The following is a 56,617-nucleotide window of genomic DNA, read 5'->3' as shown; positions in this document are numbered from 1 at the left end:
ACCTTCCCCCAGGTCCCGGTTCTCCGGTGACCGACCGTGTGGTGAACGGGCCGGTACGTGCCGATCACGCTACGTATCGAACAGGCTCGGTGCAAGGTGCGAGCTGTCGGTTCGGAGTGTCGAATAGCGGACTTGACCTGGATCGGAGCCCATTGGGTGATCGGCGAGGGGTGGTGACACAGAGTGCGGATGGGTCGGCTCAGCCCGCCAGGCCCAGCGCCTCCGCCGCCGCCCGGCCGTTGGCGTGGCTCGCGCCGTACGTGGTGACGAAGGCGCGTACGCCGGCCGGGCGCCACTGCGCGGGCCAGCCCATCTCCACCACGGTCACCGGGTGCTGCGCGGCCAGGCCGGCGATCAGCTCCGGGCCGCCGGGCAGCCGATGCAGGTGCCGCCCGACCAGCACGATCGGCCGGTCACCGGCCAGCCCGCGCAGCGTCGCCTGGTCGGTTTCGGCGGCGATCACCCGGATCTCCTGCACGCCGTCCAGGTGCGGGCCGAGGCCCCAGGGCACCCGCCCCTCGGCGATGGTGGACTCGGTGTGCAGCTGCACCACCAGGGGCCGGTCCAGGCCGGTGAGCACGCCGTCCACCCGGATCGCCCGGCGCGCCGCCGCGTACCCCAGCTCGGTGTCGGCGGTGGCCGGCGACTCGACGGCGCTCCGGGTCCAGGCCGCGAGCGCGGCGGCGCGACCGGCCGCCTCCTCGACCCGGGCGGTCGCCAGCCGGCCGTCGGTGAGCGCGTCGACGATCTCGGCGGCCACGTGCTCGACCAGCTCGGCGTCGACCTTCGCGCCGATGCACAGCAGGTCCGCGCCGGCGGCCAGGGCACGGACCGCGGCCGGCCCGACACCGCCGGCGGCCACCGCCGCGCCCTTCATCTCCAACGCGTCGGTGATGACGGCGCCGGTGAAGCCGTACTCGGTGCGCAGCAGGTCGACCAGGACGGCCCGGCTGAAGGTGGCCGGGCCGGTGCCGGTCAGCGCGGGCACCCGGATGTGCGCGGTCATCACCGCGCGCCCCCCGGCGGCTACGACCGCGGCGAACGGCGGCAGGTCCCGCTGGCGCAGCAGGCTCAGCGGAACGTCCACGGTGGGCAGCTCGTGGTGGGAGTCGGTGACGGTGGCGCCGTGGCCGGGGAAGTGCTTGGCGCAGGCGGCGACGCCGGCGGCCTGCAGGCCGGCCACGGCGGCGGCCGAGTGGGCGGCCACCCGCACCGGGTCCGCGCCGAACGAGCGGGTGCCGATCACCGGGTTGTCGTCGGCGGAGTTCACGTCCACCGTCGGGGCGAGGTTGACGGTGATGCCGAGGGCCGCCAGTTCGGCGCCGATCGCCTGGTAGACCCGCCGGGTGAGCGCCACGTCGCCGATCGCGCCGAGGGCGGCGTTGCCGGGGTACGGGCTGCCGGTGGCGTGGGCCAGCCGGGTCACGTCGCCGCCCTCCTCGTCGATGGCGATCAGCACGTCCGCCCGGCCGGCGCGCAGCGCGGCGGTGCTCGCCGCCACCTGGGACGGGTGGTGCACGTTGGTGCCGAACAGGGTGTGCCCGGCCAGTCCCTCGGCTACCAGGTCGACGGCCCAGTCCGGCGGGACCGGTCCCGGGTACGCGGCGAGCAGCGTGCCGAGCGCGAGCCGGCGCAGTCCTGGATCGAGCCCCACGTGATCTTCCCCCTTCGGTACCCACGGGTACGAACGTCCTACCGGCGGTGGTGCTCGCCCTGCCGGGTCGGCCGAGCGCTCCGCCTCCGGGTGGCCGATACGCTACGGCTACCCGTTCGCAGGTCGGTTTACAGTTAGCAAAGTTTACTAAAACTAGAGGACGTGGCATGAGTGCGACCCGGCTGCCCGGCACCCCCCGCCTGTTGCGGGCGCTCAACGACCGTGCCGCGCTGGAACTGCTGCTCGAGCGTGGGCCGCTGACCCGGGCCCGGCTCGGCGAGCTGACCGGGCTGTCCAAGGTCACCGCCTCCCAGCTGGTCGAGCGGCTGGAGGAGCGTGGCCTGGTCACCCGGGTCGGCGAGCAGGCCGGCGGGCGCGGACCGAACGCCCAGCTCTACGCGGTGCGCCCAGGCAGCGCCCACGTGGTCGGCGTCGACGTCGGACCGGACCGGGTGGTGGCCGCCTGCGCCGACATCACCGGCGCCGTGATCGGCCGGGTGGAACAGTCCACCCGGGACACGGACGACCCGGTGGGCGTGGTGCACAACGCCGTGGTGCAGGCCGCGAGCAGTGCCCAGGCGCAGCTGAGCAGCGTACGGCGGATCGTGCTCGGCACGCCCGGCCTGGTCGACCCGCACACCGGCGACATCACCTTCGCCTTCAACCTGCCGCGCTGGCACAGCGGCCTGCTCGCCGCGCTGCGCGACGACCTGCACACCCCGGTGGTCTTCGAGAACGACGTCAACCTGGCGGCGGTGGCCGAGGCGCAGTCCGGCGCCGCGCAGGGGCTGGCCGACTTCGTGCTGGTCTGGGTGGGCGCCGGCGTCGGTCTGGCGATCATGCTGGGTGGGCGGCTGCACCACGGCAGCAGCGGCGCCGCCGGTGAGATCGGCTACCTGCCCGTGCCCGGCGCGCCCATCCCGCGTGACGTGTCCCGTCGCGCCAAGCCGGCCTTCCAGCAGTTGATCGGTGGTGATTCGGTGCGCGCGGTGGCCCGCGAGCACGGCTACCGGGCCACCGACGCCGCCGAGGCGGTGCGCGCGGCCGTGGCGGACGGCGACGCCGGCGCGCCGATGCTCGACGAGCTGGCCCGCCGGCTCGCGCTCGGCGTTGCCAGCACCTGCGTCGTGCTCGACCCGCCGCTGGTGGTGCTCGCCGGCGAGGTCGGCCAGGCCGGCGGCGCGGCACTCGCCGACCGGGTGCAGCAGGAGGTGGCGGCGATCACCCTGGTGCGGCCCCGCGTGGTGCCCACCGGGCTGACCGAGGAGCCGATCCTGCGCGGTGCGCTGCGCACCGCACTGGACGCCGTCCGCGACGAGGTGTTCGGCTCGACCGTCGGCTGAGCCCGCTGGCGCGGTCATGTGAAGGAATATTTCATCGCCGGCCGGCATGCTGCAAGCTCTTGCCGCAGCCGCTCCGGTGTCCCGGGCCGCCCGCACCAGGGCGGGCGACCCGGGCCCGCGACTCAGATCAGGTCGCGGCGACGGAACACGGCGAACGCCGCCGCGGTCAGCCCGCCGGTGAGCACGAGCAGCACCACCAGGGCCGGCGCCCAGGTCAGCGAATAGAACCCGTCGCAGTACATGCCCGTTTCGGTGCCGGTGCAGAGCCGGCTGTCGTAGAACCGCGCCTCACCGCTGAGCCACGCCCCGATGTGGCTGGAGAGCATCAGCCGGTCCGGGCGGCGGGCGTCGACGATCTCCAGCACCAGCCGGGCGCCCAGCTCCCAGACCACCGCGTACGCGGCCACCGCGCCGAGCGCCGCCGAGGTGTGCCGGCCCAGCGTGGCGATGGCGAAGCCCAGCGCGCTGGCCAGCAGCACCAGCACCACGCCGCGGCCGTGCACCGCGCCGAGGTCGCGCCAGAACTCACCGCCCAGCTCGCCGGCCAGCCCGGCGGTCTGCCCGATCACCCAGAACGTGGCCAGGTAGAACGCCGAGGCCACCAGGGCCAGCGCCAGCACCGTGCCGAGGAGAGTGCCCAGCTTCGCGCCGAGCACCGTCATCCGGCGCGGTCGCCAGAGCAGCAGGTTCACCACGCCGCCGGAGTTCAGGTCGGCGCCGACGTAGGAGGCGCCGACCAGGAACCCGAACAGCACCAGGAACGCGATGAGGAAGTAGAGCAGCGGGCGTGCCTGCTGGGCGAAGCTGAACACCCCGGGGAGGAAGTCGGCGGCGATCGGCAGCCGTTCCTTCAGCGTCGGGTCGATCTGCGAGCAGTCGGAGGGGAAGTACTGCTCGCTGTCGCTCGACGGGAGCGTGCCGTTCTGTCGGGCCAGGCACTGCTGGAAGGTGTCCTCCATGCTCTGCCGGGCCTCGGCGGCCTGGCTCCGGGCAGAGCTCAGCTCCTCCGCACTCGGCCGGTGCGAGCCGGCCAGGGTGGTCGCCGCGGTGACACCGAACGCCAGCACCAGCAGGACGACCATGAGCTGCACGAAGCGGCGCGCGGACAGCCGCTCCAACTCGGCACGGACCAGGTTCACGCGTCCACTCCCCGTACGTCGAGATCGATCTGCGCATCGCCCGCACCGGCCGGCAGCCCCGCGTCGTCGACCTGCCGGGGCACCGACGGATGCCCGCCGGCGCCGGTCAGCTCCAGGAAGACGCTCTCCAGATCCGGCCGCAGCGGGGTCAGCTCGTCCACCCACAGCCCCTGCTCCCCGAGCACCCGGCTGATCACCGTCGGGTCGGTCACCCCGCCCACCACCAGCGCCGCACCGTCCACGCTCGCCGTCAACTCGGCCTCGTGCAGCAGCTCAACGGCGCGCTCCGGCTCGGCCACCCGGACCAGGAACTCGTGCCGGTCGTGGCCGGCCAGCACCTCGTCCACCCGGCCGCTCGCCACCCGCCGGCCCCGCGAGATGATCGTGACGTGGTCGCAGATCAGCTGGATCTCGCCCAGGATGTGACTCGACACCAGCACCGTCACGCCGGCCGCCGCCAGCGACCGCATCAGGTCCCGCATCTCCCGGATACCGGCCGGGTCCAGCCCGTTCGCCGGCTCGTCCAGGATGAGCAGCTGCGGGTCCTTCAGCAGCGCGGACGCCACCGCGAGGCGCTGCTTCATGCCCAGCGAGTAGCCCTTCACCCGCTCGTCGCCCCGGTCGCGCAGCCCCACCGTCTCCAGCACCTCGTCCACCCGCGCGATCGGCACCCCGCCAGCCCGGGCCAGCAGCCGCAGCGTCCGGTACCCGGTGAAGTTGCCGAAGAACTGCGGGCTCTCCACGATGGCGCCGATCCGACCGGCCACCCGGGGCAGCAGCTGTGGCGACGGCTCACCGAGCACGCTCATCCGCCCGCCGTCGGCCCGGACCAGCCCGAGCAGGGCACGCAGGGTGGTGGTCTTGCCCGAGCCGTTCGGGCCCAGGAACCCGTGGACCTGACCCGCCTCGACCAGCAGGTCGAACCCGTCGACCGCGACCCGCCGGCCGTTCCGCAGACTGTGGAAGGTCTTGCGCAGACCCTCGATCTCGATGACCGCGCTCATCCGCGCGGCTCCGTACCTCGACGGGGCATGGGCCGTCCTCCGGGTGTGGTGATCAACGACACGGCGCTTCACCCTATGACCGGGGCGCCGCCCGTGGGGGGCGCCCCGGCGGTGCGTGGTTGGATGGTCGGGTGACTGGTGACCTGATCCCCGACGCTGCCAGCGCCGCGCCTTCCGCCGCACCCGTGGACCCGGATCTGGTGGTCAGCCTCGACAGCGTCGGCGTACGCCGGTCCGGCACCGCCCTGCTGCAGGACCTGACCTGGCGGGTCGAGCTGGACGAGCGCTGGGTGGTGCTCGGCCCGAACGGGGCCGGCAAGACCACCCTGCTCAACCTCGCCGCCGGCCGGCTGCACCCCACCACCGGTGTCGCGCACGTGCTCGGTGAGCGGATCGGCCGCACCGACGTCAACGAGCTGCGTACCCGGATCGGGCTCTCCACCGCCGCGCTCGCCGAGCGGGTGCCCGCCGACGAGCGGGTCAGCGACGTCGTGGTGACCGCCGCCTGGTCGGTGGTCGGCCGCTGGCGGGAGAGCTACGACCGCGGCGACGAGGCGCGGGCGCGGGCCCTGCTGAGCCAGCTCGGCATCGGCGGCCTCGCCGAGCGCCGCTACGGCACCCTCTCCGAGGGTGAGCGCAAGCGGGTGCAGATCGCCCGCGCGCTGATGACCGACCCGGAGCTGCTGCTGCTCGACGAACCCGCCGCCGGGCTCGACCTGGGTGGGCGGGAGGACCTCGTGGCCCGGCTGGCCGAGCTGGCGTACGACCCGGACGCCCCGGCCCTGGTGCTGGTCACCCACCACGTGGAGGAGATCCCGCCGGGGTTCACCCACGCGCTGCTGCTGCGCGAGGGCGGGGTTGTCGCGCAGGGCCTGCTCGCCGAGACGCTGACCGGCGACAACCTCTCCAAGACCTTCGGCCTGCCGCTGGTGGTCGAGCGGTCCGGCGACCGTTACACCGCCCGCGCCGCCTGAGCGCGCGACGGACCGGGAGGTGACCGTGCCACAGACCCGGGTGGTCGTGGTGGGCAGCGCCAACATGGACCTGGTCGCCATGGCGCCCGCGCTGCCCCGGCCGGGCCAGACCATGCTCGGCACCGACTTCGTGATGGTGCCCGGCGGCAAGGGCGCCAACCAGGCGGTCGCCGCGGCCAGGGCCGGCGCCTCCAGCGCGTTCCTCGGCGCGATCGGCTCCGACGCGTTCGGCGTCACCCTCAAGGCCCGGATCACCGCGGCCGGCGTGGACACCGGCCAGCTGCGGGTGGTCTACGGCGCCTCCGGGGTGGCCCTGGTGATGGTCAACGCGCAGGGGGAGAACGCCATTGTGGTGACCCCCGGCGCGAACGACGCGCTGACCGGTCTCACCGAGGAGGAGTTGGCCACGGTGCGCGGGGCGGACGTGCTGGTCGCCCAGCTGGAGATCCCGGTGCAGACGGTGGCCGCCGCGGCGGTGGCGGCCCGCGCCGCCGGCACCCGGGTCATCCTGAACGCCGCGCCGGCCCGGGATCTGCCACCGGAGCTGCTCGACGCCGTGGACGTGCTCGTCGTCAACGAGGGTGAGGCGCAGACGTTCACCGGTCGGGGTCGGGAGGAGCCACGGGCGCTGCTCGACCTGGTGCCCCGCGCCGTGCTCACCCTCGGTGGCGAGGGCGCCTGGTACGTCGACCGGGAGGGCAGCGAGGTGCACGTGCCGGCCGTCCGGGTCGACGTGGTCGACTCCACCGCGGCCGGCGACGCGTTCACCGCCGCGCTGGCCGTCGGCTGGGGCGAGGGGCGGGACCTGGTCGACGCGGTGCGTTGGGCGTCGGCGGCCGGCGCGGCCTGCGTCCGCCGGCTCGGCGCCTCGGTGGCGCTGCCCCGCCGCGCCGAAATCGACGAGCTGTACCTCCCGGGCTGATCCCACCCACGCTACGCCGGCCGGTCGGCCGCCGCCCCGGTGCGGAAGGCCCGCCGGTACGCCGACGGCGAGGTCCGCATCACCCGGCCGCTGACCGGGCTGCGGACGGGCGGGCCGGCGAGGGCTCAGCCGACCAGGTCGTCGCTGAGCTTCTCGCCCCGCCGGCGCAGCATGCCGAGGCCGGGGATGCCGGCGACGGCGAGCTTGAGGTCGCGGGTGACGTCGAGCAGGTCGTGCAGGTCGGGCCCGACCCGGTCCAGGGTGGCCAGGATCGGCAGGATGTCCGCCGTCAGGTGCTGCTTGAGCTTGGGCAACTCGTCGATCAGGCGGATCGCCGCGGTCACCTCCTCGTGGCTCAGCTCCCCGACGAACCGCTCCGCCATCGGCGCGGCCCGCCGCAGCGCCGGCTCGTATGCCGCCAGCAACTCGGCCGCCGTGGCCGCCGCCTCGGAAGCGGTGCCCACGGTGGCCGCGGCCCGGCCGGCGACCGTCTCGGCCTCCGCGACCACCGTGCCGGCCCGGCGGGCGACCTGATCGGCCTCCCGGAGCACGACGGCCGCGGCCGTCGCCACCTCGGTGGCGGTGTCGATGGCGGTGGTCGCGGCGGCGCTGATCACGGCCACCTCGCGGACCGCCGTCTCGGCGTCGGTGAGCACCTGGTCGGTCCGGTCCAGCGTCGTCTCGATCCGATCGACGACGCCGTTGATCCGGGCCAGCAGCGCCTCCACCCCGTCCAGCACCGCGAACGCGCGGGCCGGCACGGCGGCGAACGAGGCGGCCGAGCCGAGCGCCTGGTCGAGAGCGGAGCGGGTCAGGCCGACCATCGCGGTGGGTGTGGGGAGGGGAATCGCCATGTGGTCAAGTGTGCGCCGGCCGCACCACAACCGCCCGGACGCTCTTCCGGCCCTGGTGGGCGCGGCCCTGGTGGGCTGGCCGATCGCCACCACGCTGCCGCTGAGCTGACTACCGGGCGGCGCGGGCGACGCGCAGCGCCCACCAGATCAGCGGCGCCTGCATCGGCACCCGCCCGTAGGCGATCGCCCGCTTCGCCGGACGTCGGTGCCGCCAGTCCGCCGCCATCTTCACGTTCGCCGGCAACACGGCGACGAAGAGGGCCGCGGCGGCCCGACCGCCGGCCCGTCGAGTGGCCGGATTCGCCACGGCCGCCGCCACCGCCAGTTCGGCGATGCCGCTGGCGTACGTCCAGAACCGGGCGGGACCGGGCAACGCGCGCGGCACGATCGGGTCGTAGACGCCGGGGCGCAGTAGGTGGGTGACGCCGGCCGCGGCGAGCAGCCCGGCCAGTGCGGCGGCCTCGCCGCTGCCGGTGGTCATCGATGGTCCCCCTGCTGCTCGACGGCGCGCTGGACGGCCCGGTAGATCTGCCCGAACCGTAGCGCATCCGGGGTGCGCAGCAGCAGTTGCTCCCGGCCGTGGTGCTGCACCCACAGCTCGTGCACGTGGCTGCCGCGCTCGTAGGAGCGGTCCAGCCAGCCGAGGGGGATCTCGAGGAACGGGGTCAACGCCAGCGCCCCCACCGCGCAGGCGGCGAGGATGATCAGCGCCATCTTCCAGTTGCCCCGGTCCTGCGCCGTGTAGGCCAGCGAGAGCACACAGACCAGCGCCACCAGCGGCGGCAGCGAGAGCAGCAGGACGAGGACACCGCGACCGAGCACGCGACCGCGTACCGCGAGGGTCTTCGGGCCGCGCGCGTGCCAGACGTACGTCACGTCGGAGAGGGCGACCACGTGACCGCCCGCCCGGATCGACTCGGAGGTCACCTGCACCGCGTCGTCCCGGTAATAGAGGACCATCACTAAGCCTAACCACCGGCAGGCAACCCGGCGGTGGGCGACGGTGCGGGCGTCGGCGCTAGCGGCGGGTGGCCGGGCGGGCCGGCTGGCTGCGCTCGACCGCGCGCTGCACCGCCCGGTAGATCTGACCGAAACGCAGCGCGTCGCCGGTGCGCAGCAGCCGCACCGGCTGACCGCGCCAGCGCGCCCAGATCTCCAGTTGCCGGCTGCCCCGGGCGTACGAGCGGTCCAGGTGTTCGAAGAGGAAGTCGGCGACCGGGCCGACGGCCAGCCCCACCAGCACCGACGCGCCGACGATCGCGATCGTCACGGTGGTCGAGCGGTGCAGCCAGACGGCCACGCCGATGCCGAGCACGGCCGCGACCAACGGACCGGCCAGCGCGGCGCCGATCGCGCCCCGCCCGACGAGGACTCGCCAGGAACGGCTGCCCCGGCGGTGCCAGACCATGGTGATGTCGGCGAGCGCGTAGCTGCGGCCGTCCACTCGGACGGCGGTGGAGGTGACCTGCACCGACCGGTCGTCGTAATAGGTGATCATGGCTGGACTCCCGCCCGCGGGGCTGACACCAGACTACTTACCCCAACGAGCCGGGTCGTAAGGTTGGCACGCGACTTCGACGAGGAAGTGAGGGCAGCGTGGGCGAGTTCGTTCGGCTGGAGACTAAGGACGGCATCGGCACCATCCGGCTGGAGCGGCCGCCGATGAACGCGCTCAACACCCAGGTGCAGGAGGAGTTGCGCGGCGCCGCCGCGGCGGCGACCGCCGACCCCGAGGTCCGCGCCGTCATCGTGTACGGCGGGGAGAAGGTCTTCGCCGCCGGCGCGGACATCAAGCAGATGGCGGAGATGTCCTACGTGGACATGGCGGACCGGGCCGCAAACCTGTCCAGCGCGCTCGGCGCGATCGCCCGGATCCCCAAGCCGGTGGTCGCCGCGATCACCGGGTACGCCCTCGGCGGCGGCTGCGAGCTGGCGCTGGCCTGTGACTGGCGGGTGGTGGCCGAGGACGCCAAGCTCGGTCAGCCGGAGATCAAGCTGGGCATCATCCCCGGTGCCGGCGGCACCCAGCGGCTGGCCCGGCTGGTCGGCCCGGCCCGCGCCAAGGATCTGATCATGTCCGGGCGGATGGTGGACGCGCAGGAGGCGCTGCGGATCGGCCTGGCCGACCGGGTCGTCCCGGCCGCCGAGGTCTACGAGGCGGCGGTCGCGCTGGTGACGCCGTACCTGAACGGGCCGGTGCAGGCGCTGCGGGCGGCGAAGCTGGCGGTCGACGGCGGCCTGGACATGGACCTGAACTCGGGCCTGGCCTGGGAGAGTCAGCTCTTCGCGGCGCTGTTCGCCACCGACGACCGGCGCGAGGGCATGGCGGCCTTCGTGGAGAAGCGAAAGCCGGGCTTCACGGGTCGCTGACCGGCCCGGGCCGGCGGCCGGTGCCGCCGGCCCGACGGTGAGCCGAGAACGGTTCACATTCTGCCTACCGGCCAGTAGCGTGGGCCTCCGGTTCGAAGCGACGAAGGGTAGTGGCGATGACGGAGCGGGTCGAAGGTCACGGCGGAGAGCTGGCGCTCGCGGCACTGCGGGCGCACGGCGTACGGGAGATGTTCACACTCTCCGGCGGGCACGTCTTCCCGCTCTACGACGCCGCGCACAAGACCGACTTCCCGATCTACGACGTGCGCCACGAGCAGTCCGCCGTCTTCGCCGCCGAGGCGGTGGCCAAGCTCCAGCGCCGCCCCGGTCTCGCCGTGCTCACCGCCGGCCCCGGCGTCACCAACGGCATCTCCGGCATGACCAGCGCCTTCTTCAACGCCTCCCCGGTGCTGGTGCTCGGGGGCCGCGCGCCCGCCTTCCGCTGGGGCTCGGGCAGCCTCCAGGAGATGGACCACCTGCCGCTGGTCGCGCCGGTCACCAAGCACGCCGAGACGGTGTTCAGCACCGACGACATTCCGCGCGCGGTGGGCGCGGCGCTCACGGCGGCGCTCACCCCGCACCGCGGGCCGGCCTTCCTCGACTTCCCGTTGGAGACGGTCTTCTCGGTCGCCGAGGCCGACCTTCCCGCCCCGACCGGCGTCGACCCGGTCGAGCCGGACCCGGAGGAGGTCTCCCGGGCCGCCACGCTGATCGCCGGGGCGCAGCGACCGGTCATCATCGCCGGCTCCGACGTGTACGCCGGCGACGCGGTCGCCGCGCTGCGCGAGGCCGCCGAGACGTTGCAGGTGCCGGTCTTCACCAACGGCATGGGCCGCGGCTCGCTCCCTCCCGAGCACCCGCTCGCCTTCGCCAAGGCCCGCCGGGCCGCGCTCTCCGGCGCCGACGTGGTCGTGGTGGTCGGCACCCCGCTGGACTTCCGGCTCAGCTTCGGTGACTTCGGCGACGCGAAGGTCGTGCACATCGTCGACGCGCCCAGCCAGCGCGCCGGGCACGTCCAGCCGGCCGCCGCCCCCGCCGGCGACCTGCGCCTGATCCTCTCCGCGCTGGCCGACCACCCCGGTGACCGGGCCGACCACAGCGGCTGGATCGCCGACCTGCGTACCGCCGAGGACGCCGCCCGCGCCCGCGACGCGGCGGAGATGGCCGCCGAGACCGACCCGATCCGGCCGGCGCGCATCTACGGCGAGCTGCGCCGGGTGCTGGCCCGCGACGCGATCACCATCGGCGACGGCGGTGACTTCGTCTCGTACGCCGGGCGGTACCTGGAGCCGGCCCAGCCCGGCACCTGGCTGGACCCGGGCCCGTACGGCTGCCTGGGCACCGGCATGGGCTACGCGATGGGCGCCCGGGTCAGCCACCCGGACCGGCAGATCTGTGTGCTGATGGGCGACGGCGCGGCGGGCTTCTCGCTGATGGACGTCGAGTCGCTGGTCCGCCAGAAGCTGCCGGTGGTGATCGTCGTCGGCAACAACGGCATCTGGGGTCTGGAGAAGCACCCGATGCGGGCCATGTACGGCTACGACGTCGCCGCCGACCTTCAGCCGGAGCTGCGCTACGACACGGTGGTCAGCGCGCTCGGTGGCGCGGGGGAGACGGTCGCCAAGGCCGCCGACCTGGGGCCGGCCCTGCAACGCGCGTTCGACGCCGGAGTGCCGTACCTGGTCAACGTGCTCACCGACCCGACCGACGCGTACCCCCGCTCGTCGAACCTGGCCTGAGTCGCACCCGCCGCCGCGCCGTCGCCCCCACCGGGCGGCGGCGCGGCGTCTTCCCGCAGCTAAATCAGCGGAATCTCCGCGCCGGTCGTCGTAACGTCAGCCCGGGATCGGCGGGATGTCAGCCCTGTCGCCCATGGTGGTGTCGCCACCGGAGACGACAGGAGTTGCGATGGACCACGCGATTCGGGCCGAGGGTCTGGTGCGGCGTTTCGGCCCCACCACCGCCCTCGCCGGAGTTGATCTGGCGGTCCCGACCGGGACCGTCTTCGGCCTGCTCGGGCCGAACGGCGCCGGCAAGACCACCGCGGTGCGGGTGCTCGCCACCCTGCTGCGCGCCGACGAGGGGCACGCCACGGTGGGTGGCTTCGACGTCGTCCGCGACGCCCATCGGGTACGCCAGCTGATCGGCCTGACCGGCCAGTACGCCTCGGTCGACGAGACCCTGACCGGCGCGGAGAACCTGCTGCTGATCGGCCGCCTGCTCGGGCTGAGCCGGGCCGACGCCAAGCAGCGCGCCCGTCAGCTGCTCGCCGACTTCCAGCTCAGCGACGCCGCCGACCGGGCCGCCAAGACCTTCTCCGGCGGTATGCGGCGCCGACTGGATCTCGCCGCCAGCCTGGTCGGCCGGCCGCAGGTGCTCTTCCTCGACGAACCGACGACCGGTCTGGACCCGCGCAGCCGCAACGACCTGTGGGACATCGTCCGTGGCCTGGTCTCCGACGGGGTGACGGTGCTGCTCACCACCCAGTACCTGGAGGAGGCCGACCAGCTCGCCGGGGAGATCGCGGTGGTCGACCACGGTCGGGTGATCGCGCAGGGCACGCCGGAGGAGCTGAAGGCCAAGACCGGCGGTCAGACCCTCACCGTACGGCCGACCGACCTCGCCGACCTGGGCACCGTGACCGCCATCGCGGGCGAGGTGTCCGGCGCGACTCCCGAGGTGGCCCAGAACGCGGTCACCGTCGCGGTGAACGACCCCGGTGTGCTGCCCGCGGTGGTGAGCCGCCTCGACGCGGCCGAGATCGCGGTCGCCGAGCTGGCGCTGCGCGGCGCCAGCCTGGACGAGGTCTTTCTCTCCCTCACCGGCCACCGGGCCGAGGACGCCCCGGCCGGCACCGACCTGGAAAGGACCCCCGCATGACCGCCGCCACCGTCCCCGCGCCGCTGGCCCCGGCCCGCCGGCTCAGCCCCGCCGCCGGGCTGCGGCACACCTTCACGCTGGCCTGGCGCAGCCTGGTGCAGATCAAGCACAACCCGATGGAGCTGCTCGACCTGAGCATCCAGCCGGTGATGTTCGTGCTGCTGTTCACCTATGTCTTCGGCACCGCCATCGCCGGCTCCTCCGGCGAGTACCTCACCTTCATGCTGCCCGGCATCATGGTGCAGAACGCGCTCTTCGCCACCATGACGACCGGGTTCGGGCTGAACAACGACCTCACCAAGGGGGTCTTCGACCGGCTCCGGGCGCTGCCCATCGCCCGGTGGGCGCCGCTGGCCGGCCGGATCCTCGCCGACACGGTCAAGCAGGCCTGGTCGATCGCGCTGCTGCTCGGCGTCGGGGCGATCCTCGGCTTCCGGGTCGGCAACGGGCTGCTCGGGGTGGTCGGGGCGTTCGCGCTGCTGCTGGCGTTCACGCTCGCCGCGTCCTGGATCTCGGTGCTGGTCGGGGTGCTGGTGAGCGAGCCGGACAAGGTGCAGATCTTCGGCTTCATGGTGATCTTCCCGCTGACCTTCACCAGCAACATCTTCGTGCCCACCGACCGGATGCCCGGCTGGTTGCAGAACTGGGTGGAGGTCAACCCGGTGACCGTGGTGGCCGACGCGTTGCGCGGGCTCCTGGTCGGCGGTCCGGTCGCCGGCCCGGTGCTCCAGACGTTGCTCTGGGGCGCCGGCATCGCCGTGATCTTCGCGCCGTTGGCGGTGCGGGGGCTCAAGCGCCGGGTGTGACCCGCGGCGGGGCCGGAGTCGGGCTCACACCTCCGGTCGGTCACCCTCGCGCGGCGGTTCGCCGTCGCGTCGGCGCAGGTCGTCCTCGCGCCGGCGCAGGTCCTCCTCCCAGCGGCGGAAGAGCTCCTGGTCCTGCTGCTGGGCGCGGTCCTGCATGGAGCGGAGGAACTCCGGGTCGTCGTCCGGGGCGACCGGGCGGCGCGACCGCTCGGCGGAGCCGCTGCCGGCCGGCCAGGTCCTGCGGGCGCCGGAGCTGGGCTCCCGGCCGGCGACGAACCAGGCGATGGACCCCACCAGCGGGAAGAACAGGATGATCAGCACCCAGGCGATCCGGGGCAGGGCGCGGATCTGGCCCTCCTCGGCGGAGAGACAGCTGATCAGCGCGCAGACGGCGAGGGCGATCTGCACCAGGAAGAGGAGTACGTACAGCCGGACCATACGCCTATCATGGCGCACCCCGTCCCGTCACCACAGTCCGCGAACCAGCAGCAGCACACCCAGCAGCGCGAGCCCGACGGTGGCCAGCGCGACCAGGGGCAGAGCCGGGCCGCCGGTGCACGCCGGCCCCGTACCGGTGCCCCGGGGCCAGCAGAGCACGAGCGCGGCGCCCCAGACCAGCACGGCGACGCCGGCGATCAGCGCATCGATCGGGTCGCCGGTCGACCCCAGTCGGACGACCAGCGCGGTCACCAGGCTCAGCGCGAGCGCGGTGCGCCGCCAGGCGAGCCGGGTCCGCTCCGGTTGCAGCCCCGGGTCGCGCCCGGCGCTCACCGGGCGGCCCTCCGGCCCGCTCCGGCCGCCGGTCACGATGCGCCGACGGCCCGCACCAGCACCGCGATCACCAACAGCACCGCGCCGGCGCCGACGGCGAGGGCGAGGACCGCGGGGAAGCGGGAGGCGGGCAGCTCCTGGCCGAGCCGGATGGCCCGCTCGATGCGCGCCCAGTGGTCCACCGCGCGGATCGCGACGGCGCCGCCGAGCAGCAGCAGCGCGACGGCGATCACCTCCCGCAGGTGGCGCAGTGGCAGCGGCGGCAGGAACTGCGCGGCGGCCAGCCCGCCGCCGACCAGCGCCAGGCTGGTGCGCAGCCAGGCCAGGAAGGTCCGTTCGTTGGCCAGGGAGAAGCGGTAGTCGGGTGGCTCGCCGACCGAGCGCAGGCCCGACGGGTCGAACCACCGCCTGATCGCTTCCCACACGCTGGGAGATTATCCGCTTGTCCTGCGGCTTAGCCTGAGCCAGTGACCGATCTTGACGTGATGACGCTGCGCACCGCCTACGACAACCAGCTCCGTCCGGAGATCCCGGACCCGGTCCCGGCCGGGGTGACGGTGGAGCGGGACGGGCCGCTGGTCCGGATCTTCGGGCTCGACGCGGGTGGGTTCCTCACGTACCGCGACCTGGGCGGGTTGGCCGGCGAGGCGCTGGACGAGCTGATCGCCCGGCAGGTGGAGCTGTTCCGCGAGCGCGGCGAGTCGGTGGAGTGGAAGCTCAACGGGCACGACGAGCCGGCGGACCTGGCCGACCGGTTGCGCGCCGCCGGCTTCGTGGCGCAGGAGCGGGAGACCGTGGTGGTCGGGCCGGTCGCGCCCCTGGCGGCCGCGCTGCCGGTCGTCCCCGAGGGGGTACGCCTGCGTGAGGTGACCTCCCGGGCCGACCTGGAGCGGATCGCCGTCATGGAGGAGGAGGTCTGGCAGGAGGACCGCTCGCACCTCGTCTGGGGGCTTGCCAAGGAGATCGACGCCGACCCGCACTCGATCACCGTGGTGGTGGCCGAGGCGGGCGGGACGGTGGTGAGCGCCGGATGGGTGCGCTTCCCGCCGAACACCGGTTTCGGCACCCTCTGGGGTGGTTCCACCCTGCCGCAGTGGCGTCGCAAGGGCATCTACCGGGCGCTGGTCACCTACCGGGCGCGGCTGGCCGAGCAGCGTGGCCGGACGCTGTTGCAGGTCGACGCGTCCGAGGACAGCCGCCCGATCCTTCAGCGGCTCGGCCTCGTCCCGGTCACCACCACCACCCCGTACGTCTACACTCCGTGATCATGGAGTACCGGTTGACGGACGAGGAACGGCTGACCCTCAAGACGGGCGCGTTCGGCGCCGTCTTCCTGGTCTCCAACGCGGACCCGGGGATGTTGGGCGTCATCCGGGAGAGCGCCGCCGCGTCCGGCGCGCTGGCCGACGCGAGCGGCGTGGTCAAGGAGGCGCTGACCAGCGGTCCACTGCCTCGGCTGCCCCGCGACTCCCAGCTGGAGATCGAGTCGGTGGTGCTGCCGGCCCTCGAACGGGCGGTGCGCATCCTGCGGGAGAAGTCCCCGGCGGACGTGGCCGCGTACCGCTCGGTGGTGTTGACCGCGGCGAACCGGGTCGCCCGGGCGCACGACGGGGTGGTCCCGGCCGAGGCGGCGGTCATCGACCGGATCCGGGGCGCCCTGGACGACCCGGCCTGACCGGGTCGGCGTCGCTGCCGGCGCCGGTGAGCTGTGTCACTCTGAGTGCCCCGGGGGCAGCAAGCTACTGGCAGGTAACATTGCGCCGTGGGAAACCGCACAGCACCCTGCGGTTGACCTGGCGTCGACCGACGCGCGAGGCTGCGCCCGAGACCGGGCGAGCGAATCGCAACACCACACAGGAGGGTCGTCGAAGCGCGATGAATATCGTCGTACTCGTCAAGCAGGTGCCTGATTCGGGCGCGGACCGCAACCTGCGCAATGACGACAACACCGTCGACCGCGGTTCGGCGAACAACGTGATCAATGAGATGGACGAGTACGCCATCGAGGAGGCGCTGAAGATCAAGGAGGCGCACGGCGGCGAGGTCACCATCCTGACCATGGGTCCGGACCGGGCGACCGAGTCGATCCGCAAGGCGCTCTCCATGGGCCCGGACAAGGCCGTCCACGTCGTGGACGACGCCCTGCACGGCTCCTGCGCGGTGGCCACCTCGAAGGTGCTCGCCGCCGCCCTCGGCCAGCTCAACGCCGACCTCGTGATCTGCGGTGCCGAGTCCACCGACGGCCGGGTGCAGGTCATGCCGCACATGATCGCCGAGCGGCTCGGGGTCGCGGCGCTCACCGGCGCCCGCAAGCTCGCCGTCGACGGCGCCACGCTGACCGTCGAGCGGCAGACCGAGGAGGGCTACGAGGTGGTCACCGCCGCCACCCCGGCCGTGGTCTCCGTCTGGGACACCATCAACGAGCCGCGCTACCCCTCCTTCAAGGGCATCATGGCCGCCAAGAAGAAGCCGGTGCAGACGCTCTCCCTGGCCGACCTCGGCGTCGCGCCGACCGAGGTGGGCTTCGACGGCGCCACGAGCGCCGTGGTCGAGCACACCAAGCGCCCGCCGCGCTCCGGCGGCGCCAAGATCACCGACGAGGGCGAGGGCGGCGTCAAGCTGGTCGAGTTCCTCGCTACCGAGAAGTTCGTGTGAGAGCGGGGTCTGGACATGTCTGAGGTTCTCGTCGTCGTCGAAGCCACCAAGGAATTCGGCGTCAAGAAGGTCACCCTGGAGATGCTCACCCTCGCCCGCGAGCTGGGCACCCCGAGCGCCGTGGTGCTCGGTGGCGCGGGCGCCGCGGAGGCGCTGAGCGCCAAGCTGGGCGAGTACGGCGCGGAGAAGATCTACGCCGCCGAGGGTGACGAGATCGACGGCTACCTGGTGGCCCCCAAGGCCACCGTGCTGGCCGAGCTGGTCAAGCGGGTACAGCCGGCCGCCGTGCTGCTGGCGTCGGCGCAGGAGGGCAAGGAGATCGCCGCCCGCCTCGCCGTCAAGCTCGACAACGGCATCCTGACCGACGTCGTCGGCCTGGACGCCGACGGCACCGCCACGCAGGTCGCCTTCGCCGGCTCCACCATCGTCAAGTCCAAGGTCACCCGGGGCCTGCCGCTGGTCACCGTCCGGCCCAACTCGGTCACCCCGACCCCGGCCGCGGCCACCCCGGCGATCGAGCAGCTCACCGTGTCGGTCACCGACACCGACAAGCTCGCCAAGGTCGTCGACCGGGTCGCCGAGCAGAAGGGCTCCCGCCCCGAGCTGACCGAGGCCGGCGTGGTCGTCTCCGGCGGTCGCGGCGTCGGCAACGCCGACAACTTCAAGCTGGTCGAGGAGTTGGCCGACCTGCTCGGCGGCGCCGTCGGCGCGTCCCGCGCCGCGGTCGACTCCGGCTTCTACCCGCACCAGTTCCAGGTGGGCCAGACCGGCAAGACGGTCTCCCCGCAGCTCTACGTCGCGCTCGGCATCTCCGGTGCCATTCAGCACCGCGCCGGCATGCAGACCTCGAAGACCATCGTCGCGGTCAACAAGGACGGCGAGGCCCCGATCTTCGAGCTGGCCGACTTCGGCGTGGTGGGCGACCTGTTCAAGGTCGTCCCGCAGGCCGCCGAGGAGATCCGCAAGCGCAAGTAACCGACCCTCGGTGCCGCCCGCGGCGCTCGGGAACGACGAAGAGAGTGGCCTCCCAACCTCGGGCGGGCCACTCTCTTCGTCGCGGGAAGGGAGCTGATCGGCGGGCCGGGGAGCTGAGCCGGCCCGCCGATCAGCCCGTCAGGGTGCCCCTCAGCAGGCTGTCGCCGGAGTGGGCGGGCTTGTTGTCGTACTGCTCGGCGGAGACGTCGACCACCGAGTAGCTGCCCAGGTCGACGTTGGCGGGCAGGGGTAGCAGGGCGTCCGGGCCGTCACCGAGGGTGCCGACCGAGAACATCTGCATGGTCGTCGGGTTGATGAGCCAGACCTCGTAGTACCCCGACACGCGCGGGAGATTCGCCACATGCAGATGTAGTTGGCCGTTCTGGAAGACCCGCGCGTCACCCCTGGCGTCCGGCGGCGTCGTCCCGTACGCCGCCAGCGGCGCGCTGGCCACCACGGGCTGCGTCGGTGTGGGCGCCGGTTCGTCCGGTCCCAGCACGGCGACCGTGCCCACCACGCCGATCGCCGCGGCCGCCGCTGCGGTCGCCGCGGTGGCCGCCCAGCGGGACCAGCCACCGCGCCGGCGCTCCCGGGGCCGGCCCGCCGCCGCACGCCCGGCCGCCCCCGGTTCGTCCGCCGTGCCGTCGACCGGCGTGGCGACCTGCTCCCGGCGGGCCCCGGTCAGCGACGGCAGACCCTCCGCAGCACTGATCTCCGCCGTGATGCCCTGCCAGACGTGCTCCGGCGGGTCGGGCAGGTCACCCAACCCCTGCGTCTCCGCGCCGAGCCCGGCCACCTGCTGGAGGGTCTCCATCTCCACCCGGCAGTGCGCGCAGGTGTCGAGGTGGGTGCTCTCCCCGTTGTCCGCCTCGCTCTCACCGAGCGCCAGAAAGACCAGCCGGTCGTGGTCCAGGTGCTGCACCGTCCACCTCCCATCTGCGTTTCAAGCTCGCCATGCCGCGCCGGATGTGACTCTTCACGGTGCCCAGCGGCACGCCGGTCGCCGTGGCTATCTGCTGGTGGGTCAGGTCGTCGTAGAAGGCCAGCTCCAGCATGCGTCGTTGGTCGTCCGGGAGGCGTGCCAGCTCGTCGGCGATCACCAGCCGGTCCACCACCCGGTCCGGATCCGGGCCGGACTGCGCCGGCTCCGGCAGCCGCCGGACCGTCTCGACCACCCTGGTCTCCCGGGCCGTGGCCCGCATCCGGTCGATCACCTTGCGCCGGCCGATGCCGAGCAGCCAGCCGATCAACGACCCCTTCGCCGGATCGAAGGTCTCCCGCCCCAGCCAGGCGGCGACGAACGTCGCCTGGGTCACGTCCTCGGCGTCGCTGTGGTTGGCCAACATGGAGGTGGCCAGGTGCAGCACCGCCCTGCCGTACCGGTCGTACGCCTCGCGGAGCGCGGCCTCGTCGCCGGCGCGGAACCGGAGGGCGAGGGCGTCCACCGGGGGGTCCGGGTCCTGTCCTGACGCCGTCATCGGGCGGCTCGCCTTCGATGGGGCATGCCCGACTGTAACTCCCACAGTCTCCGCCCCACTCTCCCCGGTCGATGTCATCTCACCCAGCTCTTCGTCTCCCGGACCCGATCCGGATGCGGGCGGGGCCGGAAAAAGAAATCACCTCCGGGGGCGCATCCGTCCCTCGCGGAGCCGGCGTAACCCGTTCTGCAAGCCAGCCTGACGAACCAGCACCAATCACCAGGAGGCAGACATGCAGCTCTCGTACTTCCGTCGGGTCGCCGCGGGCGGCGCCGTCGCCGCGCTGGCATTCGCCGGCGTCGGCGCGTTCACCGCCACCCCCGCGTACGCCGCCACGTCGAAGGTCTCTGTCGTGCACGGCATCCCGGACACCCCGGTCGACGTCTACGTCAACGGCAAGAAGACGCTGGACAACTTCACGCCCGGCGACGTGGCCGGCCCGCTGAACCTGGAAGCGGGCGAGTACGACATCGCGCTCACCAGGCCGGGCGAGCCGGTCGGCAGCGCGATCCTCAAGGCCGACAACGCGGCGGTGCCGGGCGGAGCGAACATCAGCATCGCGGCGCACCTCGACGCCGCCGGCCAGCCGAAGATCACCCCGTTCGTGAACGACGTCTCGAAGGTCGACGCCGGCAGGGCCCGGCTCATCGTGCGGCACACCGCCGCCGCCCCGGCGGTGGACGTCCGCGCCGGCGGCACCCCGGTCTTCGAGGCTCTGACCAACCCGAACGAGGCGAAGGGCGACGTCGAAGCGGGCAACGTGAAGGCCGACGTCGTGCTGGCCGGCACCGACACCGTGGCCATCGGCCCGGCCGACCTCAACCTCAAGGAGGGCACCGCCACGATCGTCTACGCGATCGGCTCCGCCGAGGGCAAGACCCTCGACGTGGTCGCGCAGACCATCACCGGCCTGCACTCCGCCCCCGGTGGTGTGCCGAGCGGTGACGGCGGTCAGGCCGGCACCGGCGTGGACACCTGGTGGTACCTGCTCACCGGCGCCGGCGTCCTGCTGCTGCTCGGCGGCGGAGTGCGGATGGCCACCGCCCGGACCGGTCGCCGGTGACGGTGCGCAACCGCGGCGCGCTGGCGGCCACGGCCGCCGGCGTCGCCGCGCTCACCGTCGCGACCGTGGTGGCGTGCGGCTCCCAGCCGGCCGACGACGTGGGCGCAGAGGAGGCGAGCGCGCTGGCCAGCGCCACCCCGACCCCGCCCGCCGTCGCCCCGTCGGTCCCGGTGACCGCCGGGAGATTGCCGGACGGCGCGACGACCGTCCCGCCGGTCCGGCTGGTGATCCCGGCGATCGGCGTCACCGCCACGGTCAACGCCGTCGGCGTCAACGAGCGGACCAACGAGTTCGAGGTGCCGCCGAGCGTCGACCAGATCGGCTGGTACCGGTACGGCCCCGGGCTGGAGGCCGACACCGGCTCGGTGGTCGTCGCCGGGCACGTGGACAGCGCCCGGCAGGGCAGGGGAGCGTTCTTCCGGCTGCGCGAGCTGGACCGGGGCGACACCGTGAGCGCGACCGGCAGCGACGGCAGGGCCCGGCCGTACCGGGTCGTCGCCCGGGAGGAGTACGCCAAGAGCAGGATCCCGCTGGACCGGTACTTCGCCCGGGACGGCAGCCCCCGGCTCACCCTGATCACCTGCGGCGGACCGTTCGACGCGTCGGCGCGCCGGTACCGCGACAACATCGTCGTCACCGCGGTGCCAGCCTGACCGGGCGCCTCGCCCGGAGGTCCGTGCGACGTGCGTGCCGGGGCGGGGAGGGTTGTGCCCTCCCCGCCCCGGCGGCACCACGTCCGGCGCGGGTCGCGGATTCCGGCCATCACCGGGGTCCCCTCCGGCATTCGGTCCCCCACTTGTCGGCCGTAGGCTGAGCGGTGATGGCTTACCTGGATCACGCGGCGACCACTCCGATGCTCGATGAGGCACTGGAGGCGTACGTCGCCACCGCCCGCGAGGTCGGCAACGCGTCCTCGCTGCACGCGGCCGGTCGCCGTGCCCGCCGCCGGGTCGAGGAGTCGCGCGAGCGCATCGCCGCCGTGCTGGGTGCCCGGCCGTCCGAAGTGATCTTCACCGGTGGTGGCACGGAGAGTGACAACCTCGCGGTCAAGGGCATCTTCTGGGCGCGGCGCGGAGCCGGCTCCGACCGCCAGCGGGTGGTCTCCAGCGCCGTCGAGCACCACGCGGTGCTGGATGCGGTGGACTGGCTGGCTGAGCACGAGGGGGCTGAGGTCGGCTCGCTGCCGGTGGACGCCGCCGGCCGCCTCCACCCGGACGACCTGCGCGCCGAGTTGGCCGCGCACGCCGACCGGGTGGCCGTGGTCACCGCGATGTGGGCGAACAACGAGGTGGGCACCATCCAGCCGGTGGCCGAGCTGGCCGCCGTCGCCGCCGAGCACGGCGTGCCGTTCCACACCGACGCGATCCAGGCGGTCGGTCAGGTGCCGGTCGACTTCGCCGCCAGCGGGGTCGCCGCGCTGACCGTCACCGGGCACAAGCTGGGCGGCCCGACCGGGGTGGGCGCGCTGCTGCTCGCCCGGGACGTGGCGGCCACGCCGCTGCTGCACGGCGGCGGGCAGGAGCGCGACGTCCGCTCCGGCACGCTGGACACCGCCGGCATCGTCGCCTTCGCGGTCGCTGTGGAGGCGGCGGTGAAGGGCCAGCAGGAGTACGCGGCCCGGGTGGCCGCGCTCCGCGACGACCTGATCGAGCGGGTCCGCCGGGCGGTGCCCGATGTGGTCTACAACGGCGACCCGGTCGACCGGCTGCCCGGTAACGCGCACTTCTCCTTCCCCGGCTGCGAGGGCGACGCCCTGCTGCTCCTGCTCGACGCCCAGGGCATCGCGTGCTCGACGGGTTCGGCCTGCTCAGCCGGGGTGGCCCAGCCCTCGCACGTGCTGCTGGCGATGGGCGCCGACGACGATCGCGCGCGCTCGTCGCTGCGCTTCACCCTCGGCCACACCAGCACCCAGGACGAGATCGACGCCCTCGTCGCCGCCCTCCCGGCGGCCGTCGACCGCGCCCGCCGAGCCGCCGCTCCCCGCACCCCCCGCTGACCCCGCCCGGCACCCCTGTCCGGCGGACGTGGGCGGGCGGCTGTGGCGTTGGTGGGGTCGCCGGGTGGGGTGGATAGGCTGGAGGAGGAAGGGAGTGGGCTGGTGAGGGTGTTGGCGGCGATGTCGGGCGGGGTTGACTCGGCCGTGGCGGCGGCGCGGGCGGTGGCGGCCGGGCACGACGTGACGGGCGTGCACCTGGCGCTGGCCCGCAATCCACAGACCTACCGGACCGGGGCGCGCGGCTGCTGCACCCTGGAGGACTCCCGGGACGCCCGGCGGGCCGCCGACGTGATCGGCATCCCCTTCTACGTCTGGGACATGGCCGACCGGTTCCACGAGGACGTGGTGGACGACTTCGTCGCCGAGTACGCCGCCGGCCGGACGCCGAATCCCTGCCTGCGCTGCAACGAAAAGATCAAGTTCGCCGCGGTGCTGGACCGGGCGGTGGCACTGGGCTTCGACGCGGTGGTCACCGGCCACCACGCCCGCCTCGGCCCGGACGGGCTGCTGCGACGCAGCGTCGACGTGGCCAAGGACCAGTCGTACGTGCTGGCCGTGCTCACCCGTGAGCAGCTGGACCGGTCGATGTTCCCGCTGGGCGACTCGACCAAGGCGCAGGTCCGCGCGGAGGCCGCCGAGCGTGGCCTGGCGGTGGCAGACAAGCCGGACTCGCACGACATCTGCTTCATCGCCGACGGCGACACCCGTGGCTTCCTGGCCGGCCGGCTCGGCGAGGCGCCCGGCGACGTGGTGGACGCGAGCACCGGAGCGGTGGTCGGCAGCCACACCGGCGCGTACGCGTACACCGTGGGCCAGCGTCGCGGGCTGCACCTGGACCGGCCCGCCCCGGACGGGCGGCCACGCTACGTGCTCTCCATCACGCCGAAGACCAACACGGTGACGGTCGGCCCGGCGGAGGCGCTGGAGGTGTCCCAGGTGCACGCCGAGCGGCCGGTCTGGACCGGTGGCCCGCTTCCGGACGCGCCGGTCGAGTGCGAGGTGCAGCTGCGGGCGCACGGCGACGTGGTTCCCGCCACCGTGGCCCTCGACGGCGCGACGCTGCACGCCGAGCTGCGCCGGCCGGTACGCGGCGTCGCCGCCGGTCAGGCCGTGGTGGCGTACCGGCCGGACCCGGCCGGCGACGTGGTGCTCGGCTCCGCCACCATCACCGGCTGACCCGGCTCGGCCATCGCCGCCCGGGTGGTCGGCGTACCGGATACCCTTCCGCCGTGACAGATCAGGTGTGGCCCTGGCCGGCCGGCGCGGCAACCGGAATCGGTTCGTTGCCCGGCACCGACATCACCGAGGCCCAGCGGGTCGTCCTCGGTGAGCTTCCCGCGCTGCCTCACCTTCCCGAGCTGCCGGCCCGTGGCCCCGGAGCAGACATGATCGGTCGCAGCGCGGGGCTGCTGGTGGAGCTGCCCGTCGAGCTGTACACCGGGCGCTGGCGGGTCGCCCCGCGCCCGGGTCGCGACCTGCGCCGGGCCCGTGACCTGATGGAACGTGACCTGGACCAGCTCGCCGAGCAGGCCGAGGAGTACGCGGGCCCGATCAAGGTGCAGGCCGCTGGCCCGCTCACCCTGGCCGCCGCCCTGGAGCTGCCGATCGGGGGCCGGCTGCTGCGCGACCCCGGCGCGGTCCGTGATCTCACCGGCTCCCTCGCCGAGGGGCTGCGCGCGCACGTCGCTGCGGTCGCCCGGCGACTGCCCCGCGCCTCGGTGCTGCTCCAGCTGGACGAGCCGTCGCTGCCGATGGTGCTGGCCGGGCGGGTGCCCACCGAGAGCGGGCTGGGCGCGTACCGGGCGGTGGACTCGGCGGACGCGGCGGCGCTGCTACGCACCGTCGTCGAGACGGCCGGAGTGCCGACAGTGGTGCACTGCTGCGCACCGGACGTGCCGTTGGAGTTGATCCGTTCGACGGGTGCCGCCGCGGTCGCCCTCGACCTGGACCTGCTCACTGAGCTGGACCCACTGGGCGAGGCGATCGACGCCGGCCTCGGGTTGCTGGCCGGGGCCGTGCCGACCCGGCCGACCGGCCCGGCACCGACCTCCGCGCAGGTGGCGGACCGGGTGCGTCAGATCTGGGACCGGCTCGGCTTCCCCCGACGGCAGCTCGCCGAGCAGGTGGTGGTCACCCCGGCCTGTGGACTGGCCGGGGCCAGCCAGGAGTACGCGCGGGTGGTGCTGGCCGCGTGCCGGGACGCCGGCCGGCGGCTCGCCGAGGACTGAGGTTTCCTGTCGTACCCGGCGGGCATGATGACGGCCATGATTGGACAGCTACGTTCAGTGGTGATCGACTGCCCGGATCCGCAGGCCCTGGCGGCGTTCTACGCGGAGCTGCTCGGCGTGCCCCTGGCCGAGGGCGACTCCGATGACGAGTGGGTGGTGCTGGGCGGCCCGCCCGGGCACCAGCCGCGTCTGGCGTTCCAGCGGGCGCTCAACCTGCGTCCGCCGGCCTGGCCCGATCCGGAGCGGCCGCAGCAGTTCCACCTCGACGTGACGGTGGACGACATCGAGGCCGCCGAGAAGGCGGCGCTCGCACTCGGCGCCCGGCGGTTGCCCGGTGAGGGTGAGGGCTTCCGGGTCTACGCCGACCCGGTCGGGCACCCGTTCTGCCTCTGTTGGGACTGAGCCTGGCGTCGATCGCGGTGGCCGAGCATGATGGTCGCCGTGATCGACGCCGCTCCGCTGCGCGCCTCCGGCTCGCTTTTCGGTCTTGCCTACGGTGACGCGCTCGGCAAGCCGACCGAATTCCTGAGCGTCGCCGAGATCGAGCACCGGTACGGGCCGACCGGTCCACGTGACCTGACCGGCGAGCCGGCGCTGGTCACCGACGACACCCAGATGGCGCTGGCGGTGGGCTGGGCGCTGCACGAGGCCCCGTCGTTCACACCGGACGCGGTGGAGCCGCTGCTCCGGCACCGCTTCCTGGCCTGGGCGGTCAGCCCGGAGAACGATCGTGCCCCCGGCATGACCTGCCTTCGCGCCTGCGCCGAGCTGAGCAGAGGGCTCCGCTGGCAGGAGGCGACGGAGGCGGGGTCGAAGGGGTGCGGGGCCAACATGCGGGTCACGCCGGTCGGGTTGCTCGACGTGGACCTGGACACGCTGGCCGGGTTGGCCCAGTTGCAGGCCGGGTTGACCCACGGCCATCCAACCGGGCTGGCGGCCAGCGAGCTCACCGCGTACGCGGTCTTTGCCCTGCGGGGCGGCGCCCCGCTCTCCGATCTTCCAGCGATTCTTACCGAGCGGGCGCGCAGCCAGCGCCGGGTGTACCGGGAGCAGTGGCTGGGTGACCTCTGGCAGCGCGCCGAGGATGGGACCCCGGAGGACTTCATCGCCCGGGGCTGGGACGAGTGCCTCACGGTGCTGGGTCGGCTGACGGCCGCCCTGGGTCAGCCCGATGACGGCGGTGACCCGTGCCGGGCCACCGGGGAGGGCTGGGTGGCTGAGGAGGCGCTGGCCACCGCGCTGCTGTGCGCCGTACGGCACGCCGATGATCCGGTCGCGGCGCTGGCCCGGGGTGCGACCACCGCCGGGGACTCCGACTCGATCGCCGCGCTGGCCGGCGCCTTCGTGGGCGCGGCCGCCGGGATGACCGCCTGGCCGTCCGGGTGGGTCGACCGCATCGAGTACGCCGACCAGCTCGCCACGCTCGGCGCGGCCTGGGACTGACCGGCAGCGATCGGCCCGGCCAGCACGAGTTGGGAGCCGGACGGGGGCGGTGACGTCAGCGGGTGGGCAGGTGGTGCAGGCTGCGGACCGACCGCCACAGGTCGGCGTCGCAGTCACCGGCGCGGTCGGCGAAGGCGGCCGAGCTGATCCGGGTCGGCTCGGTGAGGCTCAGGTAGCTGTCGTGCTCGGCGCCGGGGTCCCAGTCCCGCGTGGGGATGCGGACGTGGTCGTCCCGGTCGCTCTTGTCCTGGCTGGTGATCTTCAGAACGTCGGCGCCGCGGGCGTCGGCGCGCAGCACCAGACACGGCCGCACCTTCGACCCGCTGCCGTCGGCGTACGGCACGTCGGCCCACCAGATCTCGCCCGGTGCCGGCGTGCCCGCCGTACGGTCGGCGCCGCGCGGTCGGGGCTTGGTGGCCGGCCGGTCGGCGGCGCGGGGTCGCGGCGGCGCGGGGCGACGGCCGCCGCTCGCGGGACCCCGGCCCGGCCGGCTGCCCGGCGGCCGGTTCGCCACCCGGTGCCGCCAGCTGTTCCACGCCCAGCCGGCGGCCACCGCCAGCAGGATCGCCACCGCCCAGAGCAGGGCCTCGGGCATCGGTACCTCCGCCGTCGTCCGGCGGCCCACCGGCCCCCGTCGTCCGGCGATCCTCGCACGCCCTCGACCGCGTCGCCCGTCAACCGCGCGGCCCGTCGGCACGGGTGGGCGACTGTTTGTCCCACCGGGCCGATACCGTGCCGGAGTAGCGTGATCAGGGAGGTCGCAGGCGTGTCCGAAGGTGGCGGTGTGTCCGAGGAGCAGATCGGTCAGCAGGTCAGCCCGGCGCAGGAGGCGGCGGCCGGCGGTGAGCCGACGCCGCAGGCGCGGGACCGGCACGCCACGCTCAGCCGCGAGCTGACCGAGCATCAGTACCGCTACTACGTGCTGGACGCGCCGATCATCGCCGACGCCGAGTTCGACCGGCAGCTGCGCGAGCTGGAGGCGCTGGAGGCGGAGTTCCCGGCGCTGCGCACACCGGATTCGCCGACCCAACGGGTGGGCGGCACGTTCTCCACCGACTTCACCCCGGTCACGCACGCCGAGCGGATGCTCTCGCTGGACAACGCCTTCACCGACGAGGAGCTGGCCGCCTGGGCCGAGCGGGTCGAGCGCGACGCCGGCGGGCCGGCACCCTACCTGTGCGAGCTGAAGGTCGACGGGTTGGCGATCAACCTCACCTACGAGAACGGCCGGCTGGTCCGGGCGGCCACCCGGGGTGACGGCCGCACCGGCGAGGACGTCACCGCCAACGTGCGCAGCATCCGGGGCGTGCCCAGCCAGCTCACCCCCTCTGCCGGGTTCCCCGACGTGCCCGAACTGCTGGAGGTCCGGGGCGAGATCTACTTCCCGGTCGCCGCGTTCGCCGACCTCAACGCGGGTCTGGTGGAGCAGGGCAAGGCGCCCTTCGCCAATCCCCGCAACGCCGCCGCCGGCAGTCTGCGGCAGAAGGACCCACGGATCACCGCCTCCCGGCCGCTGCGCCTGGTGGTGCACGGCATCGGCGCCCGCCGGGGGTGGCAGCCGGCGGCCCAGTCCGAGTCGTACGCGGCGCTGAAGGCGTGGGGCCTGCCGACGAGTGACCGGTGGCGGGTGGTGCCGGATCTGACCGGCGTCGCGGAGTACATCGCCTACTACGCCGAGCACCGGCACGACGTCGAGCACGAGATCGACGGCGTGGTGGTCAAGGTCGACCCGGTGTCCATCCAGGGGCGGCTCGGCTCGACCAGCCGTGCCCCGCGCTGGGCCATCGCCTTCAAGTACCCGCCGGAGGAGGTCACCACCAAGCTGCTCGACATCGACGTCAACGTGGGGCGCACCGGGCGGGTCACCCCGTTCGCCGTTCTCGAGCCGGTGCGGGTCGCCGGCTCCACCGTCGCGCTCGCCACCCTGCACAACGCCCGCGAGGTGGAGCGCAAGGGTGTCCTGATCGGCGACACGGTGGTGCTGCGCAAGGCCGGCGACGTGATTCCCGAGGTGCTCGGCCCGGTGGTCGACCTGCGCCCCGCCGACGCCCGGCCGTTCGTCATGCCGACCACCTGCCCGGCCTGCGGCACCCCGCTCGCGCCGGCCAAGGAGGGCGACGTCGACATTCGCTGCCCCAACACACGCAGCTGCCCCGCCCAGCTCCGCGAGCGGGTGTTCCACCTCGCCGGCCGCGGCGCGTTCGACATCGAGGTGCTCGGCTACAAGGGCGCGGCGGCTCTGCTGGACGCGGAGATCATCGCCGACGAGGGGGACCTCTTCCAGCTCGACGCCGAGCGGCTGTCCCGGTCACCGTTCTTCGTCAACAAGGACGGCACCCTGGGCAGCAACGCCGTCAAGCTGCTGGACAATCTGGCGGTGGCCCGGGAGCGCGACCTGTGGCGCGTGCTGGTGGCGCTCTCCATCCGGCACGTCGGCCCGACCGCGGCCCAGGCGCTCGCCCGGCACTTCCGTTCCATGGAGGCCATCGACGCGGCCAGCGAGGAGGAGCTCTCCTCGGTCGACGGGGTCGGTCCGACCATCGCGGCCAGCATCCGGGAGTGGTTCGCCGTGGACTGGCACCGCGACGTGGTCCGCAAGTGGGCCGAGTCGGGCGTACGGATGGCCGAGGAGGCGGTCGACGAGGGGCCGCGCCCGTTGGAGGGGCTGACCGTGGTGGTGACCGGCACGCTCGGCGGCTTCTCGCGGGACCAGGCCGCCGAGGCGGTGCAGAGCCGGGGCGGCAAGGTCAGCGGGTCGGTCTCCAAGAAGACGAGCTTCGTGGTGGTGGGGGACAACCCGGGGTCCAAGGCCGACAAGGCGGCCAGCCTCAAGGTGCCGGTGCTCGACGAGGATGGGTTCCGGGTGCTGCTGGACGCTGGTCCGGACGCCGCCCGCGAGGTCGCCCGCACCGAGGGTTGATCGACGTCCGCGGCTGCTGGCTGCGTATACCAACTTAATTACGACTACGACCGATTCGTGACTGTCATACCGGGAAACCTGGGGCTGAGGGCGTTTCATTGGGTCACGGCGTGCACACCGGCACGTCGACCGTCGGTCGGGAGGTGTGATGGAGGTCGCCGACCCGCGCAACTCCGTCCCGCCGGGACGGGTGGGGCCATTCACCGCCTTCATCGTCAGCATCCTGACGGTTGCCGCGCTGACCGCCGCCGGTCCACTCGCGACACTCCCGGCCGAGCTGTCCCGGCTGCCGGTGGCGTTCTGGACGATGGCCGCGCTCGCCCTGGTCTGCGACGCCCGCCCGTTCGTCCCCCCGGGTCGCCGGCAGTCCTCCGCGGTCTTCCCGTCCACCTGCTTCACCTTCGCGATCCTGCTCGGCTGGGGGCTCGGCCCGGCGGTGGCGGTGCAGGCGGTGGGGGTGATCGTCTCGGGTTGGCGGATGCGGCACGCCGCGTGGCGGACGGCGTTCAACGTCGGCCAGTACGCCTGCGCCCTCGCCGCCGCGTACGGGATCCTCCAGCTCGGGCCGGGCATCATCTTCTCCGGCGGCCGGTTGCACTGGACCGACGTGGTCGCCGTCGGCGGCGCCACCATGGCCTGGTTCGTGGTCAACTACGGGCTGGTCAGCTGGGCGGTACGGCTGCGCTTCGGTGACCGGTGGTGGCCGACCGTCCGGCAGGGCCTCGGCTTTGAACTGCTCTCCACTGGCTCGCTGCTGCTGCTCGCCCCGGTGCTCGTCGCGGCCGCGCGGGTCAGCGCGGCGCTGATCCCGCTGGTGCTGGTGCCGCTCTTCGCCGTGTACCGGATGGCCCGGCTGACCGTCGAGCAGCAGCACCTCGCCGCCGCGGACCCGCTCACCGGGCTGCCCAACCGCAAGGCTCTGCTGACCGAGGTGGCCGAGCAGGTGCACCTGCACGCCGAGCGGACCGCCCGCGGCGAACCCGACGGGCACCTGGCGCTGCTGCTGATCGACCTGGACCGCTTCAAGAACGTCAACGACGCCCTCGGGCACGCCGTGGGCGACCGGCTGCTCGTCGAGGTCAGCGCCCGGCTCGCCGACGTGCAGCCCCGGCCGCAGATGATCGCCCGGCTGGGCGGGGACGAGTTCGCCATCGTCATGACCGGGTTGACCGACGCCAGTCAGGCGCGTGACCTGGCCGACCGGGTGGTCGGGGCGCTGGCCGAGCCGGTGCCGCTGGACGGGCTGCCGCTGGACGTGGGCGGTTCGATCGGGATCGCCCTCTTCCCGGAGCACGGCGAGGACTTCGCCACCCTGATGCGCCACGCCGACGTGGCGATGTACGACGCCAAGCACCGCAACGACACGGTGGCCGTCTACGCCCCGGAATCCGACCACAACTCCGCCGAGCGGCTCGGTCTCCTGGCCGACCTGCGCCGGGTGCTGGAGTCGGGTCCGTCGGCCGACGAGCGGCTCGACGTCGAGCCGGCGGGGCGGTCCGCCGGCGACGGTGGGGCGGCGGGGCAGTCCGGCGGCAACGGCCAGGCCGCCGGGGCGGAGCCGGGTGGCCCCGAGCGGGCGGCCGACGTACCTCTCGGGGCGGCGGCGGAGGTGCGCGGCGGGGATGGCGCGGCGCTGCCCAGCGGTGACCTGCACCCCGCCGAGGCCGCGCCGCACGCGGGCGCGTCGCCGGTGATCGCCGCGACCCCGCCGGCCGGCGGCCGGTGGTGGGGTCGCCGACGGCGGCCGGGCACCGACCTGGCGCACACCGATGAACTGATCAACCGGATCGCCACCGGAGCCGACCCGATCCGTGGCCGGAACACCCGCGCCACGGTCACCGGCGCCCGCCCCGGTCCGGCGCGGGACCGGCGCGCCGGCGGGCACGGGCGACGATCGCCGAACGGGGCTCCGGTGCCGGCGCTGGCGGACGGCGGTCCGCGGCGCGACGTCGGGACCGGCACACCGGACCAGCCGCTCGGGCCGACCGGGTGGACGCTCCCCGGCGGCGAGCCGGGCGACGACGCCGGCGAGATCACCATGTACTACCAGCCGCAGATCGCCATCGCGACCGGCGAGGTGGTCGGCGTCGAGGCGCTGCTGCGGTGGCGGCACCCGCGGCGGGGGATGGTCGACCCGGAGGAGCTGATCCGCGTCGCCGAGCAGAGCGCGGTGATGCGACTGCTCACCCGGCGGGTGGTCGACGACGTCGTGGAGCAGCTCGCCAAGTGGTCGGCGGCCGGCATCGGCCTGCGGGCGGCGCTGAACGTGAGCGTGCGTGACCTGCACACCGGCGAGATCGCCGACCAGATCGCCGACCGGCTGGCCCGTTACGGGGTGCCGGCCGAACGGCTGCAACTGGAGATCACCGAGGGTGCCCTGATGGCCGACCCGCGCCGGGTGCTGGCCACCATCTCCCGGCTGCACCGGATCGGGGTGGCCATCGCCCTGGACGACTTCGGCACCGGGTACTCCTCCCTGCAGCACCTGCGCCGGCTGCCGCTGTCCGAGGTGAAGGTGGACCGCTCGTTCGTGCTGGGCATGGCGGACGACGCCGACGACGCGGCGATCGTCCGGTCGATGATCGAGCTGGCCGGCGCGCTGGGGCTGCGGGTGGTCGCCGAGGGCGTCGAGGACGAGCGGACCTGGCGGATGCTGCACGCCGCCGGCTGCGACGCCGCGCAGGGCTGGTTCTACGCCCGGCCGATGCCCGCCGAGGAGCTGGTCACCTGGCTGGCCCGGTACCGGCCGGTCCGCCCCAGCGGCGGCCCGGAGCCGGACGCCGGCCGTCGTCCCGCCCGCTGACCCGCCCGGCGACGCGCCGGCACCGGCCGGCGGAGGGGGAGTCGGGAACGCGGCACCGGAGCGGAACAATAGACTCGCTCCGGTCACCGCGCGTCACACTCCACCCGTCGCGCGATCGGCACACCGCCCGACCAGCAGGACATCAGAAGGGGGCACGGATGGCCGCCATCTCCCGCGAGGAGGTCGCGCACCTGGCGCGCCTGTCGCGGCTCGCCGTCACCGAGGAGGAGCTGGACATGTTCGCCGGCCAGCTCGACGTGATCCTCCAGGCGGTCGCCCAGGTCGGCGAGGTCGCCGCCGCGGACATCCCGCCGACCTCGCACTCGGTGCCGCTGACCAACATCTTCCGCGAGGACGTGGTCACGCCCTGCCTGACGCCGGAGGAGGCGCTGTCGGGCGCGCCCGACGCCGAGGACCAGCGGTTCCGCGTACCGCGGATCCTGAGTGAGGATGTGGCCTCGTGAGTGATCTGACCAGAATGACTGCGGCGGAGATCGCCGCCCTGGTCGCCGGCGGCGAGACCTCCGCCGTCGAGGTGACCCGGGCCCACCTGGACCGGATCGCCGCGGTCGACGAGCGGGTGCACGCCTTCCTGCACGTGGACACCGACGGCGCGCTGGCCGCCGCCCGCGCGGTGGACGAGCGCCGGGCCGCCGGCGAGGAGCTGGGCCCGCTGGCCGGTGTGCCGGTCGCGGTGAAGGACGTGCTCGCCACCCGTGGCGTGCCGACCACCGTGGGGTCGAAGATCCTGGAGGGCTGGCGCCCGCCGTACGACGCGACGATCGTGCAGCGGCTGCGCGAGGCCGGCACGGTGATGCTCGGCAAGACGAACATGGACGAGTTCGCGATGGGCTCCTCCACCGAATACTCCGCGTACGGCCCGACGCACAACCCGTGGGACCTCAGCCGGATCCCGGGTGGCTCGGGTGGTGGCAGCGCCGCCGCGCTGGCCGCGTACGAGGCGCCGCTGGCGATCGGCTCGGACACCGGTGGCTCGATCCGCCAGCCGGGCGCGGTCACCGGCACGGTGGGCGCGAAGCCCACCTACGGCGGCACCTCCCGCTACGGGCTGGTCGCCTTCTCCTCCTCGCTGGACACGCCCGGCCCGTGCGCCCGGACGGTGCTCGACGCGGCGCTGCTGCACCAGGCGATCGGCGGGCACGACCCGCGGGACTCCACCTCGATCCCGCAGCCGATGCCGGACGTGGTGGCGGCGGCGCGGCTGGGCGCGACCGGTGACCTGACCGGTGTGCGGCTCGGCATCGTGAGCGAGTTCGTCGGCGAGGGCGCCGAGCCGGGCGTGATGGCCGCGTTCCGCGAGTCGGTGGACGCGCTGGCGAAGCTGGGTGCGGAGATCGTCGAGGTGTCCTGCCCGACGTTCGCGTACGCGCTGCCGGCGTACTACCTGATCGCGCCGAGCGAGTGCTCCTCCAACCTGGCCCGGTTCGACGGCGTCCGGTTCGGCCTGCGGGTCGGCGACGACGGCAACCGGTCGCTGGAGGAGGTCATGTCGCTGACCCGGGAGGCCGGCTTCGGCCCGGAGGTCAAGCGCCGCATCATGATCGGCACGTACGCGCTGTCGTCGGGTTACTACGACGCGTACTACGGGCAGGCGCAGAAGGTCCGTACGCTGATCACGCGGGACTTCACCGCCGCGTTCGAGCAGGTCGACGCGCTGATCTCGCCGACCACGCCGTCGGTGGCGTTCCCGATGGGCGCGCGCACCGCCGACCCGTACCAGATGTACCTGGCCGACCTGTTCACCATCCCGACCAACCTGTACGGCGGGCCGGGCATCTCGGTGCCCTGCGGCCTCTCCGAGGGGCTGCCCGTCGGCCTGCAGGTGATGGCCCCGACGATGGCCGACGACCGGATGTACCGGGTCGCCGCCGCATTGGAGTCCGCCGTCGGCACGTTCACTCCACCGGCGCTGTAGACCGGATGTCACCGCATCGGCGCCGAGGGGCATGTCCCTCGGCGCCGATCGCGGGTCCGGATGGGGCGGGCGTCGATCAGGGCTGGCTCGGCGGCCCGGCGAGGTAGCGGCGGGCCTCCCGCAGACCACGCCAGCGATACCAGGCAGAACCTCCCCAGAGCAGGATCAGCAGTACGGCCAGCACGCGGGTGAACGGGCGGACCGGGCTCACCAGGGGCGGCAGTTGGCCGAGGACACCTGCTGCGAACAGCCACAGCAGCCAGCGTTGACCGAGGCGGGATCGAGCCTCCTTGCGAGCCAGCGCGTCCAGACGAGGGTCGTCGGTGGACCCGTCGCGTAACACCTGTCCGATTCGCCGCTTCGTCGCCGGGTCGGCACCGGCCGTCGGGGGCATCCGCCTGATCAGCCGGCGGCCGAAGACGAGGGCGACGACCGCGCCGACCAACGGCGGGATGAGCATCAGCCCGAACCACCCGAGCAGTTGGTCGGACTTCACGGTGCCGCGGCCGACAAAGGCGGCGGTGCCCAGTACGGCGGTGGCAACCACGACGAGCGCGGCGACGCCGTACGTGCTGCGGCGTTGCCGCCCCTGCGTCACCTGCTCATCTGCGGCGACAGGTCCCTCGGTGGTCACGGCTGCTCTCGATCCCGACGCCGGCGGTTCACCAGGTGCACGACGGCGTACGCGATCGCCACCGCCACCACCCCGGGCAGCACCATCCCCCGTATTCGTCATGGTCGCTCCGTACCCTGCCGTCGGCGACGCCACGCATGCCGCATGAAACCCGGCCGAGGATTGATCGGACAACCCCATTAGGCTGGACAGGTTCTGTCCCGGATCGCGCCTGGAGCGTCTCATGACCACGACACTGCCCGCGTACGACGAGGTCGTTGCGCGCTTCGAACCGGTGATCGGCCTGGAGACCCACGTCGAGCTGGGCACGAACACCAAGATGTTCTGTGGCTGCCCGACCGACTTCGGTGGCGAGCCGAACACCCGGGTCTGCCCGGTCTGCCTGGGCCTGCCCGGGTCGCTGCCGGTGGCCAACAAGGCGGCCATCGAGGCGATCATCCAGATCGGCCTGGCGTTGAACTGCTCCATCGCCGAGTGGTGCCGGTTCGCCCGGAAGAACTACTTCTACCCGGACATGCCGAAGAACTTCCAGATCAGCCAGTACGACGAGCCGATCTGTGTCGACGGTTACCTGGACGTCGAGGTGGGCGGCGAGACGGTTCGGATCGAGATCGAGCGGGTGCACCTCGAGGAGGACACCGGCAAGACGCTGCACGTCGGCGGCGCCACCGGCCGCATCCACGGCGCGACCGAGTCGCTTGTCGACTACAACCGGGCCGGCATCCCGCTGGTCGAGATCGTCACCAAGCCGATCACGGGCACGGGCGCGCTCGCCCCCGACGTGGCCAAGGCGTACGTCGCCGAGCTGCGGGACGTGATCCGCACCCTCGGCGTCTCGGACGTGCGGATGGAGGAGGGTTCGCTGCGCTGCGACGTGAACACCTCGCTCAACCTGCCGGGGCAGGAGTGGGGCACCCGCACCGAGACCAAGAACGTCAACTCGCTGCGGTCGGTGGAGCGGGCGGTCCGTTCGGAGATGCTGCGGCAGGCCTCGGTGCTGGACGCGGGTGGCCGGATCACCCAGGAGACCCGGCACTTCCACGAGGACACCGGCGACACCACCCCGGGCCGCTCGAAGGAGACCGCCACCGACTACCGGTACTTCCCGGAGCCGGACCTGGTGCCGATCGCCCCGGACCCGGCCTGGGTCGCCGAGCTGAAGGCCGCCCTGCCGGAGCTGCCCCGGGTGCACCGGCGTCGGCTCCAGGAGCAGTGGGGCCTCTCCGACCTGGACATGCAGTCGGTGCTGAACGCTGGCGCGGTCGAGTTGATCGAGGCCACCGTGGCCGCCGGCACCACCCCGGCCGCGGCCCGCAAGTGGTGGCTCGGTGAGCTGTCCCGCCGGGCCAACGAGAGCGGCGTGGAGCTGGCCGACATCGGCGCCACCCCGGGTCAGGTCGCGGAGCTGCAGGGCCTGGTCGACGCCGGCAAGCTCAACGACAAGATGGCCCGCGCGGTGCTGGAGGGCGTGGTCGACGGTGAGGGTTCGCCCACCGAGATCATGACCAACCGGGGCCTGGAGGTCGTCTCGGACACCGGCGCGCTCACCGCCGCGGTGGACGAGGCGATCGCCGCCAACCCCGGCATCGCCGACAAGATCCGCAGCGGCAAGGTCGCCGCGGCCGGCGCGCTGGTCGGCGCGGTCATGAAGACCACCCGCGGTCAGGCCGACGCGAAGACCGTCCGCGAGCTGGTCCTGGAGCGCCTCGGCGTCCAGGGCTGAGACCCGCCCGGAGCAGGCCGTCGCCGTGACCCGGCGGCGGCCTGCAACCCCTGTCGCGTACGCGGCCACCCCGCGTCCCCCTCGCGAGGGCGTCAACGGCGACGCCCGGATGGAGTCACCGTGAACCAGCACGACCTCGATGTCCTCGACGAGATCCAGCGGCGGGTGCTCTGGCTCGCCACCCGGATCGTGGACGCCGCCAACCACGACCGGGCCACCGGCGACGGGGTTAAGGTCGGCGGGCACCAGGCGTCCAGCGCCTCGCTGGTCACCGCGATGACCGCGCTCTGGTTCGCGCACCTGGACGCCGAGGACCGGGTGGCCGTCAAGCCGCACGCCTCCCCGGTGTTCCACGCCATCCAGTACCTGCTCGGCAACCTGGACCGCTCATACCTGCCCCGGCTGCGGGCCCGCGGCGGCCTCCAGTCGTACCCGTCGCGCACCAAGGACCCCGACGAGGTGGACTTCTCCACCGGCTCGGTCGGTCTCGGCGCGGCGGCGCCGCTCTTCGCCGCCGCCACCCGGCGCTACGTCGACGCGCACTTCGGCGCCCGACCGCACTCCCGGTTCGTCGCGCTGATCGGCGACGCCGAGCTGGACGAGGGCAACATCTGGGAGGCGGTCGCCGATCCCGCCACCACCGGCCTGGGCAACGTCATGTGGCTGGTCGACTTCAACCGCCAGTCGCTGGACCGCGTGGTCCCGGGCATCCGGATCAACCAGTGGCGCGGCCAGTTCGAGGCGGCCGGCTGGCACGTCGTGGAGGTCAAGTACGGCCGGCGGCTCGCCGAGGCGTACGCCCGGCCGGGCGGCGAGGTGCTGCGCGACTGGATCGACGCGATGCCCAACGAGCAGTACCAGTCGCTGTTCGGGCTGGCCGGCCCGGCGCTGCGCAAGCAGTTCCTGGACGGCGCGCCGGCCGAGGTGGGCGCCTTCGTCGAGGGCATCGCCGATGAGGAGCTGGGCCCCCTCGTCACCGACCTCGGCGGGCACGACCTCCAGGCGATGCTCGACGCGTACGCCCAGTGCGACGCGGTCACCGACCGCCCCAGCGTCGTCTTCGCGTACACGGTGAAGGGTTGGGGTCTGCCCATCGCCGGCAACCCGCGCAACCACTCGGCGCTGCTCAGCACAGAGCAGGTCGACGTGCTGCGCGCCGCGCAGGGGCTGACCCGGGAGACCGAGTGGGACCGCCTCGACCCGGCGTCCCCCGCCGGCATCCGGGCCGGCGCCCGCCGGGAGGCGCTGTCCCGCGCGCCCCGCGAGCGCGCGCTCGGGGTCACCGTTCCGGAGAGCACGGGAGTACGCGCGGCCAAGCCGATCTCCACCCAGGAGGTCTTCGGTCGCGTGCTGGTGGACCTGGCCCGGGACCGGGAGGTTGGCCGCTACCTGGTGACGACGGCGCCGGACGTGGCCACCTCCACCAATCTCGCCGGGTTCATCAACAAGACCGGGGTGTTCGCCCCCACCGAGCAGCGTTCCTGGACCGAGGACCGGATGCTGCGCTGGACCGAGAGCCCCGCTGGGCAGCACATCGAGCTGGGCATCTCGGAGATGAACCTGTTCCTGCTGCTGGGCCAGCTCGGCCTGTCGTGGGATCTGTCCGGGCAGCCGCTGCTGCCGGTGGGCACGGTCTACGACCCGTTCGTGCTGCGCGGCCTGGACGCGTTCCTGTACGGCACCTACTCCGGCTCCCGGTTCGTGGTGGCCGGCACCCCGTCGGGCATCACCCTGGCCCCGGAGGGCGGCGCACACCAGTCCACCATCACCGCCTCCGTCGGGCTGGAGCTGCCCGGGGTGACCTTCGTCGAGCCGGCGTACGCGGCCAGCCTGGACTGGCTGCTCTGCGACGCGCTCGGGCAGATCGCCGGCGGGTCGACCCCGGCCGCGACCGCCGCGCCGACCGAGGACGGGGCGTACTACTTCCGGCTGAGCACCCGGCCACTGGACCAGGCGCCGTTCGAGGCGGCCCGGGCCCGGCTCGGCGACGCGGTGCTGCGCCGGCAGGTGGTGGCCGGGGCGTACCGGCTGGTCGACGCGCACCAGGCGTACCCGCACCTGGCCGACGCCCCGGTGGTGCAGCTGGCCGCCTCCGGCGCGGTGCTGCCCGAGGTGCTGGCCGCCGCCGCGGAGCTGGCCGAGGAGGGCGTCGCCGCGCACGTGGTGGACGTGACCTCGCTGGACCGGCTCTACCGCGCCTGGCAGCGCACCCTGCGCCAGGGCGTGCGGACGGCCACCGTGCCGAGCGTGCCGGGCGCGCTGCGGTCCGCGTTCGCCGACCGGGTGCCGGTGGTGACCGTGCACGACGCGGCGTCGCACGCGATGGCCTGGCTCGGTTCGGCGCTCGGCGCGCCGGCGGTGCCCCTCGGGGTGGACGAGTTCGGCCAGTCCGGCAGCGTGGCCGAGCTGTACGAGCTGCACGACCTGCTGCCCGGCAGCATCGTCAACGCCGCCCTGGCCGCCATCGCCCTGCGCTGACCCGCATACGCCTCTCGGCGCGCCGGTCTGTTCATGCCGTAACGGACAGTAACCCGGTCTCACCTCTCGGCAGGACCTGCAGCCTCCTTTGCTCTGCTTCAACAGACGCAACACTGGCCTGAGCTGCGGGAGCGTCCGTGGCGGCGCGGACGCACGGTTACTGTGGGTCACTGTTGCGCCCGTTGAAGCAGAGCAAAGGCGGCGAGCTGACTACGCCGGTCCCGGCCGGCCGGCGCGCCCGGTCGTCCCGGCAGCGGGTTCAACCCTCACGGTTCAGCGGGTCGGGGTGGGGGTGACCGAGGGGGACGGCCCCGCGGTCGGCCCCTCCACCACGTGCCGTTCCAGGTTGACCTGGGCCTGCCCGGTGCCGCCGACGGTGATGTCGTCGTACGCCTGGAGCATCTTCTGCGGGTCGAAGTAGAGCACGCTCATCGACAGGGGGGTCGGCTTCTCACCCTCCAGGCCGCGCAGCCCGGCGCCGCCGGTGGAGCCCTCCACCATCAGCGTGGTGGGCTGCTGCCCGGGTGCCTGAGGCAGCTTGGAGATCTGCCGGGAATGGGTGTGCCCGGCCAGCACCAGCGGGCAGGTGCCGGCGAGCGGCCCGGCCGACGCCGGGTCGTGCACCAGCGCGATGTTCACCGGACGCGGTGCGCGGCGCACCGTGGCGGCGAGCTGCTCGCCGGCCCCGATCACCTGGTCGGCCACCTGCTGGGTCAGCCCGCTGCCGGCGGGGGACGTGTTCTTGTCCGGGGTGAAGCGCGGGTCGCCGATGCCGGCGATGGTCAGCCCGGCGACCGTGGTCGTCGAGTTGTTCAGCACGATCGCGTTGGGTTGGCGGGCCACCGCGGCGCCGGTCCGTCCCGAGTCGTGGTTGCCCCGGATGAAGACGTACGGCTTCTTCAGCAGGCTGATCGAGCCGACGAAGGACGCCTCCGGCTCGCTGCCCCAGTCGGTGATGTCCCCGGTGTCGATCACCACGTCGATGTCGAACTGCTCCACCACCGTCCGGATCAACTGCCAACCGGTCGGGTTGAGGTGCATGTCGGAGACGTGCAGCACCCGGGTGGTGCCCGGGGCCGGCTCGTACACCGGCAGCGCCGACACCGTGGTGTAGAGCTGGCTGACGTTGCCGACGATGCGTTGCAGCTGCTCGGCGTACTTCGTGTAGTCGTTGGCGATGCGGCGGGCGTCACCGACGATGGCCGGCGCGTTGACCAGCAGCCCCTCGTAGCGCGGTTCCTCTATTGCCTGCGGACGCAGGGTGGCCGCCGCCGTGCCGAGGCTCCCGGCGGTGATCAGCAGCGCCAGCCCGCCCGCCCAGGCGGTGCGCCGCACGTCGCGGAACGCCAGCCCGGCCAGGATCAGGGTCACCAGCACCGCCGAGGCGAGGGTCCGCAAACCGAGCCGCATCACCCCGGACCGGACGTCCTCGACGGCGCTCTGGCTGGCCCGGCTGATGCTGGCCGGGTCGTCGAGCAGCGCCTCGGTGCGCCCCTGGTCCAGTGCGCCGAGCCGCACGGTGAGGTGCATCGGCCCGTCGTGGCTGTCGAGCAGCAGCGCGCCGAGCGGCGGCACGGCGACGGTGGTGCCGCCGTCGGTGGCGGGGGAGAGGCTGAGGTTGGCCCGGAACGGCCCGATGTCGGTGTCCACCCGGCCGCCGGCGAGCACCCCGAGCACCGCACCGGCCAGGGCCACGGCGAGCACGGCGAGGATCACCCCGGTACGGCGCACGGGACCCGGCCGGTCGTCCCGCCGGCCGGCCCACCACCGCGGCGCACGCTCGGTCACCGGCTCGTCCCGGTCCCCGGCGCCGTCGTGCTGCTCGTCGTGCTGCCCGTCCATGGTGAAAGTCTGACCTGCCCGTCGGAGGATCTTGGCAAACCTGACCGGATGGTGACGCGAATCAGCTGCGACCCCCGTCGCCGCCGGCGAAGACCACCCGCAGGAGACGGTCGTCGTCGGCCGCCGGATCGCCCCGCCCGTCGTGGTTGGAGGTGCTCACCCAGAGTGACCCGTCCGGCGCCGCCGCCACCGCGCGCAGCCGGCCGTACCGGTTGGTGAGCAGCTCGCTGGGCTGCCCGAGCAGCGTGCCGGTGTCGGTCAGCTCCATCACCCAGAGCCGCTTGCCGCGCAGGCAGCCGGTGACCAGCAGCCGGTCGGTGGCGGCCAGGCCCGAGCAGGACGCGTCCGAGGTCGCCCACTGGGTGATCGGGTCGGTGTACCGCTTGTCGCCGGCCCGCCCCTCGACCTCCGGCCAGCCGTAGTTGCCACCCTTGGTGATCTGGTTGATCTCATCCCAGGTGTTCTGGCCGAACTCGACGGCGTACATCCGTTTGGCGGCGTCCCAGGTGAAGCCCTGCACGTTGCGGTGCCCGAGGGACCACACCGGTGAGCCGGGGTACGGATTGCCCGCGGCGGGCTTGCCGTCCGGGGTGATCCGCAGGATCTTGCCGCCGAGACTCTTCACGTCCTGGGAGTTCGGGCGCTGCCCGGCGTCGCCGGTGCTGACGTAGAGCTGCCCGTCCGGGCCGAAGCCCAGCCCGCCGCCGTTGTGCACGTTCGCCTTAGGGATGCCGGTGAGGATCGGGGTGGGCTGCCCGCCGAGTTGCAAGCGGACGACCCGGTTGTCCTGCTCCGCGGTGTAGTAGACGAAGACCGTCCGGTCGCGCGCGTAGCCGGGGGAGACGGCGATGCCGAGCAGCCCACCCTCGCCCGCCGCCGCCACGTCGGTGATCGTCTGCACCACGCGGATCCGCATTCCGTCCGGCCCGGACTCGGGCCCGACCTGGAGGATCCGGCCGTTGTCCCGCTCGGTGACCAGCGCCCCGCCGTCGGGCAGGAAGGCGATGGCCCAGGGCACCCGCAGCCCCTTGGCCAGCACGGTCGTCACCGCCTGCTGCGCGGCGCCGCCGGGGCCAGCCGACGCCGACGGGGTCGGCAGGTTGGGCGGCTCGCCGGCCGGGTCCGGCTCGGGCTCGCCGAAACTGCAACCGGCGGTGAGGAGCAGCGCCGCACAGGACGCCGCGAGGACCGCGCGGAGGCGGCGGGTGCGAGAGTACGGGGGACGGGCGCTCACCCGGCCCAGGGTAGCCCGCCGGACGGCCCGGACGGGCCCGACGGGATCCGACCGGCCGCCAGCGGCGGGGGCGGGTGCTCGCGCGTGGACCGCTCAGCGGGCCCGTACGGCCAGCAGCGCGGTGTCGTCCTCGCGGTGCCCGATCGAGGCGAGCAGCAGGTCGCACAGCTCGTCGAGGGGCAGCGTGTCGGTGCCGGCCAGCCGGGCCACCAGCTCGGCCAGCCCGTCGTCGATGGACCGGTCCCGCCGCTCGATCAGCCCGTCCGTGTAGAGCAGCAGCGTGTCGCCGACGGCCAGGCTGGTCGACCGGCTGGTTCGCCGCGACGGGCGGGCCAGGCCGAGCAACGGCTCCGGCGTCGCTTCGAGGAGATCCACCGCCCCGCCGGCGCGGACCAGCAGGGCCGGCGGGTGCCCGGCGTTGCACCAGGTCACCTCCCGGGTGCCGGACCGCCCGGGACGGATCCGGACCAGCGTGGCGGTGGCCGCGATCGGCAGCCGCAGGCCGCGCATCGCGCCGTCCAGGTGGGTCATCAGCTCGGCGACCGTGTCCGGCCGGCCGAACGCGTTGCCGCGTACCAGGTTGCGCAGCTGGCCCATGGTCGCCGCCGCCTCGATGTCGTGCCCGGCGACGTCCCCGATCGCCGCGATCAGATCCCCGTCGGGTTGGACGAAGGCGTCGTACCAGTCGCCGCCCACCTCCACCCGGTCGGCCGCCGGCTGGTAGCGGGCCGCGAGTTCCAGCGCCGGTACGACCGGCAGCCGCGGCAGCATGCTGTGTTGCAGGACCTCGGCGACGTGCCGCTGCTCGCCGTACATCGAGCTGTTGCCGATCGCCTGCCCGGCCCGGCGGCCGATGTCGATCGCGGTGAGCAGGTCGCGGTCGTCGAACTGCTGGCGTTCGGGATCGTTGACGAGGGTGATCGCGCCCAGCACGGTGCCGCTCGCGGCCCGCACCGGCACGCTCAGGTAGGAGGCGATCCCCAGGCGGTCGGCGATCGACGCCATCTCCGGGTTCGTGGTCCCCCGCTCCACGTCGGCCAGCGACGCCACGCCGCCGAGCCGGGGCTGGCCGGTCCGCAACACCGCCCGGATCATCGACTCCGGGCTCAGCCCGCTCCGCAGCAGATCGGCGAAGCGGTCGACGTCCGCCGTCCGGGCCGGATCGCGGTGCACCGCGACCACCTCGCGGGGCAGGCCGGTCGGCCCGACCAGCGTGAGCAGGCACCAGTCGGCGAGCAGCGGCACCATCCTCGCGGCCAGCCGGCGCAGTGCGGTGCCCACGTCCAGCGTCCCGGCCAGCGTCTCGCTCACCCCGGCGAGCATCTCCAGCCGTTTGTGCGCCTGCACGACCCGCTGCCGGTCCTTCTCAGCTCCGTCCAGCGCGATCCGCAGTCGCAACTCCGACGAGCAGGCGGCAGCCAGGTCGGCCAGTGTCTGCAGCTGCCCGGCGGTCCAGACCCGAGGCTTGCTGTCGATGGCGCACAGTGAGCCGAGCACCCGGCCGGTGAGGTCGGTCAGCGGCATCCCGGCGTACGCGACCACGCCGAGGTCGTCGATGGCCAGGTTGTCCCGTACCCGGGGGTAGAGGCGGGCGTCCGGCAGCACCATCGGCACCTCCATGTCCACCACGTGCTGGCAGAAGGAGTGGGTCAGCGGGGTGTGCCGGCGCTCCGCCCAGGGCGAGGGCAACCCGACCGCGCCCGGGAAGAACTGCCGGTCGGCGGAGACCAGGGAGACCAGCGCGACCGGAACGTCGAGCAGGTCACTGACCAGCCGCGCGAACCGCTCGAACGCCTCGTCCGGTGCGGCGTTCAGCCCGGTGTCGGCCAGCGCCCGCAGCCGTGCCGGATCGCTGAGCGCCGGGGGCGGGGCGATCAGGCGCAGGGGGCGGGCGGGGGAGCCGTCGGTCATCGTCAACCTGTCTTCCGGGATGGAGGCCGACCGGCGCTCCGACCATTCGTTATACCTCGTTCGGGCCCGGGCCGAACATCGGTGAGTCCCGCCCGCCCCCGGCGCCGCGCCCCCCGGGTCCCGTTCGCCGCCGTGCCCGCACCGTCCACCCGGGCGGGGGCTATCGTCGGCGGACGTGAAGGTATGGATCCCACACCAGGCCGGCCTCGATCTCCTCGGCGAGCTGCCGCCGGACGTGACGGTGGAGGTCGTCGAGCACGCCGACCGGCTGCCGTCGGCGGCGACCGGCGTGCGGTTCTGGGTGCCGCCGTTCCTGGCCGGTTCGGACGCGACCGCCCTGTTGCACGAGCTGCCCGATCTGGCGGCGGTGCAGCTGCTCTCCGCCGGGGCGGACGCCTGGGCCGGCCGGATGCCGGCAGGTGTCACGCTCTGCGACGCCCGGGGGGTGCACGATCCGTCCACCGCCGAGTGGGTCGTCACCGCGATCCTGGCCCAGCTGCGGGCGTTCCCGGCCTTCGTCCGGGCGCAGGCCGACCGGCGGTGGGCGTTCCACGAGGTCGCCCCGACCGACGAGCTGACCGGCAAGCGGGTGCTCATCGTCGGGGCCGGGTCGATCGGCACCGCGGTACGGGACCGGCTCGCCCCGTTCGAGGTGAGCTTCACCCTGGTCGCCCGGACCGCCCGGCCCGAGCAGGGGGTGCACGGCGTCGACGAGCTGCCCCGGCTGCTGCCCGAGGCCGATGTCGTGGTGGTGCTGGTGCCGCTCACCGACCAGACCCGCGGTCTGATCGACAAGGAGTTCCTGGCCGCCATGCCGGACGGGGCGCTGCTGGTCAACGGGGCCCGGGGCCCGGTGGCCCGCACCGAGGCGCTCGTCGCCGAACTGGGCACCGGCCGGATCTCGGCGGCGCTGGACGTCACCGACCCCGAGCCACTGCCCGCCGACTCCCCGCTGTGGACGATGCCGAACGTGCTGCTCACCCCGCACGTGGCGGGGTCGGTGCGAGGGCTGCTGCCGCGCGCCTACCGGCTGGTCGGCGATCAGGTGCGGCGGTTCGTCGCCGGCAAACCGCTCATCAACGCGGTGGTCGACGGGTACTGACGGGGAAAGGTCTCAGCCGGCCGCGTCGGGCAGCGTCTGGCCGGTGGCGGCGACCAGCCGGGGCAGGTCCGCGCCGCGTACCGCCGGCAGGACGACCTGCTGGCCGTCGTCGAGGCGGGCGACCACCCGCCCGCGCGCGTCGGTGGCCAGCTCGACGACCCGGTCCCAGCCGATCCGGCGCTGCCCCGCCAGCGCCCGCAGGCGCAGCTCCCGAGGGTCCGCGTCGGTGCCGGCCCGCCAGGCCCACAGCGCCACCGCGAGCGGGACGAGCAGCACCGGCAGCAGGTACCCCCGGGCGTTGGCCAGCGGAAGGGCACCGATGAAGGCGATGACCGCGGCCACCAGGATGGCTTGGTTGTACCGGAAGCGGACCGTGTCGGGCGTACTCACCCTCTGATGATCCCACCACCGGCCGGTCCGGCTCACGGCGGGCAGTGCCCGGCCGGCCGGTCAGGCCGTACAGTGACACGGGTCGCTGGCTCCTTTGGGTGACCGACGCGTAACCGATCTGGCCGCCGTTCGTTCTCGACTGTTGGGCAGCGGACCCGCAACGCCGCTGCCCACACCGCCGCACCGCCCCCGTGCCCCCTCACGAAGGCGACCGCCGTGCTCCTCGCGTACCCGTTCCGCCTCCTCGTCCCCCGCCGCGCGGCACCGGAGGCCGCCGTGTCCGCGGCGGTGGCGCTGCTCGTCCTCGCCGGTGCCGCCGACCTGGTCCCGACCTCGGTGGTGATCGCGCTGGCCGGCGGCGCGGGCGCCACTCTCGCCGGGGTACGCCTCTCCCGGCTGGCCACCCGACGCCCCACCGACACGTCGCCCGGCGAGCTGTCGCCCGCCGACCCCCCGACCCCCGAGCCCTGGCGCGCCGATCCGCCGCCCGGCGGGCCGACCCCGGTCGATCCCACCGCCACGACGCCGTCGACGTCCACGCCGGCCGGCTCCGGCCAGGGCGCGTCCGGCGGGACGCCGGTGGCGCGCCCGGTCGGGCGGGCCGCCCGGCGGCGGGCGGCCCGGCGTGCGGCGGGCGTGCTGCTCGACGCGGCGGTGGTGGCGGCCGGCCTCACCGCGGCCGTGCTGCCGCTGGCCGACACCGGGCACCGGCCCGCCGCGCTGATCGGGTTGCTGGTCGTGGGCGCCCTGTCCACGGCCGGCCTGCGCCGGCTTCCCAACCGGACCCGGCCACCGGCCCGGGTCCGGCTGCGCCACCTGGTCGAGGCGACCGGCCCCGCCGTGGGGCTGGCCCTCGCCGCCTGGCTGCTGCTGCCCCGCGACGTCCTGCCGGTGCCCGCTCGGCTGGTCGCGGCGTTGGCGCTCGGCGGGCTGGGCATGGCCGCGCTCCGTGCGTTCACCGGCGCACACCGGCGTTCGGGCGCCGCGATCTGCCGGGGTGGGGTTCTGCTCACCCTGGCCGGGCTGGCGCTGCTGGCCACCCTGCCGGCCGGTCGGGCGGCGCTGCTGGCCGTACCACCGCTGGTGCTCGGGATGCTGCTCACCGCGCTCGGTGCGGGCGACGCGATGGTTGCCGCCGGCGCGGAGCCGGCCGTGGGTGGGCTCTCCCCGGCCTGGCCCCGCTCGGTGCTCCCGGCGGCGTTGCTGCTGCTGGCGGCGGGGCTGCACCTGGGCGGCGGGCGTTCACCGGACCGGATGAGCGTGCTGCTGGCCGTGGCCGCGGTGCCGCCGCTGGTGCTGCGCGAGCTGCTGCGCTCCGGTGACGCGGCCACCCCCGACCGGCGTGCCGCCCACCGCCGGCGAGCCGGTCGGGCCGTCCGGCACCGCCGCGCGGCCCAGCCGCGCTGGCTCGGCGCGTCGGACCGGTGGGCCGGTACGCCCGACGACGGGTCGGCCACCTCGGACGGCGTCGGCTCGACCTGGCCGCCCGACGGTGAGGTGTCCTGGCCGGCGTTCAGCCCCCGATCCGTTCCGGCTGGTGGCGGCGGTCCGGGCGACCGGGCGGCCCTGCTGGACGCCCTCGCCGCGATCGGCGACGTGCCGGCGCCGTCCGGCGCGCTGCTGCTGGTCGACCTGCACGGCGTGGACGGGATCGGCCCGGCGGTCAGGGACGACGTGCTGGCCGAGGCGGTCCGCCGGGCACGCGAGATCGTCGGCCCCGGCGACCTGGTCACCGGGTGCGCCGGTGCCGGCTTCGCGGTGGTCACCGCCGCCGGCCCGGTGCTGGCGTACGCGATGGGCACCCGGCTGCTGACCGCGCTCACCCCGCCCTACCGGCTGGCCGGTTCGGTGCTGCGGATGCAGGCGAGCATCGGGTTGGCCGAGGTGGGCGGGGCCGGGCCGGCGGACGTGCTCCGCCAGGCCGAACTGGCCCGGCGGCGGGCGGTGCAGCTGGGCCGGGACCGGGTCGAGTGGTACGACGCGTTCCTGGAGGAGCAGCTGGTCCGCCGGCTCGACCTGGAACGGGAGCTGCCGGGTGCGGTGGCGCGCGGCGAGCTGGACCTGGTCTACCAGCCGGTGCTCGACCTGGCCGGCCGGCAGCCGGTGGGCGCCGAGGCGCTGCTGCGCTGGCGCAGCCCCGTGCTCGGCACGGTGCTCCCGGCCGAGCTGCTGCCGGTCGCCGAGGACCTGGACCTGATCGGCGAGCTGGAGTGGTGGGTGCTGGACCGCGCCTGCCGCCAGTTGGGCGACTGGTCGGCGGGCACCCGGGAGCTGTGGATGGCGGTCAACGTCACCACCCGGGAGCTGACCACACCCGACTTCGTGCAGCGCGCCGCGGCCGTGCTGGCCGCGTACGGGGTGTCACCGGAGCGGCTGGTGGTGGAGGTGGCCGAGCCGAGGGTCGCCGCCGACCTGCCGACCGTGGTGGCCCGGCTGGCCGGCCTGCGGTCGCTGGGCGTCCGCACGGCGCTGGACGACTTCCGGGCCGAGCACGCCTCGCTGGCCCAGCTGCGCCGGCTGCCGATCGATTTGCTCAAGGTGGGCCCGGAGCTGGTGGGCGCCCGACCGGACGGGCAGCCGCCGCTGATCGACGTGGTGGTCAACGTCGGCGAGCGGCTGGGGGTGGAGATCGTCGCCGAGGAGCTGGAGTCACCGGCCCAGGTCGAGGGGGCGCACCGGGCCGGCTGCCGGTACGGGCAGGGCTTCGCGCTGGCCCGCCCGGCGACCGCCGAGCGGGTCGAGGCGTACTTCGAGGAGTTCCCCTCGACGTCCCGCTGACCGGTCCATTGGGTGAACCGGTTCACCTTGCCCGGGGCGGTGCCGTGCTGCCGCGCGGCGTGAGGTGGGGGGTTTCGTCCTGGACCCGGGTCGCGGGCTGTCCGGCGATGACGTCGAGCAGTCGCCGGGCCGCGTGGGCGCCGTACGCCGGGATGTCGCGGCCCAGCGCGGTCAGCGGCGGGTGCACGAGCCGGCAGAGCGGGGAGTCGTCCCAGGCCACGATGGACAGATCGCCCGGCACGGAGAGCCCCATCTCCTGGGCCACGGAGAGCCCGGCGATGGCCATCACGTCGTTGTCGTAGATGACCGCGGTGGGCCGCTGGGCGGAGCTGAGCAGGCGGCGGGTGGCGCGCCCGCCCTCCTCGCCGCTGTAGTCGGACCACACGGTGACCGCGTCGACCAGGCCGAGCCGCCGGCACACCTCCGCGAAGGCCTCGGTGCGGATCTCGGTGTGCCGCAGGTCGGGCAGGCCGCCTACCCGGGCGATGCGGCGGTGCCCGAGCGCGGCCAGGTACGCCACCGCCTCGGTCAGCGCGGCCGCGTCGTCGGACCAGACGCTGGCCAGCTCGCCGGTGCCGCCCGGCCCGCCGATCACCACCGCCGGTAGCTGGAGCTGTTCGAGGGCGGGGATGCGCCGGTCGTCGCTGCGCAGGTCGCAGACCAGCACGCCGTCCACCCGGCGCTCGCCCCACCAGCGCCGGTAGACCGCGATCTCGGCGTCCTGGTCGGCGACCACCTGGAGGGTCAGCGCGTACGAGCGGGCGGAGAGCTCGGCCTCGACGCCGCTGATCAGCTCCATGAAGAAGGGTTCGATGCCCAGTATCCGGGCCGGCCGGCACAGGGCGAGGCCGACCGCCTCGGCGGTGGCGCCGGACAGGGCCCGGGCGGCGCTGCTCGGGCTGAACCCGATCTCGGCGGCGATGGCCACGATGCGCTGGCGGGTGGCCTCGGAGACGCCCGGCTGCCCGTTCAGCGCGTACGACACGGCGCCCTTGGACACCCCGGCGCGTCGGGCGACGTCGGCGATGGTCGGCCGCTTCACCGGCGTGCTCCTCCACTCTCTCCGCCCCGAGGGGCCGGGTTTGCTGGTTGCCGTGCACACGCTCGGCCCGACCTGCGGACCGCAGGGCGTGTCGGCGGCCTCAACCTAGCGCAACCGGTGCCGGCGGCCGGTGACCGACCGTCCACGGTCGCATCGGCCGCCGGGCGACCGCCCGGGGCTGCCGTGACAAGCCGTTGACACCCCCTGAACCGGCCCGTACGGTGGCCTCACTTATCCGGTTCAGTCAACGTCTCTCGATGTCGGGAGCGTCCGCGGAATCATGGAAGGTGCGGTGAAATCGTGAGCCGACAGGCGCTCCACGACGGCTGGACCCTGCGGGCGGCGCCCGGAGCGCAGGTCCCGGCGGAGATCGCCGACCGGTCCGTGCCGGCCACCGTGCCCGGTTGCGTACACACCGACCTGCTCGACGCCGGCCTGATCCCCAACCCCTACCTGGACGACAACGAGGTGGCCCTGGCCTGGATCGGGCGCACCGACTGGACCTACCGGACGACCTTCCAACGCCCGGCGGGCGACCACGACCGGCTGGACCTGGTCTGCGCCGGCCTGGACACCGTCGCCACCCTCACCGTCAACGGTGTCGAGGTCGGCCGCACCGAGAACATGCACCGCGGCTACCGGTTCGACGTCCGCTCGCTGCTGCGCGACGGCGACAACGACCTGGTCGTCGCGTTCGGCTCCGCCTACCGGTACGCCGAGGCGCAGCAGGAGCGCCTCGGCGACCGGCCCAACGCCTATCCGGAGCCGTTCCACTTCATCCGCAAGATGGCCTGCAACTTCGGCTGGGACTGGGGGCCGACGCTGGTCACCGCCGGCATCTGGCAGGAGATCGGCCTGCACGCCTGGTCCACCGCCCGGCTGGCCACCGTCCGCCCGCTGGTCACCCTGGCCGGCCGGGACGGTCGGGTCGAGCTGCACGTCGAGGTCGAGCGGGTCGCGGATGTCCCGCTGACCGTCCGGGCCACCGTCGCCGGGGCCCGCGCCGAGGTGGTCGTCCCGGCCGGGCAGCGCACCGCCGTGCTGACCCTCGCCGTCCGCGAGCCCGCGCTGTGGTGGCCCCGGGGGTACGGCGAGCAGGCGCGCCACCCGCTGGAGGTGACCCTGCACGCGCCGGACGGCGACACCCTGGACACCTGGTCCCGGCGGATCGGCTTCCGCTCGGTCCGGCTGGACACCACCCCCGACGAGCACGGCACCTCGTTCGCGCTGTCGATCAACGACGTGCCGGTCTTCGTACGCGGGGTCAACTGGATCCCCGACGACACGTTCCCCACCCGGGTCACCCGGGAACGGCTGGCCGGACGCTTCGACCAGGCCGCCGCCGCCAACATCAACCTGCTGCGGGTCTGGGGCGGCGGCCGGTACGAGTCGGCGGACTTCTACGACCTGGCCGACGAGCGGGGGCTGCTGGTCCAGCAGGACTTCCTGTTCGCCTGCGCCGCGTACCCGGAGGAGGAGCCGTTCGGCAGCCAGGTGGCCGCCGAGGCCGCCGAACAGGTCACCCGGCTCGCGCCGCACCCGTCGCTGGTGCTCTGGACCGGCAACAACGAGAACATCTGGGGCTGGCACGACTGGGACTGGCAGGAGCAGTTGGCCGGGCGCACCTGGGGGCGCGGCTACTACCTGGACGTGCTGCCCCGCATCGTCGGCGAGTTGGACCCGACCCGCCCGTACTGGCCGGGCAGCCCCTGGTCCGGCAGCGAGGAGATCCACCCCAACGACCCGGCGCACGGCACCACCCACATCTGGGACGTGTGGAACACCGACGACTACCTCAAGTACCGGGAGTACGTGCCGCGCTTCGTCGCCGAGTTCGGCTACCAGGGCCCGCCGGCGTACGCCACGCTGCGCCGGGCGCTGAGCGACGAACCCCTCGCCCACGACTCACCGGGCATGGCGCACCACCAGAAGGCGGCCGGCGGCGACGCGAAGCTCCAGCGGGGTCTGGACGCGCACCTGCCCGTCCCGACGGACTTCGACGACTGGCACTACCTGACGCAGCTCAACCAGGCCCGGGCGATCCAGCTCGGGGTGGAGCACTTCCGCTCACACCGGCACGTCTGCGCCGGGACGATCGTCTGGCAGCTCAACGACTGCTGGCCGGTCACCTCCTGGTCGGCCGTCGACGGCGACGGCCGCCGCAAACCCCTGTGGTACGCGCTACGCCACGCGTACGCCGACCGGCTGCTCACCCTCCAGCCCCGCGACGGCGGACTGACGCTGGTCGCCGTGAACGACGGCGGCACGCCCTGGCGCGCGTCGACGTCGGTGACCCGGTCGACCCTCGCCGGCGAGCCCCGGGCGAAGACCACTATGGAGCTGGACGTCCCCGCGTACTCGGCGGTGACGCTGGCGCTGCCGACGGAGCTGGCCCGGCCCGAGGAGGCCCGGCGGGAGCTGCTGGTCGCCGAGGCGGGGGAGAGCGCCGAACGGGCGCTCTGGTTCTTCGCCGAGGACCGGGACATCGACTGGCCGGCGGCGACCTGGGACGCGACGGTCGAGCCGGTCGACGGCGGGCAGCGGGTCCGGGTGACCGCCCGTACGGTGCTGCGCGACCTGACCCTCTTCGCGGACCGGCTGGACCCGTCGGCCGAGGTGGACGAGGCACTGGTCACCCTGCTGCCGGGCGAGTCGGTCACCCTCACCGTGCGCGCCGACACCGCGTTGGAGCCGGCGGCGCTGACCAGCCGCCCGGTGCTGCGCTGCGTCAACGACATCGCGCGGAGCTAGGCCGTTGCCGGCGGTCAGCATCACCGTCGGTCACCTCCGCCGGGGCGGACAGGGCGGTGAGCGGTATACCTCAGAGGCATATTTATACCTGTGCGGTATACCGCTCACGGCGGTTCGGCGACGCCGATCGGCGTGACCGTCGACCGTGCCCCGGATCGGTCAGGCCCGGGCGGCGGCGAGCACCTGGCCGACGAGGGCGCCGGACGTGCCCGACCGTTCGTACTCGGGCCGGTTCAGGCTGCCACCCATCAGCGGTGCCGGGTTGCGGTGCACCGCCGGGCTGTCCGAGCTGACCAGGGCCGCGAAGTGGTACTCGTCGGCGCCCGTCGCGTCGACGATCCGGGCGATGTTGCGGGGCGTGATGCCGCCGCCCGGCATGATGATGATCCGCCCGGCGGCCCGGCGGACCAGGTCGGCGATGAGCGGGGCGCCCTCCAGCACGCTGACCTCCTGGCCGGAGGTGAGCACCCGGTGCACTCCCAGCTCGACCAGCTGCTCCAGCGCGGCGTGCGGGTCGCGGGTCATGTCGAACGCGCGGTGGAAGGTGATGCTGGCGTCACCGGCCGCGGCGATCAGCCGGCGGGTGGTCGGCACGTCGACGTCACCCTCGGCGGTCAGCGCGCCGATCACGATGCCGTGCGCACCGGCCGCCACCGCGGCCCGCACGTCCCGCTCCATCGCCTCGATCTCCAGTGGCGAGTAGATGAAGTCGCCCGCCCGCGGCCGGACGATCACGTGCACCCGGATCCGGGAGACGCTGCGCAGGGTCGTCTCGATGGTGCCCAGGCTGGGCGTCAACCCGCCGTCGAAGAGCGCGGAGCACAGCTCCACCCGGTCGGCGCCGGCCTCCTCGGCGGCGACCGCCCCCTCGACGCTGTCGATGCAGATCTCGAATGTGCTCATGACTCTTCCTTTTCGGTGCGAGAGGGTGCCCGGGTCCAATCGATGACGGCGGTGACGGCGCCGACCGGTTCGCCGCCGCCGAGCACCGGCACCTGGCGCAGCGCGTCGGCTCCGCCGACCGGTACGCCCACGGCGTCCAGGGCGGCGAGGACGATGGCGGTGGTGGCCCGGGGTGAGCCGTCGACCACCTTCACCGCCACCGCGTGGCCATCCGGCGCGGCCACCGCGAGCACGCCCTCGGCGCCGCCCTTGGCGAGCACGCCGGGCAGCGCCCGCATCAGGTCGGTGTTCGGGTGCCCGTGCCAGCCGCCCACGTACTCCGGGTACTGGCGCATGGCCTGGGCGACCGCGGCCTCGTCACTGCCGGCGGGCGCGGTGACCAGCGCCTGGAACGTGCGGGCCAGACCGGTCAGCGACAGGCCGAACAGCGGAGCGCCGCAGCCGTCGACGGCCCGGTGCGCGATCGGCGTACCGGCCAGTCGTGCGACGGTGGCGGCGGTCTCCCGCTGGAGCGGGTGGTCCGGGTCGAGGTAGTCGTGCGTGCTCCAGGAACGCGCGACGCAGGCGACGAGCATCGCGGCGTGCTTGCCGGAGCAGTTCATCCGGATCCGTTCGCGCTGCCCGCCGGCGCGGATCAGCCGGTCCCGGGTCGGCTCGTCCTCCGGCCAGTCCACCGGGCAGCCGAGCGCGTCCTCGGTCAGGCCCGCGTCGGCGAGCATCGCCCGGACCACCTCGACGTGCCGGTCGTCGCCGGTGTGACTGCCGGCGGCGAGGGCCAGGGCCGGACCGGTCAGCGTCTCGGCGCCGCCCGGCCCGGCGTTCGCCGCGACGAGGCAGGCCAGCGCCTGCACCGGCTTGAGGGTGGAGCGGGGGAGCACCGGTTCATCGGGTACGCCGGCGGCGAGCGCGACCGCGCCGTCCGGGTCGAGCACCACGACGCTGCCGTGGTGCCGGCTCTCGACGAAACCGTTGCGGACCACCCGGGCCAGTTCGGCGTAGCGGGGGATGGTCACCGGATGGTGCTCCCTTCCGTGAGCGGCGGTGGCAGGTCCACGGTGCGTCGCCCGCGCCGGCCGCCGAACCGGCCGTTGCGGGCTTGGAGCACGCGGGCGAACTTCGACAGCGAGGCGTTGACCACCAGGTAGATCAGCGCCACCACCAGGAACGTCTGGATCAGCAGATGGGTGTACGACGCGAGCACCTGCCCGCTGTACAGCAGCTCGGTGTAGCTGACCACGAAGCCGAGCGAGGTGTCCTTGAGCAGCCCGACCAGTTGGCTGACCAGGGAGGGGGCGAGCTGGACCAGCGCCTGTGGCAGCACCACCAGCGCCATGACCTGCCCCCGGCGTAGCCCGACCGCGAGGCCGGCCTCGGTCTGCCCCCGGTCCAGGGCGAGGATGCCGGCCCGGAAGATCTCCGCGAACGCCGCCGAGTTGGAGACCACCAGCGGCACCACGAGCTTCCAGAAGAGCGGGAAGTTCAGTCCGTACTGCGGCAGGGCGAACAGCGTCACGTAGATCAGCAGCAGCGCGGGCACGGTCCGGAAGATCTCCACGTACGCGCCGGCCGCCCAGCGCAGCGGTCGGCGCGCCGACAGCCGGCCGAGCGCCAGCAGCAGCCCGAGCACGGCGCTGAGCACGGCGGTCGCGGCGGCGGCGCGCACGGTGGCCCAGAGCCCTGTGAGCAGGTACCGCCAGATCGGCCAGGTGGTGAACGGCTGCCAGCGCTCGGCGGCGAGTTCGCCGTGACTGGCGAACTGGTGCACCGCCGCGACCACGGCGCCGGCCAGGGCGACCGCGCCCATCACGGTGGCGATCCGGATCCGCCGCCGTGCCCGGGGGCCCGGCTCGTCGAAGAGGATCTGTCGGGTCTGGTTCATCGGACGATCGCCAGCCTTCGTTCGAGCACGCCGGTGACCTGACCGATGATCAGCGCCAGCAGCATGTAGGCGAGTCCCGCGCCGGTGAAGACGGCGATCGGCTGGGCCTCGAGGAGGTTCACGTTGTTGGCGGCCTGGGTCAGCTCGACCACTCCGACGGCGGCGGCCAGCGAGGTGTTCATCAGCAGCGCGATGCAGATGTTGCCGATCGGCTGGATCACCGCCCGCAGTCCCTGCGGCAGGATCACGTGCCGCAGGGACTGGCCGAAGGTGAGCCCGATGGCGCGTGCCGCCTCCGCCTGACCGACGCCGACCGTGTTGATCCCGGCCCGGATCGCCTCGGCCAGGTACGCGCCCTCGTAGGCGGCGATGACGATGGCGGCGGAGGTGAACAGCGGAAACGAGATGCCGATGGTCGGCAGCGCGAAGACGAAGAGCACCAGCAGCGCCAGCAGCGGCAGGTTCTGGAGCACCTCGACGTACGCCGTGCCGATGGCGCGCAGCAGCGGGACGGGTGCGATTCGCAGGGTGGCCACGACGATGCCCAGCAGCATCGCCCCGACCGTGGTCACGACGGTCAGTTCGACCGTCGTGACCAGGCCGTGGCCGAGTTGGCTCAGGTGGGCGGTGAGGGCGTCCATCGGCGCGGGAAGCTGCTCAGGAACCGTCGGCGGAACCGATGACCGGCGGCGTGGGCGCCCCGCCCTCGACGACCGAGCCGAGCGTGCCCTCCCAGACCTTCGCCCAGGTGCCGTCGGCCTGGATCTTCTTCAGCCAGTTGTTGACGAACTCCTTGAACTGGGTGTCCTCCCGGTTCAGGCCGATGCCGTACGCCTCGGTGGTGAACGGCTCGCCGACCACCTTCATGCCGGGGTTCGCCTTCGCGTTCGAGGCGAGCAGGGTGAAGTCCTGCACGTACGCCTCGCCGCGGTTCTGCAGCAGCGCCTGCACCGCCTGCGGGTCGGTGCCGAACGCGACCTGCTTGGAGCCGGGGGCGGCGCTGGGCAGCGCGGTGACCGCCGGGGTGTTCGCGCCGACGATGACCGTCTTGCCGGCGAGGTCCTGCACGCTCTTGATCGAGGTGTCGTCCTTGCGGACGGCGACCGCCAGGCCGGAGGTGAGGTAGGGGCCGGCGAAAGCGACCTGGGTGGCCCGCTGCGGGGTGATGGTGTACGTCTGGAAGACGGCGTCCACCGACTTGGCCTGGAGCATGGCCTCCCGGGTCTGCGTGCCGATGGTCGTGGTCTTCACCTCGGGCTTGCCGATGATGTACTTCGCCAGCAGCTTGGCCATGTCGGCGTCGAAGCCCTCGATGGTGCCGCTGACCGGGTTCTGCTGGGACAGCAGCGGGGCGTCCAGCGAGCCGCCGACGATCAGGTGGCCGCGCTTGCGGATCGCGTCCATCGTGGAGCCGGCCGGAATGTCCGCGTCGGAGGCCACCGGGGCGGCGTCGTACACCGACTGGGCGATCACGCCGTCGCCGCCCAGCCCGGGGTTGCCGGGCAGGGCCGGTGCCTTGCCGCCGTCGCCGCCGCAGCCCGCGGTGGCGAGCGCCACCGCGACGGCGGTGGCGCCGAGCACGAGCGAGCGCCGCCTGGTGAAGCTCGTCTTGAGGATTGACATGCCACCCTCCCGTTGGGGGCTAGTGCCCCGTCATGCAGCCTTGAACGGGTAATCCGGATGGCGGATCTTGGAGCCGGCCGCGAATCCGGATTTCGGTTTGGCGCGCCGGTTGC

The 56,617-nt window shown here is 73.8% G+C and carries 51 protein-coding genes; 27 read left to right on the top strand and 24 right to left on the bottom strand.

Annotation, left to right across the window (positions count from 1 at the left end):
• Positions 1-199 precede the first annotated feature (199 nt).
• The gene (locus tag AB0K07_RS24930; RefSeq protein WP_363758082.1) at positions 200-1,654 is read right to left on the bottom strand and encodes a glycoside hydrolase family 3 N-terminal domain-containing protein; all 1,455 of its coding nucleotides are present in this window, start codon (positions 1,652-1,654) and stop codon (positions 200-202) included.
• Positions 1,655-1,821: 167 nt separating this feature from the next.
• On the opposite strand from AB0K07_RS24930, the gene AB0K07_RS24925 reads away from it, so the two are divergent.
• Positions 1,822-2,997 carry an ROK family transcriptional regulator gene (locus AB0K07_RS24925; RefSeq protein WP_363758080.1) on the top strand — a complete coding sequence of 392 codons (1,176 nt, stop codon included), beginning with the start codon at positions 1,822-1,824 and terminating at the stop codon, positions 2,995-2,997.
• 122 nt (positions 2,998-3,119) lie between these two features.
• Here the strand turns inward: AB0K07_RS24925 and AB0K07_RS24920 are convergent, their stop codons facing one another.
• Together AB0K07_RS24920 and AB0K07_RS24915 are read right to left on the bottom strand one after the other, a co-directional pair.
• Complete coding sequence (locus AB0K07_RS24920) at positions 3,120-4,136, bottom strand: ABC transporter permease subunit (protein WP_363758078.1); 1,017 nt, start codon at positions 4,134-4,136, stop codon at positions 3,120-3,122.
• Positions 4,133-5,140 (bottom strand): ATP-binding cassette domain-containing protein, encoded by a 1,008-nt coding sequence (locus AB0K07_RS24915; protein WP_363758076.1) that lies wholly within the window; start codon positions 5,138-5,140, stop codon positions 4,133-4,135. The genes AB0K07_RS24920 and AB0K07_RS24915 overlap by 4 nt, the downstream gene beginning before the upstream one ends.
• Before the next feature lie 131 nt (positions 5,141-5,271).
• Here AB0K07_RS24915 and AB0K07_RS24910 point away from each other — a divergent pair, with 131 nt between their 5' ends.
• Positions 5,272-6,114, top strand: a complete 843-nt coding sequence (locus tag AB0K07_RS24910) for an ABC transporter ATP-binding protein (RefSeq protein ID WP_363758074.1) — start codon at positions 5,272-5,274, stop codon at positions 6,112-6,114.
• A 25-nt stretch (positions 6,115-6,139) separates the two neighbouring features.
• The gene (locus tag AB0K07_RS24905) at positions 6,140-7,036 is read left to right on the top strand and encodes a ribokinase (RefSeq protein WP_363758417.1); all 897 of its coding nucleotides are present in this window, start codon (positions 6,140-6,142) and stop codon (positions 7,034-7,036) included.
• A 125-nt stretch (positions 7,037-7,161) separates the two neighbouring features.
• Here AB0K07_RS24905 and AB0K07_RS24900 read toward each other — a convergent pair whose 3' ends face one another.
• The 4 genes from AB0K07_RS24900 to AB0K07_RS24885 all read right to left on the bottom strand — a co-directional run bounded on the left by AB0K07_RS24900 (position 7,162) and on the right by AB0K07_RS24885 (position 9,388).
• A complete protein-coding gene (locus AB0K07_RS24900) occupies positions 7,162-7,890 on the bottom strand; it encodes a hypothetical protein (protein WP_363758072.1) in 729 nt (242 codons plus the stop codon).
• A 109-nt stretch (positions 7,891-7,999) separates the two neighbouring features.
• Complete coding sequence (locus tag AB0K07_RS24895) at positions 8,000-8,371, bottom strand: hypothetical protein (RefSeq protein ID WP_363758070.1); 372 nt, start codon at positions 8,369-8,371, stop codon at positions 8,000-8,002.
• Positions 8,368-8,850: a DUF6232 family protein gene (locus AB0K07_RS24890; protein ID WP_363758068.1), complete on the bottom strand. Its 483-nt coding sequence runs from the start codon at positions 8,848-8,850 to the stop codon at positions 8,368-8,370. The genes AB0K07_RS24895 and AB0K07_RS24890 overlap by 4 nt, the downstream gene beginning before the upstream one ends.
• Before the next feature lie 58 nt (positions 8,851-8,908).
• Entirely contained in the window at positions 8,909-9,388 is a 480-nt protein-coding gene (locus AB0K07_RS24885) for a DUF6232 family protein (protein WP_363758066.1), read from the bottom strand.
• Positions 9,389-9,486: 98 nt separating this feature from the next.
• Between AB0K07_RS24885 and AB0K07_RS24880 the strand changes: the two genes are divergently transcribed.
• The 4 genes from AB0K07_RS24880 to AB0K07_RS24865 all read left to right on the top strand — a co-directional run bounded on the left by AB0K07_RS24880 (position 9,487) and on the right by AB0K07_RS24865 (position 13,946).
• Positions 9,487-10,260, top strand: coding sequence for an enoyl-CoA hydratase-related protein (locus AB0K07_RS24880; protein WP_363758064.1), 774 nt, complete (start codon positions 9,487-9,489; stop codon positions 10,258-10,260).
• Positions 10,261-10,376: 116 nt separating this feature from the next.
• Entirely contained in the window at positions 10,377-11,999 is a 1,623-nt protein-coding gene (locus tag AB0K07_RS24875) for an acetolactate synthase (RefSeq protein ID WP_363758062.1), read from the top strand.
• Between the two features lie 169 nt (positions 12,000-12,168).
• A complete protein-coding gene (locus AB0K07_RS24870; protein ID WP_363758060.1) occupies positions 12,169-13,140 on the top strand; it encodes an ATP-binding cassette domain-containing protein in 972 nt (323 codons plus the stop codon).
• Positions 13,137-13,946 carry an ABC transporter permease gene (locus tag AB0K07_RS24865; RefSeq protein WP_363758058.1) on the top strand — a complete coding sequence of 270 codons (810 nt, stop codon included), beginning with the start codon at positions 13,137-13,139 and terminating at the stop codon, positions 13,944-13,946. Before AB0K07_RS24870 ends, AB0K07_RS24865 begins: the two co-directional genes overlap by 4 nt.
• A gap of 24 nt (positions 13,947-13,970) precedes the next feature.
• Here the strand turns inward: AB0K07_RS24865 and AB0K07_RS24860 are convergent, their stop codons facing one another.
• From AB0K07_RS24860 to AB0K07_RS24850, 3 genes are read right to left on the bottom strand one after another with little or no spacing between them, the layout of a single operon-like run.
• Positions 13,971-14,384 carry a PLD nuclease N-terminal domain-containing protein gene (locus AB0K07_RS24860; RefSeq protein WP_363758056.1) on the bottom strand — a complete coding sequence of 138 codons (414 nt, stop codon included), beginning with the start codon at positions 14,382-14,384 and terminating at the stop codon, positions 13,971-13,973.
• Between the two features lie 27 nt (positions 14,385-14,411).
• Complete coding sequence (locus AB0K07_RS24855) at positions 14,412-14,717, bottom strand: DUF202 domain-containing protein (RefSeq protein WP_363758054.1); 306 nt, start codon at positions 14,715-14,717, stop codon at positions 14,412-14,414.
• 32 nt (positions 14,718-14,749) lie between these two features.
• Positions 14,750-15,142, bottom strand: a complete 393-nt coding sequence (locus tag AB0K07_RS24850) for a DUF202 domain-containing protein (protein ID WP_363758052.1) — start codon at positions 15,140-15,142, stop codon at positions 14,750-14,752.
• A gap of 42 nt (positions 15,143-15,184) precedes the next feature.
• Here AB0K07_RS24850 and AB0K07_RS24845 point away from each other — a divergent pair, with 42 nt between their 5' ends.
• The 4 genes from AB0K07_RS24845 (at position 15,185) to AB0K07_RS24830 (ending at position 18,347) form a co-directional block, all read left to right on the top strand.
• Entirely contained in the window at positions 15,185-15,982 is a 798-nt protein-coding gene (locus AB0K07_RS24845) for a GNAT family N-acetyltransferase (protein WP_363758050.1), read from the top strand.
• A 2-nt stretch (positions 15,983-15,984) separates the two neighbouring features.
• Positions 15,985-16,392 (top strand): hypothetical protein, encoded by a 408-nt coding sequence (locus AB0K07_RS24840; protein WP_363758048.1) that lies wholly within the window; start codon positions 15,985-15,987, stop codon positions 16,390-16,392.
• A 200-nt stretch (positions 16,393-16,592) separates the two neighbouring features.
• Complete coding sequence (locus AB0K07_RS24835) at positions 16,593-17,372, top strand: electron transfer flavoprotein subunit beta/FixA family protein (protein ID WP_363758046.1); 780 nt, start codon at positions 16,593-16,595, stop codon at positions 17,370-17,372.
• A gap of 15 nt (positions 17,373-17,387) precedes the next feature.
• A complete protein-coding gene (locus AB0K07_RS24830; protein WP_363758044.1) occupies positions 17,388-18,347 on the top strand; it encodes an electron transfer flavoprotein subunit alpha/FixB family protein in 960 nt (319 codons plus the stop codon).
• Positions 18,348-18,477: 130 nt separating this feature from the next.
• Here AB0K07_RS24830 and AB0K07_RS24825 read toward each other — a convergent pair whose 3' ends face one another.
• Positions 18,478-19,269: an anti-sigma factor gene (locus tag AB0K07_RS24825; protein WP_363758042.1), complete on the bottom strand. Its 792-nt coding sequence runs from the start codon at positions 19,267-19,269 to the stop codon at positions 18,478-18,480.
• Positions 19,223-19,825 carry an RNA polymerase sigma factor gene (locus AB0K07_RS24820; RefSeq protein WP_363758040.1) on the bottom strand — a complete coding sequence of 201 codons (603 nt, stop codon included), beginning with the start codon at positions 19,823-19,825 and terminating at the stop codon, positions 19,223-19,225. Before AB0K07_RS24820 ends, AB0K07_RS24825 begins: the two co-directional genes overlap by 47 nt.
• 232 nt (positions 19,826-20,057) lie before the next feature.
• Between AB0K07_RS24820 and AB0K07_RS24815 the strand changes: the two genes are divergently transcribed.
• The 7 genes from AB0K07_RS24815 to AB0K07_RS24785 all read left to right on the top strand — a co-directional run bounded on the left by AB0K07_RS24815 (position 20,058) and on the right by AB0K07_RS24785 (position 26,555).
• Positions 20,058-20,888: a DUF4397 domain-containing protein gene (locus AB0K07_RS24815; RefSeq protein ID WP_363758038.1), complete on the top strand. Its 831-nt coding sequence runs from the start codon at positions 20,058-20,060 to the stop codon at positions 20,886-20,888.
• Positions 20,885-21,541 carry a class F sortase gene (locus tag AB0K07_RS24810; protein ID WP_363758036.1) on the top strand — a complete coding sequence of 219 codons (657 nt, stop codon included), beginning with the start codon at positions 20,885-20,887 and terminating at the stop codon, positions 21,539-21,541. Before AB0K07_RS24815 ends, AB0K07_RS24810 begins: the two co-directional genes overlap by 4 nt.
• 167 nt (positions 21,542-21,708) lie before the next feature.
• On the top strand, positions 21,709-22,884 hold the full coding sequence (locus tag AB0K07_RS24805; RefSeq protein WP_363758034.1) for a cysteine desulfurase family protein: 1,176 nt from the start codon (positions 21,709-21,711) through the stop codon (positions 22,882-22,884).
• Positions 22,885-22,986: 102 nt separating this feature from the next.
• Positions 22,987-24,060, top strand: coding sequence for a tRNA 2-thiouridine(34) synthase MnmA (gene mnmA, locus AB0K07_RS24800; protein ID WP_363758032.1), 1,074 nt, complete (start codon positions 22,987-22,989; stop codon positions 24,058-24,060).
• Between the two features lie 53 nt (positions 24,061-24,113).
• Positions 24,114-25,112: a methionine synthase gene (locus tag AB0K07_RS24795; protein ID WP_363758030.1), complete on the top strand. Its 999-nt coding sequence runs from the start codon at positions 24,114-24,116 to the stop codon at positions 25,110-25,112.
• A gap of 36 nt (positions 25,113-25,148) precedes the next feature.
• Entirely contained in the window at positions 25,149-25,514 is a 366-nt protein-coding gene (locus tag AB0K07_RS24790) for a VOC family protein (RefSeq protein WP_363758028.1), read from the top strand.
• 30 nt (positions 25,515-25,544) lie between these two features.
• Positions 25,545-26,555: an ADP-ribosylglycohydrolase family protein gene (locus AB0K07_RS24785; RefSeq protein WP_363758415.1), complete on the top strand. Its 1,011-nt coding sequence runs from the start codon at positions 25,545-25,547 to the stop codon at positions 26,553-26,555.
• 55 nt (positions 26,556-26,610) lie between these two features.
• Here the strand turns inward: AB0K07_RS24785 and AB0K07_RS24780 are convergent, their stop codons facing one another.
• A complete protein-coding gene (locus AB0K07_RS24780) occupies positions 26,611-27,150 on the bottom strand; it encodes a type II toxin-antitoxin system PemK/MazF family toxin (RefSeq protein ID WP_363758026.1) in 540 nt (179 codons plus the stop codon).
• Positions 27,151-27,339: 189 nt separating this feature from the next.
• On the opposite strand from AB0K07_RS24780, the gene ligA reads away from it, so the two are divergent.
• The 4 genes from ligA to gatA all read left to right on the top strand — a co-directional run bounded on the left by ligA (position 27,340) and on the right by gatA (position 34,214).
• On the top strand, positions 27,340-29,475 hold the full coding sequence (gene ligA, locus AB0K07_RS24775; RefSeq protein WP_363758024.1) for an NAD-dependent DNA ligase LigA: 2,136 nt from the start codon (positions 27,340-27,342) through the stop codon (positions 29,473-29,475).
• A gap of 148 nt (positions 29,476-29,623) precedes the next feature.
• Positions 29,624-32,278 carry an EAL domain-containing protein gene (locus AB0K07_RS24770; RefSeq protein ID WP_363758022.1) on the top strand — a complete coding sequence of 885 codons (2,655 nt, stop codon included), beginning with the start codon at positions 29,624-29,626 and terminating at the stop codon, positions 32,276-32,278.
• A 158-nt stretch (positions 32,279-32,436) separates the two neighbouring features.
• The gene (gene gatC, locus AB0K07_RS24765) at positions 32,437-32,742 is read left to right on the top strand and encodes an Asp-tRNA(Asn)/Glu-tRNA(Gln) amidotransferase subunit GatC (RefSeq protein WP_030337175.1); all 306 of its coding nucleotides are present in this window, start codon (positions 32,437-32,439) and stop codon (positions 32,740-32,742) included.
• Positions 32,739-34,214 (top strand): Asp-tRNA(Asn)/Glu-tRNA(Gln) amidotransferase subunit GatA, encoded by a 1,476-nt coding sequence (gene gatA, locus AB0K07_RS24760; protein WP_363758019.1) that lies wholly within the window; start codon positions 32,739-32,741, stop codon positions 34,212-34,214. The genes gatC and gatA overlap by 4 nt, the downstream gene beginning before the upstream one ends.
• A gap of 76 nt (positions 34,215-34,290) precedes the next feature.
• On the opposite strand, the gene AB0K07_RS24755 is transcribed toward gatA, so the two are convergent.
• Entirely contained in the window at positions 34,291-34,848 is a 558-nt protein-coding gene (locus tag AB0K07_RS24755; RefSeq protein ID WP_363758017.1) for a hypothetical protein, read from the bottom strand.
• 223 nt (positions 34,849-35,071) lie between these two features.
• Here AB0K07_RS24755 and gatB point away from each other — a divergent pair, with 223 nt between their 5' ends.
• Together gatB and AB0K07_RS24745 are read left to right on the top strand one after the other, a co-directional pair.
• On the top strand, positions 35,072-36,571 hold the full coding sequence (gatB, locus tag AB0K07_RS24750) for an Asp-tRNA(Asn)/Glu-tRNA(Gln) amidotransferase subunit GatB (RefSeq protein WP_363758015.1): 1,500 nt from the start codon (positions 35,072-35,074) through the stop codon (positions 36,569-36,571).
• Positions 36,572-36,691: 120 nt separating this feature from the next.
• Positions 36,692-39,049 (top strand): pyruvate dehydrogenase, encoded by a 2,358-nt coding sequence (locus AB0K07_RS24745; protein ID WP_363758013.1) that lies wholly within the window; start codon positions 36,692-36,694, stop codon positions 39,047-39,049.
• A gap of 273 nt (positions 39,050-39,322) precedes the next feature.
• Here AB0K07_RS24745 and AB0K07_RS24740 read toward each other — a convergent pair whose 3' ends face one another.
• The 3 genes from AB0K07_RS24740 to AB0K07_RS24730 form a co-directional block, all read right to left on the bottom strand.
• A complete protein-coding gene (locus AB0K07_RS24740) occupies positions 39,323-40,891 on the bottom strand; it encodes a metallophosphoesterase (protein WP_363758011.1) in 1,569 nt (522 codons plus the stop codon).
• 61 nt (positions 40,892-40,952) lie between these two features.
• Positions 40,953-42,125 carry a PQQ-dependent sugar dehydrogenase gene (locus AB0K07_RS24735; RefSeq protein WP_363758009.1) on the bottom strand — a complete coding sequence of 391 codons (1,173 nt, stop codon included), beginning with the start codon at positions 42,123-42,125 and terminating at the stop codon, positions 40,953-40,955.
• Positions 42,126-42,218: 93 nt separating this feature from the next.
• Entirely contained in the window at positions 42,219-44,036 is a 1,818-nt protein-coding gene (locus AB0K07_RS24730) for a SpoIIE family protein phosphatase (RefSeq protein ID WP_363758007.1), read from the bottom strand.
• A gap of 175 nt (positions 44,037-44,211) precedes the next feature.
• On the opposite strand from AB0K07_RS24730, the gene AB0K07_RS24725 reads away from it, so the two are divergent.
• Positions 44,212-45,138 carry a 2-hydroxyacid dehydrogenase gene (locus tag AB0K07_RS24725; RefSeq protein ID WP_363758005.1) on the top strand — a complete coding sequence of 309 codons (927 nt, stop codon included), beginning with the start codon at positions 44,212-44,214 and terminating at the stop codon, positions 45,136-45,138.
• Between the two features lie 12 nt (positions 45,139-45,150).
• Here AB0K07_RS24725 and AB0K07_RS24720 read toward each other — a convergent pair whose 3' ends face one another.
• Positions 45,151-45,528, bottom strand: coding sequence for a PH domain-containing protein (locus AB0K07_RS24720; protein ID WP_363758003.1), 378 nt, complete (start codon positions 45,526-45,528; stop codon positions 45,151-45,153).
• 216 nt (positions 45,529-45,744) lie between these two features.
• On the opposite strand from AB0K07_RS24720, the gene AB0K07_RS24715 reads away from it, so the two are divergent.
• A complete protein-coding gene (locus AB0K07_RS24715; RefSeq protein WP_363758001.1) occupies positions 45,745-48,306 on the top strand; it encodes a GGDEF domain-containing phosphodiesterase in 2,562 nt (853 codons plus the stop codon).
• Positions 48,307-48,328: 22 nt separating this feature from the next.
• On the opposite strand, the gene AB0K07_RS24710 is transcribed toward AB0K07_RS24715, so the two are convergent.
• Positions 48,329-49,348 carry a LacI family DNA-binding transcriptional regulator gene (locus AB0K07_RS24710; protein ID WP_363757999.1) on the bottom strand — a complete coding sequence of 340 codons (1,020 nt, stop codon included), beginning with the start codon at positions 49,346-49,348 and terminating at the stop codon, positions 48,329-48,331.
• 300 nt (positions 49,349-49,648) lie between these two features.
• On the opposite strand from AB0K07_RS24710, the gene AB0K07_RS24705 reads away from it, so the two are divergent.
• Complete coding sequence (locus tag AB0K07_RS24705; RefSeq protein WP_363757997.1) at positions 49,649-52,099, top strand: glycoside hydrolase family 2 protein; 2,451 nt, start codon at positions 49,649-49,651, stop codon at positions 52,097-52,099.
• A gap of 159 nt (positions 52,100-52,258) precedes the next feature.
• Here AB0K07_RS24705 and AB0K07_RS24700 read toward each other — a convergent pair whose 3' ends face one another.
• The 5 genes from AB0K07_RS24700 to AB0K07_RS24680 are packed head-to-tail and all read right to left on the bottom strand — an operon-like array spanning position 52,259 to position 56,504.
• A complete protein-coding gene (locus AB0K07_RS24700; RefSeq protein ID WP_363757995.1) occupies positions 52,259-53,002 on the bottom strand; it encodes a copper homeostasis protein CutC in 744 nt (247 codons plus the stop codon).
• Entirely contained in the window at positions 52,999-54,015 is a 1,017-nt protein-coding gene (locus AB0K07_RS24695; RefSeq protein ID WP_363757993.1) for an asparaginase, read from the bottom strand. The genes AB0K07_RS24700 and AB0K07_RS24695 overlap by 4 nt, the downstream gene beginning before the upstream one ends.
• Complete coding sequence (locus AB0K07_RS24690; protein ID WP_363757991.1) at positions 54,012-54,881, bottom strand: amino acid ABC transporter permease; 870 nt, start codon at positions 54,879-54,881, stop codon at positions 54,012-54,014. Before AB0K07_RS24690 ends, AB0K07_RS24695 begins: the two co-directional genes overlap by 4 nt.
• Positions 54,878-55,522: an amino acid ABC transporter permease gene (locus AB0K07_RS24685; protein ID WP_363757989.1), complete on the bottom strand. Its 645-nt coding sequence runs from the start codon at positions 55,520-55,522 to the stop codon at positions 54,878-54,880. The genes AB0K07_RS24690 and AB0K07_RS24685 overlap by 4 nt, the downstream gene beginning before the upstream one ends.
• 16 nt (positions 55,523-55,538) lie before the next feature.
• Positions 55,539-56,504, bottom strand: coding sequence for a glutamate ABC transporter substrate-binding protein (locus AB0K07_RS24680; protein ID WP_363757987.1), 966 nt, complete (start codon positions 56,502-56,504; stop codon positions 55,539-55,541).
• Between the last annotated feature and the right edge of the window lie 113 nt (positions 56,505-56,617).

Origin of the sequence: Micromonospora sp. NPDC049301 (assembly GCF_040678715.1) — a bacterium.
Classification (GTDB): domain Bacteria; phylum Actinomycetota; class Actinomycetes; order Mycobacteriales; family Micromonosporaceae; genus Micromonospora.
Note: the sequence above shows the minus strand (reverse complement) of the source record. Positions and strands in the feature narration are given on the sequence as shown.

Excerpts from the sequence above, each read along its gene's own strand:
- AB0K07_RS24835 (WP_363758046.1), top strand. The coding sequence starts at position 16,593 with ATGAATATCGTCGTACTCGTCAAGCAGGTGCCTGATTCGGGCGCGGAC.
- AB0K07_RS24780 (WP_363758026.1), bottom strand. The coding sequence starts at position 27,150 with ATGCCCGAGGCCCTGCTCTGGGCGGTGGCGATCCTGCTGGCGGTGGCC.
- AB0K07_RS24840 (WP_363758048.1), top strand. The coding sequence starts at position 15,985 with ATGGAGTACCGGTTGACGGACGAGGAACGGCTGACCCTCAAGACGGGC.
- AB0K07_RS24875 (WP_363758062.1), top strand. The coding sequence starts at position 10,377 with ATGACGGAGCGGGTCGAAGGTCACGGCGGAGAGCTGGCGCTCGCGGCA.
- AB0K07_RS24815 (WP_363758038.1), top strand. The coding sequence starts at position 20,058 with ATGCAGCTCTCGTACTTCCGTCGGGTCGCCGCGGGCGGCGCCGTCGCC.
- AB0K07_RS24770 (WP_363758022.1), top strand. The coding sequence starts at position 29,624 with ATGGAGGTCGCCGACCCGCGCAACTCCGTCCCGCCGGGACGGGTGGGG.
- AB0K07_RS24790 (WP_363758028.1), top strand. The coding sequence starts at position 25,149 with ATGATTGGACAGCTACGTTCAGTGGTGATCGACTGCCCGGATCCGCAG.
- AB0K07_RS24895 (WP_363758070.1), bottom strand. The coding sequence starts at position 8,371 with ATGACCACCGGCAGCGGCGAGGCCGCCGCACTGGCCGGGCTGCTCGCC.
- AB0K07_RS24830 (WP_363758044.1), top strand. The coding sequence starts at position 17,388 with ATGTCTGAGGTTCTCGTCGTCGTCGAAGCCACCAAGGAATTCGGCGTC.
- AB0K07_RS24690 (WP_363757991.1), bottom strand. The coding sequence starts at position 54,881 with ATGAACCAGACCCGACAGATCCTCTTCGACGAGCCGGGCCCCCGGGCA.
- AB0K07_RS24900 (WP_363758072.1), bottom strand. The coding sequence starts at position 7,890 with ATGGCGATTCCCCTCCCCACACCCACCGCGATGGTCGGCCTGACCCGC.
- AB0K07_RS24890 (WP_363758068.1), bottom strand. The coding sequence starts at position 8,850 with ATGGTCCTCTATTACCGGGACGACGCGGTGCAGGTGACCTCCGAGTCG.
- AB0K07_RS24915 (WP_363758076.1), bottom strand. The coding sequence starts at position 5,140 with ATGAGCGCGGTCATCGAGATCGAGGGTCTGCGCAAGACCTTCCACAGT.
- AB0K07_RS24730 (WP_363758007.1), bottom strand. The coding sequence starts at position 44,036 with ATGACCGACGGCTCCCCCGCCCGCCCCCTGCGCCTGATCGCCCCGCCC.
- AB0K07_RS24885 (WP_363758066.1), bottom strand. The coding sequence starts at position 9,388 with ATGATCACCTATTACGACGACCGGTCGGTGCAGGTCACCTCCACCGCC.
- AB0K07_RS24785 (WP_363758415.1), top strand. The coding sequence starts at position 25,545 with ATGGTCGCCGTGATCGACGCCGCTCCGCTGCGCGCCTCCGGCTCGCTT.
- AB0K07_RS24700 (WP_363757995.1), bottom strand. The coding sequence starts at position 53,002 with ATGAGCACATTCGAGATCTGCATCGACAGCGTCGAGGGGGCGGTCGCC.
- gatC (WP_030337175.1), top strand. The coding sequence starts at position 32,437 with ATGGCCGCCATCTCCCGCGAGGAGGTCGCGCACCTGGCGCGCCTGTCG.
- AB0K07_RS24860 (WP_363758056.1), bottom strand. The coding sequence starts at position 14,384 with ATGGTCCGGCTGTACGTACTCCTCTTCCTGGTGCAGATCGCCCTCGCC.
- gatB (WP_363758015.1), top strand. The coding sequence starts at position 35,072 with ATGACCACGACACTGCCCGCGTACGACGAGGTCGTTGCGCGCTTCGAA.
- AB0K07_RS24680 (WP_363757987.1), bottom strand. The coding sequence starts at position 56,504 with ATGTCAATCCTCAAGACGAGCTTCACCAGGCGGCGCTCGCTCGTGCTC.
- AB0K07_RS24805 (WP_363758034.1), top strand. The coding sequence starts at position 21,709 with ATGGCTTACCTGGATCACGCGGCGACCACTCCGATGCTCGATGAGGCA.
- AB0K07_RS24685 (WP_363757989.1), bottom strand. The coding sequence starts at position 55,522 with ATGGACGCCCTCACCGCCCACCTGAGCCAACTCGGCCACGGCCTGGTC.
- AB0K07_RS24870 (WP_363758060.1), top strand. The coding sequence starts at position 12,169 with ATGGACCACGCGATTCGGGCCGAGGGTCTGGTGCGGCGTTTCGGCCCC.
- AB0K07_RS24865 (WP_363758058.1), top strand. The coding sequence starts at position 13,137 with ATGACCGCCGCCACCGTCCCCGCGCCGCTGGCCCCGGCCCGCCGGCTC.
- AB0K07_RS24925 (WP_363758080.1), top strand. The coding sequence starts at position 1,822 with ATGAGTGCGACCCGGCTGCCCGGCACCCCCCGCCTGTTGCGGGCGCTC.
- AB0K07_RS24820 (WP_363758040.1), bottom strand. The coding sequence starts at position 19,825 with ATGACGGCGTCAGGACAGGACCCGGACCCCCCGGTGGACGCCCTCGCC.
- AB0K07_RS24740 (WP_363758011.1), bottom strand. The coding sequence starts at position 40,891 with ATGGACGGGCAGCACGACGAGCAGCACGACGGCGCCGGGGACCGGGAC.